Below are 57,671 nucleotides of genomic sequence, written 5' to 3' on the forward strand. Positions count from 1 at the left end.
TAGATTTCGCTAAGAATTTATAATCATTACTCCGAAGATATTACTAAAGCTTCGAAACTTGCTTCGCTTCGAACAGTCTCAGCTTTTTAACGTAATATCTTCTCCGTAATAATTTAAATTCTAAAGCTCATCTAGATATTCTCTTCATATTGTTTATAAGTCTTATTAAAAGCTAGTTTGATACAGTCTCATTTTTATTTTTTTTATTTTACTTAAAAATAAGTTTTGTAAAAAGTAAAGTTAACATAGTTTTTCAGAGAAAATAAATTTATGTTATAATTATAAGATATGAAGCACTTAAATAGAGGAGTAAATATGTTAGTTGAAGATTTATTGTTACAAAGGTTTAAAGAAGAAACTACAGGAAGAAATTATGCTAAGGGACAAAGAATAATAAATAACGATCTTGTGGAGTCAGTAGAAATAGAAGACGAGGAAGATTTAGTAGCTGTTAATGGAATAGTAATTTCAGAACAATTATTTAGCAAATATAGTACTAAATTAGAGATAGATATTAGAACTAGGGGGATTTTATCAACATATTGTACCTGCACTGATTATGAAAAACATGAGTTTAGTAAGGAAAATTATTGTTGTAAGCATTTAGTAGCAACTTTTTATAAAGCTTTAGGGGATTTAGCTAAGAAAAAAGAGTTTGAAGAAAATAAAAACTTATTTTCTAAGAAGAAAGAAAATAAAATTTTAGATTTAATTCTTCAAGAGGAAACAGATAAAGAAGAGTTGAAAATAGAGGTTTATATAAATAAAAATGAGTGGAGTAATAGCATATTAGCAGAGTTTAAAATAGGAACTAAGTCCATGAGTTCAAATAAACTTTATATATTAAAGGATATTGAACAATTTTTAGTAGCTTACTATAACAGAATTCCTATTAAATATAGTAAGGTTTTTACTTTTGATATAAGGGAACAAAAGTTAAGTACTAAGGATAGGGAGTTAATAGAGTTTATAGAAAGCTTAAAAGAGATAGAAAAGCCAATAAAAAGCTTCTTAAGAAACAGAGATACATTTATAGATGGTAAAACCATAAAGATACCTAATTATTTAGTAAGAGATTTTTTTCGTGTTATAAAAAATCATAGAATTTATTTGAATGAAGGATTTTTTTATAGAGCAGTAGAAAGTGAAGTGCTTTTTGAAGAGGTTCCAATAGATTTTTCTCTAAAGGATTCAAAAAATAATTTTGAACTTAGCTCCTTAAATGGAATGCCTAAGGTCTTAGGGGATAGAGCTGATGTATTCTTATATGGAACTAATATATATATTCCTAAAAAAGATTTTTGTTATAAAATAAAGAATTATTTAGATATATTTTCAGAGGGAAAGGTTATAAAGATTGATAAATGTGAAGAGGAAAGAGTATTTAGAAAATTAATACCTTCCTTAAGAGATTTAACTGAGAATGTAGTTCTTTCTAAAAATATAATGAACAAGACGGTTTTAGAGCCTGTAAAATTTAATTTTTACTTTGATAAAGAGGGGAAAGAAGTAACTTTAACCTTAAAAGTAAAATATGGTTCTTATGAATTTAATATATTTGATGATTGCAAGGAAAAAATAATATATAGAGATATAAAAAAAGAAAAAGAGGTTATTGCCTTAATTGAGAGATTTAGCTTTGAAGAGATAAATAAAAAGTTTTATTTCTATTTAGGAGATGAATATATATTTAGCTTTTTTAAGTATGATGTATGCAGATTACAAGAGTATGGAGAAGTATATTATTCAGAAAACTTTAAAGGTATAAAAAGTTTAGGAAGCAAGGGAATAAAGGGAGACATTAAACCAGGAAGATATAATTATTTTGAGTTTGACTTTAAAATAGGAGATATACCTAGTGAGGAAACAAGAGAAATACTTAGAGCTTTTAGGGAGAACTTAAAGTTTTTTAAACTTAAAAGTGGAGAATTTCTTGATTTAGAAGAACTAGAATTAAAGCAATTTTTAAAGTTATTAGATTCAGTGGATAATGGAGATTTAGAGAATAATAGCCTAGAAATAAATAATAGTAGGGCATTATATATAGCTAATTACATAGAAGAGAATGGTATTAGATATATTAAGGGGAAAAAGAAGTTAAATGAATTGAAAAGTAAATTTAAAAATATAAATAAACTGTCATTTGAAGTTCCTAAGGATCTTAAGGCTGAGCTTAGAGAATATCAGAAGTTTGGATACAATTGGCTTAAAACTTTGGAGCATTTAGGCTTAGGAGGAATTCTTGGAGATGAAATGGGACTTGGAAAAACACTTCAAGCAATTACCTTTATTCTTTCTAATAAGGGAAAGAAGACACTAATAGTAGCACCAACTTCCTTAATATATAACTGGAAAGAAGAATTTAATAAATTTGCACCTAATTTAGTTGTGGAGGTATTAAATGAAGGAAAGGATAAGAGAGAAGAAGCTTTAAGAGATATAGAGAGTAAGGATGTAATTATAACTACCTATAACTTATTAAAAAGAGATTTAGAGGAATATAAGAAGATAAATTTTGATTATTGCTTTATTGACGAAGCTCAAGCTATTAAGAACCCAGATTCTCAAAATTCTGAAGCTGTTAAAGAGGTCAATTCAGAATATAAATTTGCTTTAACTGGTACTCCTATGGAAAATTCTCTTATGGAACTTTGGTCAATTTTTGATTTTGTAATGCCAGGATATCTTTATGATAGAAAAAGATTTACTGTTAGATATTATAAAAAATTAAATGAAAGTGAAGAAGTGTTAAGTGAAATACATAGTCTTATAAAACCTTTCATACTAAGAAGAAAGAAAAAAGATGTTATAAAAGAATTACCTGATAAGATTGAAAAGATGCACTTAGTTGATTTAGGAGAAGAGCAGAAAAAGGTATATTCAATATATGCTAATAATGCTTTATCAATTATGGAAAAGAAACAGGATGCAGAGGAGTTTAATAAGAGTAAAATAGAAATATTATCTTATATAACTAAACTTAGACAATTAGCCTTAGATCCTTCTGTAACAATAAATGATTATATGGGGGAAAGTGCTAAAATAGAGGCTTTAGTTGAAATATTAAATCAAGGAATAGAAGAAGGGCATAAAATTCTTGTGTTTTCACAGTTTACTTCAGTGTTAAAAAACATAAGTAGTAGACTTAAGGAAGAAAAAATTTCTTTTAGTTACTTAGATGGAAGTGTTTCATCTAAGAAAAGAATAAATATGGTGAATGAATTTAATGAAGGTGAAAACTCAGTATTTTTAATAAGCTTAAAAGCTGGAGGAACAGGACTTAACTTAACTTCAGCAGATATTGTAATTCATTTTGATCCTTGGTGGAATCCAGCAGTAGAAAATCAGGCAACGGATAGAGCACATAGAATGGGACAAAAAAATGTAGTAGAGGTTATAAAATTAATAGCTAAAGGAACTATTGAGGAAAAGGTAGTAGCTCTTCAAGAGGAGAAGAAGGAATTGATTTCTAAGATTATTGAAGAGGGAGAATTAGGAGCAGGAAGTACATTTAATACCTTAAGTGAAGAAGAGTTAATTGATTTATTCAAAGTAGATTATTTAGGTTAATAATAAATTATAAGATAATAAATTTAGGTGATTTAAGAAACGCTGAGCTTTAGTATATAACTAATAATAAAGTAGTTAAACTTGTATTGGAATATTAGGTATATAGTTAATAATTAGCCCTATAAATAATTTAAAATAATAAAGTTTATTAATATAAAAAAGAGCTTATATGAAAATAGCTTATGAATAAAACTTACAAAGATTAAAAAAATCATTTTTATTAATTTGAAAAATTAGATTGTAAGTTTTATTAAGCTTCATATAAGCTCTTATATTTTTATAAAATTAAGATAATATTATTAAGTTATAGTTTAATTTTATATGTGTTTATAATTCAATCACATAAATAAGTTTTTTGTTTATCTCATTATAAGTTTAATTCTAGTTATTTTTAAAATGAGATAGTTAATTAAAAAATAAGTTTTAATTAATATATAAACCCATTAGAGGCAGGATTATAAATTACTTTTCTAGAGTAAGGACAATTAATAAGGGAATCAACTGTTGAGTCTAATAGGTTTATTATATCTATTAATGAAGCCTTCTCTTTAAGGGAATATTGCAATTTACTTTTAAGCTTAATTAATTCATCTTTATTTATTCCACATACCAATCCTAAATCTTTTTTTAAAAGAGTATAATAGCTTAAAGAAGCAGTAATATTTTCAGTTAAGCATATTAACCTATTTATATCCTTATCTTTTTTTTGAATATTTCTAAGTGTAAGCTTGTTACACATAAGCTTTATATGGATGGTTAAATTTATTATTTCCTCTTCATTTTTTGAAGGATTTTTTATTAGATCTTCTGCTAATATATTTACATATTTTATTAATTTAAGGCTTAATTCCTTTAGTCCTTGATCTAAGTTATAAGGAAATAAAAATTTATTAGCTAAGAAGGTTATTAATATACCTAAAACTAAATAAAAAACTCTAAAAATAGCTAAGGTATTAACTCCATAGCTAAGAGATGCCATGCAAATAGCAGAGATGGCAGTAAAGAGAGAGAGCTTATAATAGCTTTTAAACCCATAGGTTAGATATAGGCTACAAATTAATATAATAATATGAACAATTTGGCTTTGAAACAAGTTTAAAGTAACAATTACAAGGAAAATAGCTAAAAGATTCCCTTTTAACCTATCTTTACTTTTATTTAAGGTCTCTTCATAATAAGGTTGCATTATTGACATTATAGTTATTCCAAGCCAACTCATTTTAGTAAAATCAAATACATAGCTAAGAAGTAGCACAAGGCTTAAAGTTAAAGAGATTCTTAGGGCAAAATTAAGTTTTATTGTTCCAAAATGAAGAGAATCTCTAAATTTAAATTGGTTTTTATCGGTATTTTTCCATAAATCATAGCTTTTATATCCTTCTCCCTCTTCAAGAGTAGTCATATCAGCTAAATATAAATAAAGATTGGTTACTGAAATAGATAAGTCATGAAAAAAAGTGAGTTGATCAGGTAGATCTTCATGAAATCTATTTAATCTATACAGTTGTTTATCTATTTCATAATAAGAAATCTCATCATTTAAATATAATCTTAAAATATTTATAGATTTTTTTAATTCCTTTAAAAATGATTTAATTAGAGGACTGTTATAATTAAGTTTTGAGTATAGCTTATTTAGATTATATAAATCTAAGTTTAAGTTTTCTAATATTATATATATTTTAAATTGAATACTGCCTAAATTATTAGTTAAAATTTTTCTCTTTCTTGTAGTATAAAGGTTATAACAAATAGTAGTAAGTTCTTTAGAGATAGATTGCTGCAAATCTGAATTATAACTTTTTAAAATAAGGTTATCCACTTGGCTTTCTAATAAAAATAGAGATTTATTTATATTATCTTTTATTAAGGATTTATAACTTAGCTTGTTTAAAAATAAGTGAAAGATTATTATTAAACTAAAGCCAAAGAAAATAGATAATAATCTTCTAGGTAAGCCTTGAAAGTCTACCTTATAAAAATAAGTAAATACATATAACATTAAGAATGGTTTGTATAATAAAGGGGTGTAGGCAACTGAGAGCTTATAAGCTATGAAAAATATGGTGAAGAAGTTTATTATAATTCCTAATAAAAAATGGTTTGATGCTAAAAAAGATAGAACAACTATAAAACAATATAAAAATAAAAGTCGTATAGTTTTTTCTAAGGGATTTATTTTAAAATTTTCTTTTAAAAGAATTGAGGAGGTTAAAGCTATTGGATATGCTAAGATTGCATTATTTATTCCAAAGAATATCCAAGAGGCTAAAAATGTTAAACAGGCAATTGTCCCTTCCCGTTTCATTGAATCCACATCTAAATTGTATTTCTTTATAACTTTATCAATCATAAACATCACCTAAACTAATATATAATAAATCTATTATTCCACTTAATATATAAATTTATGTTAGAAATTAAAAAAAGGCATTTATCAAAATACCTTTTGATAAAACTTATAAACAATATGAAGAGAATATCTAGATGAGCTTTAGAATTTAAATTATTACGGAGACGATATTACGTTAAAAAGCTGAGACTGTTCGAAGCGTAGCAAGTTTCGAAGCTTTAGTAATATCTTCGGAGTAATAATTATAAATTCTTAGCGAAATCTAGTAATTCTCGGAATATGTTTATAAGTTTTATTATTATATTTTGATAAAGCCATTTTTTAGTTTAGGTTTGGAAAGATTGAGCTAAGTAATGGAATAGTACCATTAAATACTATTACTATTTTATTATTTTCTACGTTTATAGATTTTATTTGAAGATATTTTATTATATCCTTAAAAGAAAGAATTATATCTCCATTATTTTTATCAAAGGAAAGTATTGAATTATCTTTTAGGTTTTTAAAGATAGTATCCTTAGAAATATCAATAAAACCAACTTTTCCTTCTTTATAGTGGAATATTCCTTTACCATCCTTGCTTTGAGCTGTAAAGGTAAGTTTTCCTTGGAAAGGTATATCTTTATAGTTTATATCTATATAAATATTAATATCATCATTTTCTATATCCACTTTTAATCCTGTAAGATCTTTTATTGCATCAGGTTCTTCACGTAAAGCTAGTATAAATAAATCTGTCAATTCAGAATCAGAAAATTCAGTTGTAGAGCTAACATTTATTTCTTTTAAAGAAAGATTTATATTGTTAGGAAGGAACTTTTTTATTAAATTCCAATCATTAAGTTCTATGTTAGAGTTTATTGAGGTTACAGGTATTTTAGGAGCAAAATATGATTTATAAACTGTTTTTACTCCAAAAAAACAAGCTAATATTAAAATTAATATTGATAATACAACTATAAAAAGTTTCTTTTTCTTTTTAGTCATGTTAATTATCTCCCATCTATAAGAGTTTATTAATTCAATTATAAACTAAATTAAGTTAAATTTCACTTGTTTTCAAATGAAAGTAACAGATAAGGAAACAGAAGATAAAATAATATTATAACTATATAATTTGGAGTTAATATGCTTGAGAATAATAATGAAAAAATAATAGATTACAAATTAGGTGATGTTACAGGTGATGGTATTAATGACGAAATTTACATTATGTCTTGTGCCTTTAACCAATGTTTAAATAGACACTGGTTAGTTATTAAAGAGGGGAATTCGAAAAAAGTTTTAAATCATGAATTAACAGAAAATAATTATAATTTTGAAGTTTATTTATTACACTTTAAGGATCCAAATAAATTAGATATATTTATAAGATCCATAGGCGATTGTTTTGGAGGATGTGTTAAAGGCCAAATTCTTACTTATGAGGGAAATGAATTAAAGGAAATATTTAATACAAATGATTTTTATGAGGAGAATAAATTAAGTGCTTTTTATAGAGATGATTATAAAGTTGAAGTATTTAATTATGAGAGAAATAAAAAATATATTATAGATATAAAAGAAAATTTTAAATATTATCTGGATTTTGTATATTACGGAGATGGAAAAGTAAAGGAAGGAAAGGAGAAAGCAAATATAAGTAGTGTATGGGGATGTAATGCATATTATCCTATTGGAAGTGAAGTTGCTAATATAAGCATTATACAAAAGGTTATTGGTCAAGCTTCTACAGATGATATATGTTTAATTGAAAGTAAATTAAGGTGGAAAGATAATTCTTTTAAGGTAATTGATCAAATGATAAATTTAAAAGGAAATTTTATAAATCAAAATAATAGGATTAAAGAAATATATAAAACACAAGATTTTTCAATTGATACAAGAAATTTTGGTGAAAAGGATTGTGAAAGTTTAGTGAAAATCTATAATGAGTTTGTAGAATTTAATTCATCATCATCAATATATTGGTATTACTTAGCTAAAGTACAGTTATTAACAAAAGACTTAATTGGAGCTTTAAAATCAATAAATATGAATTTAAGTTTTCAATATCCATATCCTTCAAAGGAAAAAGCACTAATATTAAAAGAAAATATTGAAAATAGTCTTAGGTTAAATAAATAATTATATTTTTAAAGTAGCTTTCTGATATGAAATAGTGATTAAAATGTTTTATACTAAATTCTATACATGGAAAAGATAATGCAATAGTGTCATATATAAGACTTATTAGTTAGTGAATTTTCTTAAAAAAAACCATAAAATAATTATTAGAAGGTTTATTTTGAGGTGAAATTTATGGAGACGGAAAGTTATTTACTTAAGATATCTACATTAGGAACATTGTTTTTTGCTGTGTTAGGAATAGCATGGGGATGAACTGTAAAATCAGAGATGATTTTATTTGATGGAATGTACTCTTTGGGTGGTGTAATTTTATCATTACTAGCCTTAATAGGAAGTATTTATATAAATAAAAAAGATTATGAGAATTATCCCTTTGGTAAAAGGATGATAGAACCTTTAATAGTAATAATTAAATCCTTAGCAATTTTTATTATGTGTATATATTCACTTACAGGATCTATTAAAGAGTTAATAACTGGTGGCAATGAAGTTCAATATGGGTATGCCTTAATATATGCCCTAATATCAACTTTAGGGTGTGGAATTGCATATTTTTTCTTAAAGAAAAAAGGAAAAGCTATTAACTCAAGTTTAGTAAATATAGAAAGTAGTCAATGGTTAATGGATACTTTATTAAGCTTAGGAGTTTTAGTAGGATTTTTAATAGCCAATATACTTCAACATACAGAGTTTATTTGGTTTAATAAATACTTAGACCCATTAATGGTTATTATTTGTTCATCAGTATTTATAAAAATGCCTATAAAATCTTTTAGTGATGGATTAAAAGAAATTTTAGAGTTTAAGGCTGATGATAGTATAACTTTAGAAATAGATAAACTTGTAGAGGGAATAGAGAGAGAATATAACTTTGAAGAGGCGATTACAAGGGTATCTAAAACTGGAAGTGATTTAAGAATAGAAATAGATTTTATATATAATGAAAAATCTAATATTAAAGCATTAGATGAAATGGATAGGTTAAGAGAAAAAATATTTAATTCTTTATCACATATAAATTATGAAAAATGGCTAAATGTATCCTTTACTAAGGATAAAAAGTGGGCTATATAAAAGCTTAAATTAAAACTTATAAATATTATGAGAATATATTTATAAGTTTTATTTATAGACTATTTATATAGCCTAGTTTATTTAGAAAAAGTTAGCTTGGTGAGGGCTTGAATACTCATTTAATTTTTTACTAAGCTCTTCATTTTCTTGTATCATATTTTTTACTAAGTTAATTGATTCTTTGTCTAATTGATTTTCTTTTTCGTGTAAAAATTTTTGAAACATAATTATACCTGTCTTAAAAGCTTTTATGCTTTCTTCTAGAATTTCACTATCTGTATCAGCTGTAACAGTTTTTATATTGTAAATAGCTTCAGAAGCTTTTCCTAGAATGCCAACATTTGAAGCTGGTGAATCACCAAGAGCAGATATTTTACTTGAAAGTTCGCAGGTTTCCTTAGAGTAAAGCTTTATAACATCATTAAGTAAATTTTTTAAGTCATTAGACTTACATTTTTTTTCGTAACGTTTAAAAATATCGATTCCCATATAAAGTCCCTTAAGATTATCGTTTAAAGCTTCACTAGGAGTTCTATCTGTAATTTTTTCCATGAATATCACCTCTAATTTATTTTGTCCTTTTATAAAAAAATAATTAGAAAAATTTATTTTAAATAAGAAATTTTTAGGTTTATATTAATATTTTAAAATAGTGTCCCAGTACACATTTATTAATCATATACTATATTAATATTATGTAAAGGGGATGTGTTTTTTTATGGGTTATTCAGATTATGGGTGTAATAGGTATAAGACTAGTATGAATTATATAACTGAGGTTAAGTTTGATGAGAGAGCTGATGGAGATGATATTCCTATATCTATAGATTCTAAAAATCCAACTTTAATGCTTGAAGTTGGATTTGATATAGTAAATGCAAGTGATATTATATGGTTGCATGGAGTTGTTGTATTAGATCATGAGTATGAATCAGATATAGAAGATGGGGAAGATGGAAGAGAAGAGGATAATGCTAATATAACTATAGTTATTCAAAAGGTATCTTCCTTAATGAAAGATCCAAAACCTATATATACTCTAGAAGTTGATTTAGCTCCACGAAGTGATGATGTAGCAATACCATTTTCTCATATTTCAACTGAGACAGAAATACTTCGTGATGTAAGATATAGAGTTGTAGTTTATTCTGATCGAATGAATGAAGAAGATGTTGATATAGAAGGACCAAATACACTTATGGCAATTAGATTTACAAAGTAGCATAACAAATAATAGATTTAATAGAGGGGCTGTATAAAAATATAACAAATAAAAGTTATTTTGATACACGCCCTTTTTAATTTTGAAATACTTTAAAAATTTTGGTATGAGTTATTTAAAGTTAAAATAATTTAGATGAATAAGTATTAAGTTACATTATTTAGTTTGTTGATTTTAGAGTATATTAATAGATTTTGTAATAGAAAATATAATTGAACTTAATAATAAAATCTAATATAATTAACAATATGATGTAGGCAAGTTATAATAATAACTTTATGAAGGAAAATAAATTGATTATACCTAAAAATATGTTCTATCTTTAATATGATTTTAGCTAAATGGATTAGGATTATAGAAGAATTTAATTGATTAAAACATATTTCGCGAAATAAAGGTGTAAAAGGACTTACATTGTTAGTAAATAATAATGAAGTAGTCTTTTACACCTTTTTTAAGGTGTATTCTAGAAATTAATATTTTTTGTTTTATAACTATATTTTTTTATTATTTATGATTTAAATGAGAAATTAAATGGGACTATTTAGTGAGGGAGGTATTTATTATGAGTGATAATAAGATTTTAACTTATGAGAGAGAAGTCCTTTCAGAAACTAAAAGGTGGATTGAAAGTGAAGAGGAAAGATTAGAAGGTGAGAAGTTAAAAGCCAATGAAAAACTAGATGCTTTAAATAAGAAATCTAAGGGGGCCTATGATCCAGAGATAGAAATAGTTAAGAAGTCTGTGGACTTTTTATCAAAGGAAGAAGAAAAATTTAAAGAATCTTATAATAAGCCATACTTTGCAAGGATAGATTTTAGGGAATATAGAAAAGATTTTGAAAGTTTTTATATAGGTAAATGCGGACTTGGAGATATGCTAGAAGGAGAAGAAAAGGTAATAGATTGGAGAGCACCACTTGCTGATCTTTATTATAGTGGTACTCAAGGAGAAGCATATTATAAGGCACCTATTGGGGTTATTGAGGGTGAGCTTAGCTTAAAGAGAAAATTTCTTTTTGATGATGAGCATAACTTAAAGGAATGTTTTGATGAGGGAATTAATGAAATTATTTTAAAATCTGGTCTTGATGAAGAAGGGGATGGGTTAATAGACGAATTCCTTAGAATTAATTTAGAAAATAGCACAGGGACTAAATTAAAGGATGTAGTAGCTACCATACAAAAAGAGCAGAATGATATAATAAGAGCACCTAAAAATTCACCTTTAATAATACAAGGGTCAGCAGGTTCAGGAAAAACCACTGTAGCTCTTCATAGACTAGCTTATTTATTATATAGATATAAGGAAACCATAACTGGAGAAGATATTTTAGTTGTAGCACCAAATAAAATATTTTTAGATTATATTTCTGAAGTATTGCCTAACTTAGGAGTAGATAAGGTTGAGCAAAAAACTTTTGAAGAATTAGCCTTAAAAAAGTTAGGTATGAAAGGTAAAGTTATAACTAAGGATAAAAAATTAGTAGAAATTTTAGAAAATGATTTAGAAAAAAATAAATATATAATGAATGATAGTAAAATAAAAGGTTCTATATTATTTAAAGAAATGTTAGATAGATATATTCAAATTCTTGAAAGAGAAGATAGTGATATAGATAATATAAGAATTTGTGGATATTCAGTTTTTGATTCAAAGGAGATAAAAAGATTATTTTTAAAAGATTTAATAAAATATCCTGTTAACAAGAGAAAGGATGAAATCAAAAACTATTTTTCTAAAAAATTAGGAGAAAAGGTAAGTAAAGTTTTAGATAAGGTTGATTTTCAGTATGAGTATAGAATAGCTAGACTTAAAAAAAGCATGGAAGATTCTAAAGAAAGAAGAGAAAAACTTATAGAGCTTTATGATGAAAGAGATAATCATAAAAAGGAAATAAAGAAATCGGCTAAAAAAGAATTTAATGAATATTTTAATAGATGGAAGGGTATAGATACAACTAATGTTTATAAAAATTTCTTTGAAAACAAGGAGATTTTTAATGAAGTAACAGCAGGAAAAATACCAGATAAGTTGGCTGAATATATGAGAGAAAATTTGGCTAATAATATAGATAAAAAAATAATAGATTCAGATGACTTAGCAGCTATGCTTTATTTAAAATTTAGAATAGAAGGAATAGAGGAAAGCAGCTTATTAAAACATATTGTCATTGATGAGGCACAGGATTATTCTATGTTACAGTTATATGTTATGTCTATGATGGCTTCAGGAAAGTCTTTAACAATAGTTGGAGATATTGGTCAGGGAATATATTCATTTAAAGGCATTAATGATTGGAAAGAGGCTATTAAATTAGTTTATGATGAAAATGCAGAGTATAAGCATTTAAGCCAAAGCTATAGAAGTACAGTAGAAATAATAAATTATGCAAATAAGGTTTTAGTTAAACAAAATACCTATGAAGAGCCAGCAAAGCCAGTTTTAAGACATGGAATGGTTCCAGAGGAAATTGAGTTTAATAATGCAAAAGAATTTTGTGAAAGATTAGATAACATAGTTAAAAAAGTAAAAGATGAAGGAAAAACTTCAATAGCTATAGTTGGTAAAACTCTTGATGAATGTAAGAAGATAAGAACTTTAGTTAAGAAATATTCAAATTATGACTTTGAATTAATTAAAGATGATCAAAAAGAGTTTGATTTGAATTTAATAATTATACCATCATATCTTACTAAAGGATTAGAATTTGACTGTACTATAGTTTATAATTTAAATAAGGAAAATTATAATGATAATGAAATAGATAAGAAACTTCTTTATGTAGTTTTAACTAGAGCATTACATTATGAATATATATTTTATAAAGAGGAAAAATCACCTTTAATAGGTTGATTTAGGAGGAGAAATAATGGAAGAAAAACAAATAATGGCTTTTAGAGATGAAGAGGGAAATAAAGTTGAATTTGAGGTTGTTGCTAAAATATATTTAGGAGAAAAGAATAAAAAAGAATATATAGTTCTTTCACCAGTAGAGGGTAACGGAGATGAAGCGGATGACTTTGTTTTTAGAGTTGATAAAGTAAATGATTCAGTTGAATATAACTTAGTTGAAGATGATGAAGAATTTAGATTAGTAAAAAAAGAATATAAGAAGTTATTATACTAAAAAGAGGTAAATATTATGGAGAAGTATAGAATAATAAATTTTTTATCTACTAATGGATTAACAGAAATAGAGGAAGTTTCTTCAGAAGAGAACAGATTAGCTCTTAAATTTTATTATGATTTTGAAGATGTAGAGATACAAGGAGCTAAAGCTTGTGCAAATGATGAAACAGATTATGAAGAAGATAGTAATCCATGGATTGTGGAAGGTGTTATTCCATATTTAGATGATATTGCAACAGATAGTGTTGAAGAGATTTTAGAAGAAGTTATGGAAGACTTTGAAATAATAGCTAAAGCTGAAGGATATGAAATAGAAGCTAGCAATTATTCAGGAAAACAGTTTTTAGCTGTGTTCTTACCAGAGGATGAAGAACTAGAAATAGATGATATTTTAGATGAATTAAAGTAGTTTTAAGAACTGTTTAAAATTAATGCTTAACTAAGCATGGATTAATAGTAAAAATATTCTAAAAATTCAATGTTGATTTTTTTATATCTTGTGTTATAATAAAAACATGATTAATCCTGAGATGTACGCGAAGCTTATTAATTTTAACCTACATGATAAATACGGGATTTGCAAAACAGCTAATGAAATCGGGCTTCAAGTTTTACTTCACTTTTGTGACGGAAGATGATCGAGTTAGTTTGCGTAAAACCCACCTGCGAGAGGCAGGTATAAAATTGTAAGTGTGACGGCATATTTGGGAACATTAATTGAGTTTGTTTAAAGGTTCAACTTTTGTTGAACCTTTTTTTCTTTGACTTTATTTAAACTAACTTTATTTCTAAACAGATATGAAATGAAATATTTATATATAACTTTATATAAATATGTTATTTAAAATATAGTATTTTATTTATATAATTAAAAAAAGTAGCTTAAAGAGCTACTTTTTAAAAAATTGATGTATTTTTTAGCTTTTCTTTCAAAGAGAAGAATTTACTTTCTAGTGAGTCTACTTTTTTAGAATACACTTCTCTATCTTTTTTATTAAGATTTTTACTTAATAAATCATTGTAATAATCAATATCACCCATTAAGGATAGAATTTCTAAGGTATAGTCCCAAGCAGATTTACTCATAAAAAACCTCCTAAGTTTAAAATCTAGTAATAGTATAGATTTTAATGCATGGTTTGGTGAATAATTTTAATAATTACTTTAATATATTTTAGTCCATGTGTATAATATAATATGAATAAATTATTAACTAACATAAGGAGTGAACGATTATGAGCAAAGAAATAAGCAATAAAGATAGAGAAAATATAATAAAAAGAATATATGAAAGAATGAAACATGATTTCAAGGAAGAAGAGTTTTATGCTGAAGTTTCATTATCAGAAATGGAAGATAGTATAAAAAAACATTATTTAAATGGAAAGAGTAAATTTAAAACTCTAGAAGAGCTTATAGATAATGAAATAAGAAATGAAAAGTTTTAATTTATAATTAAGGACTATACAAAATCATACTATTTAGAAAATAAGTATGATTTTGTATAGTCTTTTTAAAAGTATAGTTAAGCAAATATTAATTAAATTTACTATATATACTTATTATATTAACAAAATTATTTTTATGGTGTATAATATGTTGATGTGTAGTGTTTTAGTAAAATAATATATTTAAAGAAATAGGTGAAATATATGAACAAGAGAAAATTAACTGCAATTATACTTAGTATATCAATGATTTTTGCAGTTTCAATAAATAGCAATAATATTGTACAAGCTAAGACTACAGAAGAAGCTCAACAAGAAATTGATAATAATAAGAATAAAATAAATGATCTTAAAGATAAACAGAGTGATATAAATTCTGAAAAGAGTAAATCTCAAAGTAAATTAGATGAAATACAAAAAGAAGTAGCTGATAAAAATCAAAAGTTACTTAGTTCACAAAAAAAAGTTGATGAATATAAGGGGAATATTGATTCCTTAAAGGAAAGTATAGATAAACTTCAAGGACAGATCAATGATATTCAAAGTAATATAGACAAGAAGAAAAAGGAAGAACAAGTAAAAGAAGAAATACTTTCAGGTAGAATAAGAAGCGCTTATAAATCTAATTTAAGTAATCAGTTTTTATACATAATGCTTGAATCAAAGAATGTAGGGGACTTTATAAGTAATGTATCAAGCATAAAATATGTGGTGGACACAGACAATAAATTAATTGATGATATAAAGAAAGTTCAAGATGAGTTAAAAAGTGAGGAATCTCAATTAAAAAGCCAAGAAGAAGAATTATCAAGCAAAAAAACTAAGTTAGAAAATGAGAAGAAAGAATATGATACTTTAGTAAGTAAGTATCAATCTCAACTAAATGAATTAAATTCTTTAGAAGAGCAAAAACAAGCTGAGATAAATAGTTTAAGTGAAAAAGAAAGAGCAGTATTAGATGAAATTAATAGTTACGAAGAAGATAATGCTAATCTTAAAGACTATATAAATAATTTAATTAATGAGAAAAAAAGTGTTAAGTTAAATAGTGATAATAATAGTAAAAGTAGTACAAACAATACAAGTAATAATGAATCAAGTTCATCTAGCAATGAAGGAAGTTCAGAGCCAAAGTCTAATTCTTCAAGTGGATTTATGAGACCAGCTCCAGGTGGAGTTACAGATCCATTTGGACCTAGAGTACATCCTGTTACAGGGAAAAGAAGTGTTCACACAGGGGCAGATTTAGGGGCAGCTTATGGGACACCTATTCTTGCATCAAAGTCAGGTACTGTTGTCGAAGCAGGATGGAATACGGCTTATGGTAATATGGTTATAATAGATCATGGAGATGGTACAAGTACTTTATATGGACATTCATCTAGACTTGCTGTACAAGCTGGTCAACATGTATCACAAGGACAAGTAATTGCCTATGTAGGATCAACAGGATATAGTACAGGACCTCATCTTCATTTCGGTATAATGATAAATGGTCAATGGGTAAATCCTATGAACTATATAAGTTAATTTAAAGGGAGTGTATTAAAATTATATTTACAAAGAAAACTATGATAGAATTTCTTTGAAGTTAAATTTTAATATGCTCCTTTTTACTTCATATAATTTAAATAAAAATTTAGTTTGGAGATGATTAGGTGAAAGCTTTAATTTGGGTAGGAATAATATTAGTTGCTGTAGGCTTATTATTTGAGTCAATGTATAAGATAAAAATGGTATTTAAGAATTTTTCTAAAGATAATAATGGGAAAGTGGGAAAGGATTTCAATTTTGACTTTAAAAATCAGTTTAATAATATATCAGTAGAAAAGAGAGAAGAATTTATAAAATCTTTATCACAAGATAATAAGGGTTTATTTAAAGAATACTTAGCTTGTAACAAAGAAGATGAGAATTTATTAAGAGAAAAATTAGATGAAAAACATGTTTTTAATATGTTTAACAGATGGGCAAGACAAAATAATATAGAACCAATAAATATAAGTAACTATAGAAATTTATAAAATGTTTTTATAAATATATAAAAAGATCCAAGGAAGAAAGCTTTCCTTGGACTATTTTTATTTTATAAAAAGATTTAATTCTCTTTTGCTAAATGCTTATTTATATAAATTTTCTTTAAGAATACAGATACTATTATAAATAATATTAATAGACTTACAGATAGATATATACTTGTCTTGTTAAAACTAATCCATTGAGCTCCTAGATTTACAAAAACTAATATACCGGGAATAGTTCCTATTAAAGTACCTAAAGCAAAGTCTTTATATGAGATTTTAGTAAGACCAGATCCATAGCTTATTAAATCAAAAGGAAAAAGAGGAATTAATCTTAAAAGTAGAATCATTAAAAATCCATTATCTTTCAACAATTCTTGTATGTTTTTAAGTTTATCATTTTCAAACTTTTCTACAAAGGATTGACCAAGCATTCTAGAAATAAAGAAAGATATACTTCCTCCTATTAAAGCACCAATACTTGTATATAAAAATCCTCCTCCTAGTCCAAATATACTTCCACCTAAGATTGCTAGTACTGAATCAGGGAAAAAAGTTAATGGAACTAAGGCAAAGGCTATTATATAAATTAGTGGAGCAAAATAGCCAGAACTTAAAATTAAGTTTTTTAAGCTATATAAATTTAATATATTATTCTTAGCAAGGAAAAATATAATACAAACTAAGACTAATATTATTATAGAAATTAAAAATTTATAAAATTTCGTCATTATTAAACCATCCTTTATATTTATTCAGCACTTTTTATTGTAAAATAAAAATATAGAATTGTAAATTTAAATAAAAATATAGTTTTAGTGAGGGGGGATAGGATGATAAATGGAGATTTTATTATGAGTTTTATTGTTGTAACTTGTATTATATACCTTATATATGTATGTTACGGTAAGTACTTAGAAAAAAAGCAAATATATCTTAAAACTTTAACTATATTTTTGATAATAGAAGTCTTAAGAAGGATTTTTATTTATGGAAAAGTCAATAATCGTTTAATAAGTGGACTTTCTTTTATTCAATTAATATTTTTAGTAATTTCAGTAGGAACGTATGGACTTATATATTTTAAGAATAATTTAAGCTAATAAATTTTATGGTGAGGATAAATTCTAGTAATGTATAGTAATAGAGTTTATTCTTATTTTTTATTGGAAAATATAGTTTCATTTGATATATAATAAGATTTGGACTAAAATTAAGTTTCTTATTATTTAAAAAATGTAACTATTTTGAAATGATAAATTCAAAATTTTAAAAGATAATTATTTAAGTGAACAAATGGAATAATTCTAAAATATATAAATTTAACATAGGAGGAAAGAATGAGTAAGGATATTTTTTCTAAAAAAAGAAACTCCAATAAAAATAATTTTTTAAAAATATTTTTAGGAGTTTTAGCAATTATAATATTATTATGGGGTGGAATAAAAGTTGTTACAATGATAGGTAGCAATTCAATTAATAAGGTTTCAAGCAATGAAGGACAAGCTAATCAGGATAAGGTGTTAAAACCTAATCCAGATGATGTTATGCCAGGAATGAATATTACATATGAAGCAGATAAATATGCAGTTGATGCTAAAGAGGTACAAGCAATGGCTAATGATACATATAAAGGTGAGGGTAAGTATGTATTTTTAACTTTTGATGATGGTCCATCTAATTCCACAGAAAAGATATTAAATACATTAAAAGAGAAAGATGTACATGCAACATTTTTCGTTTTAGGAAGTAGTATAGAAAAAGATTCTAAAAGACAAGAGTATTTAAAAGAAGAATTAAAAAGTGGGAACGCAATTGCAAATCACAGTTATAGTCATGACTTTAAAAAATTATACCCAGGAAATAAGCTGAATATTGATTCTTTCATGAATGAGCTTAATAAGACTAATGATATAATGAAGAGCATTTTGGGAGAAGAATTTGATTGTAAGGTATTAAGAATGCCAGGAGGTTATGGAACAAGAAAATATTATAAGGATCCTTCTCTTAAAGAGTTCGATAATATATTACAAGAAAATGGAATAATAAATGTTGATTGGAATGCCTTAGATGGTGATGCAGAGGGAAAACCATATTCTACAGAGGAAATGCTTAATTATGTGAAAAAGACATCAAAGGGAAAAAATCATGTAGTTATTCTTATGCATGATGCAGCAGGAAAAGAAAAAACTGTAGAAATATTACCACAAATAATAGATTACTACAAAAATGAAGGATATGAGTTTAAAGTTATAAAAAATACTTCTAAAGAAGAAAACAATAGTAATCAAACTGAAAACAATACAGGAAAAACAAGTAAATAGTAAAAATAAGAAAACATCATTAGAAAATACTAATGATGTTTTCTTATTTTTTACTTAAATTAAATTTCCATTTCCAAAAAGATTCATTAGTTAATTCATATATGCGTTTCTTTTCTTTATTTGTAAAATCTCTACTAGAAAAAATATCTTTAATTTCCTTTTCAAGTAATTCTAAATAAATTTTTTTATCTTTTAGATCATCATAAATTTCTTTTGAAAAGTCTTCTTCTAAATTTTTTTCCTTTTTTGAATTTCTAAGCCAACTACATTGCTCTTTAAAATGAATTTCAGAGATCATTTTATTGCTTTTTGCTTGAACTTCTTTTATATTATCAATATTCATGAGAACTCCTTTCTAAAAGAGAGATTATATTATATATTCTTCCATTTTATAGAAAATCCTTTGAAAAATATAAATTTTTCTTCCTTGAAAAAATTTAACATATAATTATATAATAGAATTTAAAAAGAAGGTGAGTAAAATATGAATAGTCTTAATATAGAGAAACAATCAATGTGGAAATGTATAACTAAGAATAAATTAATTTGTAATGAAAGTGATACTTTAGCTGTAATATTACCTGGACTTGGGTACACCCTGGATAAAGCACTTTTAGATTATTCTAAACAACTTATTTTAGATTTAAAATTTGATTATTTAGGAATAGAATATGGATTTCAAGTTAGTAGAGAACCTTTTAATAGACATGATGAAAATGATATTAGGGAATTATTCCTTGAAAGTTTAGATGTTATTTTTAGTGCCTTAGAACTTAGAAGAGGAAAATATAAGAGAATTATTCTTATAGGTAAAAGTCTAGGTACAGTATTGCAAAGTAAAATACATAAAGAAATTAAAGAAAATTGTGATATTGATATTAAAAATATTTATTTAACTCCTATCAATGAAACCTTTAAAGAGAAATTAGATAAAGAAGGATTAATAATAACTGGCACTAAGGATACTTTAATATCTTCAGAGAATTTGGAGAAAATAAAATATGAAGGATTAAGAGTATTAGAAATAGATGATGCTGGACATTCATTATGTATAAAAGGAAATGTATTAAAGAGTATTAAAGCTTTAGAAATAATAATTGAAAATATAAAAGATTATCTTGAAAGAATGTAAATATAAAGCATTAAAATAATAATAAATAAAAAATGGAGTGATCATTTTGAAATATACAAAGAAAGAAAAAGAGGAATTACAAAAAATCTTAACTGAGGAAGAATATTATGTTACTCAAGAAAATGGAACTGAAAGACCTTTTACAAATGAATATTGGGATTTTAATGAAGAAGGAATATATGTAGATGTTACAACAGGAGAGCCTTTATTTACTTCAAAGGATAAATTTCACTCTTCTTGTGGATGGCCTGCCTTTTCAAAACCAATAGATAGAAGCATAATAAAAGAAAAGATAGATAAAAGTCATGGAATGATTAGAACAGAAGTTAGAAGTAGATTAGGAGATTCACATCTAGGTCATGTATTTTGTGATGGACCAGAGGATTTAGGTGGATTAAGATATTGCATAAATTCTGCTTCTTTAAAATTCATTCCAAAGGAAGAATTAAAGAAAAATGGATATGAAGAATATTTAGAGCTTTTTAAATAGAGTTATGTATTTTAAAAAAGAGCATATAAAAAAGGAAATAGAAAAGTAGGTGTTTTAATGGGATTCTTATTAAATAATGATGGAGAAAATGATTTTCTTTTAGCTGATACTTATTCAAAGGATGATATTTTTTGGATAACTTTAAGAGGATTAATATCTAAAGGTAAAATTGATGAGGCAGAGGATATGCTTTTTAAAGAAGCAGAGAAAAATCCTTCTATTGAAATATATGAAATAGGAGAAAAAATGTATAACTTGCTAGCTAATAAAAGTGAAGAAGAACTAAAAAAATGTAATTTCTCCAAAGAGGAAATTGATTTAGGTTTAGAAGATTTAAAGAGGTTAATAGAGAAATAGAGCTTATAGTGTATTACATACAACAATAAATTAAAACAAGGGGAGATAGTTATGAGAAGTTTAAATAAAGAAGTTTTTCTTCAAAAATATCCTCACGTAGAAGAACACATAGAAAAAAATAAAATTAAATTTGAAGATTTAGAGAGAATATATAATGATTTTGTAAAGTTTGAGGGGTCTTATTATAATCAAGCTGATTTTATAGCAAATATACTTCGTTCTAATGAAAATGTTCATTCTGTTAAATCAAGGATAAAAAATCCAGATAGATTAATAGAAAAAATAATACGAAAAACAGAAGATAGAAAAGAAAAATATGGTGAGGATTTTTACTTTAACGAGTATAACTATAAAAATGAAATAACTGATTTAATAGGAATAAGAGTTTTACATATATTTAAGGATCAATGGAAGGATATACATGATTTCATAATAAAGACTTGGAATGTAATTGAAATAACAGCAAATATAAGAGATGGAGATGATAGAAGTATATTTGATAATCTGGGTATTGAAGTTATATCAAGACAATCAGGATATAGATCAGTTCATTATTTAGTTGAACTAAATTTTACCCAAGATAGTACAACAATAGCTGAGATACAAGTAAGGACTATTTTTGAGGAAGGATATGGAGAAATTGATCATAGACTAAGATATTCCCATCAAGAGATACCAGAGATATTAAAATCTAATCTTTTGCTTTTTAACAGAATTGTAGGAAGTGCAGATGAAATGGCTTCTTTAATAAATATGCTAAATAATAATTTAGATGATAAAGACAACTATTATGAAACTAAGCTAAAAGAAAAAGATGAAGAAATAAGAAAATTAAAGGAACAAATTGAGCAGTTAAAATAGCTAAAATGGGTTATATCAAAATAATTGGTGAATAAAACTTACAAATATTGAGTAAGACACTATTTATAGGTTTTATACTTTTATTTTGATATAGCCCTTAATTTTTAGAAAATATAATGTTAACAAAATATTAACTAAATATGAATAAAAATAAAATAAATACTGGGTTTTAATGAATTTTGGGAGAATTTAAGAAAATTCAAACTTTGATTTTAGAAGTTTTAGATAGTAAACTGAACATAATTCACTGTGAGTTTTATTAATAGTATTTAAAAAAATAATATTAATAAAAGTCACACTTAGAATAAGTAAAAACTTAAGAAAGGGTGACAATAATGAAGAAAAAATCAGTTGGAATTACCATGGCTGTCTTTTTACTAGGAATATTCATGGGAGCTATTGATTCTGGCATAGTTTCACCAGCAAGAGATATAATAGCTGAGGGATTAAAAGTTTCACAGAATGCTAGTGTTTGGGTTGTAACAATATATACCTTAGCATATGCTGTATCAATGCCTCTTATGGGAAAACTTTCTGATAAGTATGGTAGAAAAAAAGTTTACATGGTTTCAATAACTCTATTTGGACTAGGTTCCTTACTATGTGGAATATCAGACTATGTAAATAGTTATACATTTTTATTATTTTCAAGGGCTATAGAAGCAATAGGTGGCGGAGGTATAATGCCAATAGCTACAGCGTACATAGGAACATCATTCCCAGTGGAAAAAAGAGGTTCAGCTTTAGGAATGATTGGAGGAATATATGGAATAGCAACAGTTGTAGGACCAAGCTTAGGTTCTGGAATACTTTCTATCTTTGGAGATAAAAACTGGGGCTTTTTATTCTTAGTAAATGTTCCAATCAGTATAATAATATTACTTATGGCAACTAAATTAGAAGAAAATACTTCTGCACAAGGAATTAAGAAGTTAGATATTCTTGGTTCAGGTGTATTAACCATATTAATCTTATCATTAATGTATGGAGCTACAAACTTAAGATTCTATGATTTCACTAATTCAATAAAATCACTAGATGTTTGGCCATATCTTTTAATATTTATAATATCAATTCCAGTATTAGTTTGGGTAGAAAGAAAAGCCGAAGATCCAGTAATAAACTTATCTTACTTTACTAATAAGGAAATAGCTATAACTTTAATATTAAGCTTTGTTGTAGGGTGTGGATTAATGGCAACAGTATTTATTCCTCAATTTAGTGAAAATATATTAAGAACTCCAATGGGGAGTGGTGGATATATAGTTACAATATTTGCAATATTTGTAGGTATAGCAGCACCTTTAGGTGGAAAATTTATTGATAAAATAGGGGTTAAAAAAGTATTATTAATAGGTATGTGTTTAGTTATAATAGGTAACCTTTATCAAGGATATGTAACAACTAAACACCCAGGTATGGTTAATTTAGTAATAGGACTAGCTATTATGGGATTTGGGTTAGGCTTCTCTATGGGAACACCAATAAACTATTTAATGCTTAGCTTAGTACCGGATAATGAGGCTACAGTTGGACAATCAGCAGTATCATTAGTTAAATCTATAGGTATTGCAGTTTCACCCAATATTCTTATTAACTTTATATCAGATGCTGGTAGAAGAGTACCAGAAGCATTACAAAAAGTTATGCCACATGTGGATGGAATGTCTAATATAATGTCAAACAGTGGTGGAGCTTCAAGCTTTGCTAATTCAATGGGAAATGCTAGTGTTACGAATATATTTAGTCTTATAAAAGGAATGGTACAATCACAATTTGCAACTTTAGGAGACAAGTTTGCTAATAATCCTCATATGAACATTGACATGATTGAAAAATCATATATGCAAAGTTTAGATGGAGCTAAAAATGCAATAGAAACTGCATTCCAACAAACAATGAATACTGGATATACTAAATTGTTTTTAACATGTGCTATTATAGCTTTAATAGGATTAATATTAACAGCTATGTTAAATAATAATTTAATAACAATGAAAAATAGAAGATTAGAAAATAAGGAAAAAACTAATTGATAAAAAATGTTTTTTGAGTTATGATAAATAAAAATAAATAATTTTAAGATATTGCTAGGGGTGCTGTAAAAGGCTGAGAGGGATTTTTAATCCTAACTCTAATAACCTGATTTGGTTAATACCAACGTAGGGAAGTATATTTTAAGTTGTGATTTTTCATATTAGAAAATATTATTATGATTAATTAGAGAATATATTTTTAAAGGTTTAGCAATATTGCTAAACCTTTTTTGTTGGTATAAAAGCGATAGTTATTGGGAAAGAGGTGAAAAGATGATTGTTAATGGTAAGAAGTTAGAAAAGGGTGAACTTAATACAGTTTATGATTTACTAGAAAGTTTAAATGTAAATAGTAACAGGGTTGTTGTAGAACTAAACAAAGAGATAGTTAATTCCTGTAATTATAATGAAATATTACTTAATCATGAAGATGTAATTGAGATTATTGCCTTTGTTGGTGGAGGATGATTAAGAATGATTTAAGAAGTCTAAACAATAAAAGGTCATTGAAAATAAAAGAGAAAAAAGATAAGAGGAGCCTTTATGAATATAAAGATTAATGAAAAGTGGAGAGAGGTAAAAGAAAATTGCACAGTGTATTCTTTAAAAAATGAAGAATTTCCTGATTCTCATGTTATAGTTTTAAATGGATTTCCACTTGTAGAAGATAAGGAGCTTAATGATGGAGATAGGGTTGTCTTTATAAAAAAGGGAATTATGCCTAATAAAGAGGAGTTAGAAGAACTAATGGTATCTAGGCATACACCAGGTATTCATGAAAAACTAAAAAGAATTAAGGTTTTAATAGCTGGATGTGGAGGCCTTGGATCTAATATTGCTATTTCCTTAGGAAGAATAGGGGTTGGAAGTATAAGTTTAGTAGACTTTGATATAGTAGAACCTTCTAATTTAAATAGGCAACAGTATTATATTGAGGATATTGGAGAATTTAAAGTAACTGCTTTAAAAAGAAACTTAATTAGAATAAATCCTTTTATAAAAATAGAAGCTTTAAATCTTAAGCTTTCTGAAGATAATATGGGTATTTTACAAGGAGCTGACATAATAATAGAAGCTTTTGATAATCCAGATTACAAAGCCTTATTAGCTAATTATGTTTTAAGTAATATGAAGGACAAATTTTTGATTTCCTCTTCAGGAATGGCTGGCTTTTATGATTCAAATTTAATAAAAACAAAGCAAATAACAGATAAGTTTTATATTTGTGGAGATTTAGTAAATGAAGCTAGGGAAGGCTGTGGATTAATGGCTCCTAGAGTGGCTATATGTGCAAATCACATGGCTAATTTAGTTATAGATATAGCTGTTAATAAAATAGAATTTCAAAAATAAATAATAGTAAAAATAGAGTGAATTTTAATTGCTTTTTAGACAGAGTTTATATATAAAAAATAAAATACTAGTCTAAAATATGAAGAAATAAGAAGAGTAGTGAGTAGAAAAGGGGAGTTTTTTATGGACAAGTTAATAATAGGTGGAGTAGAAATAAAAAATAGACTTTTTGTTGGAAGTGGTAAATATCCTTCAAATGAAATAATAAAGGATGTTTTAGAGGGAAGTGGCTCTCAAGTTATAACTTTAGCTTTAAGAAGGGTAGATTTAGATAATAAGGAAGAGGATATTCTTCAAAATATACCTAAGGATGTAATACTACTTCCTAATACTTCTGGGGCAACTAATGCAGAGGAGGCTATTAGAATAGCAAGGATAGCAAGAGCTATGGGATGTGGAAACTGGATAAAGATAGAAGTTATATCAGATTCTAAGTATTTGCTTCCAGATAATGAAGAAACCATAAAGGCAACTAAGGTATTAGCTGATGAAGGCTTTATTGTCCTTCCTTATATGTGTCCAGATCTTTATGCAGGAAGAAGATTAATAGAAGCTGGAGCGGCAGCTGTAATGCCACTTGGTGCACCTATAGGAAGCAATAGAGGGTTAAAGACTAAAGAATTGATTCAAATAATGATAGATGAATTAGATATTCCTATTATAGTTGATGCAGGTATAGGAAAGCCATCACAGGCTATGGAAGCCATGGAAATGGGAGCGGCAGCTTGTTTAGTTAATACTGCCATAGCATCCTCAGAAGATCCTATAAATATGGCTAGAGCTTTTAAAATGGCAGTAGAAGGTGGCAGATTAGCTTATGAAGCTAAAATGGGAAGAGAATCAAAGTTTGGAAATGCTTCATCTCCACTTACTGGATTTTTAGATTAGGAGATGATTTAATTGAGTTTTTATGATGTAGTAGAAAAATATAGAGATTTTGATTTTTATGGATATTTTGATTCTGTAAAAAAGGAAGATGTATTAAGAAGTATTTATGAAAGAAATAAGAGACCAGAGGATTTACTTAATTTAATATCTCCTATGGGAGAAGAGTTTTTAGAAGAAATGGCTCAAGAAGCAAGAAATCTATCCTTAAAATATTTTGGAAGGACAATATTACTATATACACCTATGTATATCTCAAATTATTGTGTAAATAAGTGTTCATATTGTGGGTATAATGTAGAAAATAAAATATGTAGGAAAAAATTAAATCAAGAAGAAATAGAAAAAGAGGGGGAAGCTATTTCAAAGGATGGATTTAAACATATTCTAATATTAACAGGGGAAAGTGAATATCATACTCCAGTAGAGTATATAGAAGAGAGCATTAAAACTTTGAAAGAGAAATTTCCTTCCATAACCATTGAAATATATCCAATGACAGAAGAGGGATATAAAAAGGTGGTAGAAGCAGGTGCTGAAGGGCTTACTGTATATCAAGAGACCTATGATGAAAAAGTATATGATAGGGTTCATGTGGCTGGTCCAAAGAAAAATTATAAATTCAGATTAGAAGCTCCAGAGAGAGGAGCAGAAGCTGGAATGAGAAGCATAAGTATAGGAGCCTTATTAGGATTAGCTGATTTTAGAATAGATGCCTTCTTTACAGCAATGCATGGAAAATATTTAAGAGATAAGTATCCTCATATAGATATAAGTTATTCAGTGCCAAGAATAAGACCCTGTGAAGGAGGGCTTAAAAAGTTAAATGAAGTTGATGATAGGGAGCTAGTTCAAATACTTTTAGCCTATAGACTATTTGATCCTCAAGGGGGAATAAATATATCTACTAGAGAAGGAAAGGATTTTAGAAGAAATTTAATTCCCTTAGGAGTGAGTAAAATCAGTGCTGGAGTTTCTACTGAAGTTGGAGGTCATTCTTTAAAAGAAAAAGGTACAAGCCAATTTGATATAAATGATGAAAGTTCTGTAAGTGAAGTTAAGGAATTAATAAAAAGTCAAGGGTATCAACCTATATTTAAGGATTGGCATAGATTTTAAAATAAGTTTTTAATTTTATAAAATGGTGATTTTTATGTTTTTAATAACCAATAGAAAGTTAGTAAATAGGGAAAAATATTTTAATACCATAGAGGAAGCAGGTAAATATGGTGTTAAAAATATAATTTTAAGAGAAAAAGATTTAAGTACAGAGGAATTAATAGAGGTTTATATAAAAATAAGAGATTTAGTTCCAAAGGAAACAAATATAATAATAAATTCCAATATTGAAGCAACAAGGATTTTGAAGGAGAAGTTTATTCATTTAAGCTTTAAGGATTTTAAGAGAAATTTAGAAGATGTTAAATCCTTAGAGGTTGGAGTATCTGTTCACTCTATCTTAGAGGCCATTGAAGTTGATAGATTAGGGGCAAGCTATATATTAGTATCTCCTATTTTTGAAACACAATGTAAGAAGGGTGCAACTCCTAAGGGAATTGATTTTATAAAAGAAATTAAGGAAAAGGTAAATTGCAAGGTCATAGCCTTAGGAGGAATAAATGAACATAACTTTAAAAAAGTATTAGGGGCTGGTGCTGATGATTTTGCATGTATGTCACTTTTATTTATGAGTAATAATATAAAGAAGTGCCTAAATACTTTTAAAGTTCTTTAAATATATGTAGGCTTACTTAAAGAAAAGTGTAAATTATATGATTATTAATAGAAATATGATATAATTGATATTAATTAATAATTACAATTTGTTATCAAAGGAGAATTGATTATGTCATTTGAGAGAATAGATATTTCAGATAGAAGTGAACAAGAAGGAAGAAGTTGTGTAATCTTATATAACTTTGGAAATAAAGAATTAAAGAAAATACAAAACTTTGCTAGAATAATGGGAATAAAAGATCAAATAGTTTTAAACTCTAAAAATGGAGAAGAAACTATAAAGAATATATTAGAAGACGAAATTGAAAAAACAGAAGGTGAAGGAGTTAAAGAAAGAGCAATAATATTTAATGCCATAGCTCCTGGAAAAGTTCATATATTTTTAGAAAATCTAAAAAAAGTAGGCATACAAAGACCGTTAGTTGCAATGGTTACAGAAACGTCTATTAATTGGACTATTGATGTTTTAGTTAAAAATTTAATAGCTGAAAGAAGAGCATTAAGATCAGGAGATATGACTACTCACGAAAACAACTAATTTACAAAGTTTTTAATTTGTATTAATACAGAGAAATTAAATATTTTTTATACTTAAAATCTACAGATATTTTACCTGTAGATTTTTTTTGCTTTTAGGGAACTTTTTATTTACACAGAGAATCTAAATAGTGAATAAAAAAATAGCTATGTAAATAAAAGTGGAGGGGTAATGGAAATAGGAAATTTAATAGAGTTTAATATATTGAAAAATAGAAAAAAGAAAATAAAGAGTAAAGTAAATTTAGCAATGGAAGGTGATAAGGAAGCGTTTATTTTTCTTATTGAAGAAAATATGGATTTCTTTTATAGAGTTAGTAAAAGGATGTTACAAAATGAGTATGATGTGGAAGATGCTGTTCAAAACATGATAATAAAAGCTTATGAAAATATAGTAAATCTAAGGAATGAAGAATATTTTAAAACTTGGATAACAAGGATATTTATAAATGAGTGTAACAAGATACTAAATAAGAGAAATAAGATAATACCTGTATCAGAAATATTTGCTTTGGAAACTTCTGATGAAAAAATAAGTGAAATTGATTTGAAGGAGGCAATTAAAACTTTAAATTTAGAGTTTAGAGTTGTTATAGAATTATTCTATTTTGAGGATTTATCCATAAATGATATAAGTAAAATTCTTAATATACCTAAGGGAACTGTGAAATCAAGATTAAGTAGGGGAAAAGAAAAACTTTTTAAAATTATAGGGGGAGTTTAAATGGGAAAAGATTTAAAGAAAGAATTTGATAAAGAACTTAGGGATATAGGAAAGAAAGAAAATTTAAGAGCTAGTGATGAATTTAAAAATAAAATGATGAAAGTGTTAAATGAGTTACCGGAACGAAACAATATAAGAAAAAAGAAAAAATATAAAAAAGTTATTGGATTTTCATTAATTGGTGTTTTAACACTAGGAAGTGTTTTTAATGTTTATGCTGAAAATAATGAAGCGCTAAAAGCTACATTTTCGAGCATTAAAAAGATATTAAATATAGGAGAAAGTTATTATGAAGAAAAAGGAAAAAATATAAATTTAGAGGATTCATTTTTGGGAACAACTATGATATTAAATGATGTTTATTATGATGGATCAAGATTAGGAATAACATATGAAATAAAAAGTCGCAGTAAGCTAGATAAAAATAAAAAGCCAATTATTTTTCCTATAATAGATAGTGGAGATAGGGAATCTATATATTATAGAAATTTAAATCATGATGGAGAATTTATTGATGATAACACGTATGTTGGGATAGCAGAATATGATTTTACTATGAGTGATTTAGGAGAAAAAGTTAACTTAACATTTTTAGTAAATGATTTATACGGAAATTGGAAGGGGAGATATCCTGAAAAATATAAATTTCAGCTTAGCTTAGATTCAAATGATATAGATAAGTATGTATATAACATAGAAGAAACTATAAATTATAATGGTATTGAATTTAAAATAGAAAACTTAACTAATACTCCTATTCAATCTATTTTAAATTATAAATCCTTAGGTAAGATTGATGAAAATAAAGAAGATATTAGGGGATATTTATTAGAACCTATAATTCTTGATGAAAAAGGTATCCCTATAGAAGTTAAAGGATTTAATTATAGCTTTGATGATAGTAGCAATATTTTAAATGGAAGTGGAAACTTAATATTTGAAGATATTGAGAAAAAACATAAAAATGTATTATTAATACCAGCTTTAAAGAATGGATTTGATGATATTAATGCTGAATTAATTAAAGAGGGAAGTATGGAAATAAAAAATGAGAATAATGGTGCTTTATATGAAATAAACACTTATCAAAATGGAGAAAATCTTGAATTTAGTTTAACTGCTAAGGGATATATAAGCACAGTTAGAGATTTATTCAAAATCACTAAAATAGAGAAGAATATAGAGGGAAATGAAAATTTTTCAGAAGTTGATATTAATTGTGAATTCTTAGGTCTTACAAATGAAGGGTACTCATTTAAAGGAACTATAGAGAATTTTAATAAAGATGCTAAATATAATATAGAGTTTCCAAGAGAAAATTATAAAATAGTTGGAAATAATATAAGCATTAATATTGAAAAATAAGATTAAGGGGCTGTATCAAAAATTAATAAAACTTTTGACACAGACCTTTTTCTATTAAAATTTTATTTATTAATTCGCCCAATAAAATATGTATAAGCTTTATTTTTGTTATGGAATTCAGTATATTTATTGAATTTAATTAAATATTTTCAATTTTTTTTCGAGTCAATTCTGTAAAAATAATAAATAATAAAACATTAACAATAAGTACTATTATGCTTCCTTCCAGTTTGCATAGACCTCCTGAAAGGAGTTTATTCCCTGAAAAATTAACTTCAAGTAAATTAGGATAATCACTAGCTAAAGATACGCCGCCTAAAATAATAGAACCAACTATGTTCCAGATAGAATGAATTATAATTGGAGTTACAAGTGAGTTTGTATATTCTAATATAGCTGTCATAAATAGGCTCATGGTTATAATATTTAATATTGGAATAATTCCATATGTTAATACACCACCATGCATAAGTGTAAATAAAGTAGTTGTTATAATAGTTGAAGTAATAACATTATAGTTCTCTTTTATCAATTGATATAAATATCCACGAATTAATAATTCTTGCATAATTACATTAAGAAATGCAGAGATTATCCATAACCATAATGAAGGAACATAATTTACTTTAAGGATTTTCATTGTCCCTGTTAATATTAAAATTAAAGTAGGAATTAAAAGCCAAATAAGTCCAACACCAATTCCAATACAAATATTAAAAAAAATGTTATTGAAAATATGTATAGTTTTTCTATCTATTATACAAAATATTAGAGTAATGGATATAATTAAAAGAAAAGGAACTAATTCTGCACCAAATCTCCAAATAGCTGCATTATTTGAGGGTATTGTTGGTAAGATACTTCCAATAATGGAAAAAGAAAAAAAGAATAACATTCCTTTTAATAAGACATATAAATTTTTTTTCATGTGTAGCTCTCCTAAAATATTAAATTTTATAAATAAAGTATATATATTATATTAATATTTTATCATTTTTAAACTTTGAAATCATTTATTATCTTATTTAGGAATGTTTTACAATTTAATTATTTATTAATATCTAAAAGTTTTATAATTATAATATTTATATTTAATTAAAATTTATTGATTTTCCGTCTGAAGTTAGAATTATTTCTCCATCTGTATCAGTTCTAAAGGTCTTAATATTATATTTTTTTATTATGTCTAAAGTTTCTCTATGTGGATGTCCATATTTATTATCTTTAGCACAACTTATTATTCCATACTTTGGAGAAACAGCTTTTATAAAGGCATTGCTTGATGAGCTACTAGATCCATGATGACCAAATTTTATTACATCTGAATCAAGAGAAGTTTTATACTTAGCTAAGGCTTCCTCTTCAGCTAACTTTTCAGCATCACCAGTGAATAAATAAGAAGTGTCACCAAAGCTTAATTTCATTATAGGAGAATAATTGTTAAGTTCTTCGTACTCTGATTTTTGAGGAGTAAATACCTCAAATTTAGCTCCCTCTCCTAAATCTATAACCATTCCACCTTTTAATTCTTTAGTTTTTAATCCCTCATCTTTCACTGCTTTAACAAGATTTTCATATGTTTTAGTTGTATGAGTTATTTTAGGAGAATAGAAAGCCTTTACTTCATATTCTTTAAATACATCAACCATTCCACCAATGTGATCTTCATGAGGATGAGTTGCAATAACTAATTCAAAATCATCAATGTTTTTAGCTTTTAATTGTTCTAATAGCTCTTTAGAATTACTTCTTGGACCAGCATCTATTAAAATATCATTTCCATTTACTTTTATGTATGCTGCATCACCTTGCCCAACATCCATATAAGAAATCATAAGTTCAGAGTCCTTAGGAACTTTAGAGCCTTGTGTCAAATCTATTCCAAAATATCCACCTAAAAGAACAACTATAATTCCAATAATTGAGCTAATAATTTTCTTTTTTTTATCCATGTAATAAATCTCCTTGTATTTTATTTGTGAGAATTAAATTCATCAATAAGAATTATAGTTTAATATGAGATTTAATAGATGTACATTGTTTATATTAAGAGTAAACTTTTTAATAAAATTAAAATTATTATTTTAAAGATTTAATAATTTAAGTAATCTTATGACAATATAGATAATTATTAAGCTATAAGGAATAATTAAAATGAGAAATTAATTACAATGTAGTATACCTAACTAGTTTTTAGAAAAAATTTTCTATGATGTTTTGATCAAAGATAATATATGAATTAATTGAAAGAAATACAATTTAATGGTAAAATTAGGTTGTAGTAAAGGTTTAAATTTAATAAAATAAAAAGATTTTATAAAAATATATATAGGGGAAAATAATTTTTTTATTAAATGTAGGTGTATGGGATTATAGGGGGAGTATTATCATGGCAATTTTGGATATGTCTTTGGAAAAACTTTATGAATACAGAGGGATTAGCCCTTTGCCAGAAGATTTTGATGAATTTTGGGATTCTAAGTTGATAGAATTAGATGATTTAGATATTAAATTAGAAATTAAAAAGGCTGAGTTTGAAAGTCCTATAGCAGAATGTTATGATTTATATTTTAATGGTATTAATGGAGCTAGAATATATGCAAAATTTATGAAACCTAAAGAAGTTAAAGGGAAAATGCCAGCTTTGTTAGAGTTTCATGGATATGAAGAGAGAAGCAATGACTGGAGTAATAATCTTCACTATGTAGCTAGTGGAATGTGTGTTGCAGTTATGGAGTGTAGAGGGCAAGATTACTTGAAAGAAGATTCTTGTAAGTTTAAATCTTTTAAGTCAAAAGGGCATATAGTTAGGGGATTAGTTGAAGGAAGAGAAAAATTGTTGTTTAAGAATATATTTTTAGATACTGCTATTTTAGCTAGAATCATAATGAATATGGAATGGGTAGATGAGGAGAGAGTTTTTGCAACTGGTGGTTCACAAGGAGGAGCCTTAGCTTTGGCTTGTGCAGCCTTAGAAAATAGAATAAAAGGTGTTTATGCTTATTATCCATTTTTATGTGATTACAAAAGAATTTGGGTTATGGATTTAGGGGGAGATTCTTATGATGAATTAATAAGATATTTTAAGTTTATAGATCCAAATCATGAGAATGAAGAATATGTTTTTAATACCTTAGGATATATTGATATAAAAAATATTGTTCATAGAATAAAAGGAAAAGTAAACATGGCTATAGGATTAATGGATGATATATGTCCTCCATCAACTCAATTTGCTGCTTATAATAATATTCTATGTGAAAAAGAACTAGTTTTATATGATTCTGGACAAAAGCCTTACTTACTAAATTTAAAGGATAGGATATACAAGTGGGCTATAAATCTTTAAATTGAATAATATTTTATAATTGATATAATTATATTAGGGGATGAATTTTAGATTGAATTCATCCCTTTATACATATTTAGAAAGAAGATGAGTTTATGAGGATTATTGATAATGAAAAAGAATTTAAGGAATTTTGTAATGAAAAAGGTATAAGATTAGCTTATTTAAGCACTAATACTTGTTGTGCCTGTGGTGTCTTAAAGCCTAAAATAGAGGAATTAATAAAAAAATATGATAATGCAAAAATTATAGAGGTTCAGGCTGATAAAAGTGTAGACATAGTAGCACAATTAAGTATTTTTATGTTTCCAGCAATTATTTTATATATAGATGGTAAGGAGATTCTAAGAGAAGCTAAATATATAAGTGTTGTTGAGTTAGAAAAGGTTATAGATAGATATTTTGAACTTTATAATTAAAAATAAGAAACATATGAAAAAGGTTAGGAGATAATTCTAGGTTCTATTTCTATGCTTTATTAAAATATTTAATTCAATTTGATTTGTAAAATAAAATTTTATATACTATATACAAGTTAAATATGAATAATTTGACAATGTTTTAATATATTCTTAAAAGAAAGGAGATAGTATGTGGAATTCACTAAAAAAAAGTTATAGACATTTAAAAAATATTTTAGGATTTGTTACTGATAAAAGAAATTATGAAAATATAAAGAAGCTTTTAAAAAACTACAAAATATTAAGTGATATATCAAATATAATAGTATCAGTTTTGGTATTTCTAAGTGGTATTCTTTTAATAATTTCAGGAATTTATCCTAGTATATTTTATAAGATAAAATTTTTAGACAATATATATAGTTTATCTTTTTTGAGATTTTCCCATAGAGTTTCAGTATTAATTGGATTAATGTTAATAATGACATCTAAGGAAGTTTTCTTTAAGGTAAAAAGAGCCTATTATGTAACATTAACATTACTTATAGTAGGAGGAGCTTTTGCCTTTGTAAAAGATTTAGATTACAAAGAAGGAATTTTTATTTTAGGAGTAATAATACTTCTAATATTATCAAAGAAGAGCTTTTATAGGGAAAGTATTCCTATAAAAGTTACTAAATTAAGTGGGATATTAATAATTCTTTCAGTTGTAATGATTATCTTTGCAAGTTTTATACATAAATTCAATATACATTTTAGTAAGAATTATAGGTACTATGTAGATTTCTTCCATAGTACAAAGGGATATTTAAGAATAGCATTATACACATATGCAGCTTTTATAATATTTATAATAATATGGTATTTAACAATGCCTAAAATAGAAGATGACGAAAGATATATGGATGCCGATTTAGAAAAGGTATCAAAATTCTTTGGAGAAATAGATTATGGAACAATATTCTCCCATTTAGTTTATTTAAAGGATAAAAAGGTCTTTTGGGCTAATGAGGGTAAGTCCTTAATAATGTACAGTAAGTACAAAGATAAGATAATAGTTTTGGGAGATCCTATAGCTACCAAAGAAAATCTATATAGTTGTATAGAAGAGTTTCAAGCTTTTACAGATTTATATGGATATGATGTTGTTTTTTATGAAATAGAAGAAAAAAACTTTTCTACTTATCATGATGCAGGATATTATTTCTTTAAGCTAGGAGAAGAGGCCAGAATAGATTTAGAAGAATTTAATTTAATTGGTTCTAAAAAGAGTGCTTTTAGAAATACTTTAAGAAGAGTAGAAAGGGAAGGATATAGCTTTAGTATTATAGAGCCTCATTTTAATAATGAGGTAGTAAGTCAATTAAAGGAAATATCTGATAAATGGTTAGGAAATAGAAAGGAAAAGGGATTTTCTTTAGGGTGGTTTAGCGAGGATTACATACAAAGATCACCTATAGCTATTTTAAAGAATGAAGAAGAAAATAAGATTATGGGCTTTGTAACAATAATGGATGCTAATGATGGGGGCAAGACAGTGGCAATAGATTTAATGAGAATAGATAAAAATGCACCTAATGCATCTATGGATTACTTAATGCTTAATTTATTCTTAACATTTAAAGAAAAAGGATATAAATATTTTAGCTTAGGAGAAGCACCATTATCTAATGTAGGATTTAACACTCATTCACATTTACAAGAAAAGCTTGCAAGACTAGTTTATAATAGTGGTAATATATTTTATAGTTTTGATGGACTAAGAAGATATAAGTCAAAGTTTTCACCTATTTGGCAACCAAGATATTTAGCATATCCTAAGTTTATGTCCTTACCAGAAGTTTTTGTTAATTTATGTTCATTAATAGCCAACTCAAAGGAAAGGGTAGAGAAAAAATAAAGGATTATATTTTAAGTTAAGGTTAATTTTTAAATGGAAGCTCATATCTAATCTAATTAAGTTTATTATATTAAAGAGAGTCTTTTAATTATAAGGCTCTCTTTTTTAAAAAAATTTACTTTTTATAAATAAAGATTATTTTTTATATTGAAGTTTAAAAAAATAAGCATAATATTTTTGATTTATTTAGAAGAAACAATGAGTTTTTAAATAGATATAAAAAATCTAAGGATTTAGGCTAAGATTTGTCAAATGAAAATGTTTTGAAGTGATTTTTAAGAGGTGTATAATAGTGGTAAATATTTAATAAAACAAAGTTTAAGATGTTTTATTAAGGAGGGTATAAATATGGGAAACTTTTTTTTAGAAAGTGATTTTAGAGCTTTTGATATAGACAAATCAAGAAGTAGAGATAAAGTTATATTAGAGAGAAGAAGAGTTGCTGCTGAGAAATTAAGAGAACTGAATAATTTAGGTCTTTTTGAATTTATGAATTCTAAAGGATTAAGCTCTCATTGGGAAAAGCAGTATATAACTAGTATAACTTGGCCGTTAAAAAGAGTTAATGATGAATATGTTGATAGAATATATTTATCTTATGGGAAAAATAGAGCTGATGTTAGAAAGCTTATAAAGGTTTTAAATTTATTCCATGATATTGAGGGAAGTAGAATAGAAGATGACATGGTATTTAATTATATTCCTCGCATTCAATTAGGACTAGACTCTAATTCTTGGAATACAGCTTTATATTTAGACAAGTATGGAGCAATAGAACAAAAAAATCTTGTCAATAAAATAAGAGAAAACTATGAGTTAAAAGAAAGATTTAAAAATATACTTATGGCTTTAGAAGAAAAGGGATATAGATTATATTTAATTAAGGATAATAATCCTAGAAGTTATGAGGATGAAACAGATTACGTTGAGGATATAATAAAATATACAGATAGTGGAGAAAAGTATGGATTAACCATAAGAAAAGATTATGATAAAAATCATGTTAGCAATTCAAGAAATGAAATATTAGATTTTGTTAAAAATGAATTTGATAATTTAATGGATGTTTATTATTTTATTTCTTGGGATTCAGAAGAGAACGACTATTTAAGATAATATCTATATTTTAAGCAATTAATGACTTGTAATTATAAATTTAGAGTTAATTTCATGCTTTATCTATAGATAAATAAAAAGCTAGTATAAAATTCATAAAAGGAGTTATATCAAAATAAGTTTTGTTGTTAAATTTTGATATAACTCCTTTTTATGTAATTTATTATATCTATAAAAGCATTTTAAGCAAACTAAATACTTTTATTTAAATAGTTATTATTTTCAGTACTTTTAATTTTACTATTAATAAGTTTTTTTATAGAAAAATATAGCTTAGTAAAGGATGAAACTAAAACAATTCCAGTAGCTATTGATCCAGCTAACATTAATGTATTGCATCCTAAGGATAAAGCTTTATCTATATTTCCTTTTAAGGTTTCTAGCATTGTATAGAACATACCTCCTCCAGGAACTAGAGGAATTATTCCACAAACTAAAAATACTAATACAGGAGCTTTTAATACTCTAGCTGAAATCTCAGAGAACAAGGCTATGAAAATAGCAGCTAAAAAATAATTAAAGCTTTCATTTGTGCTCATAAAGTTTGAGGAAAAAAGATAAACAAACCATCCTAAGCCACCGCAGAGGGAAGAGAAAAATAAGTTTTTACCTTTTATATTAAATATTATTCCAAAACCTAAAGAACTAAAAAATGCATATATTGAATTTATTATTAGGTTCATATAGCCATACCCCCATAGTGATTTATTAATATAGATAAAATACTAGCACTTCCAATAGCAATCCCTACAGCTATTAAAAAGGCTTCAATAAATTTAGCACTTCCAGCAACTAAATCACCAGCTATTATATCACGAAGTGAGTTAGTTATAGCAAGTCCAGGTACTAAGGGCATTAAAGAACCTATTATTATTTCATTTAGATTAGGAGCAATATTAAATCTTACTGCAAGAAAAGCTAGTAATGATGCCAAAGCTCCAGATATTATATTTACAAAGAAATTGTTTGTCTTTAAAATATTAAAGAAGTATGCAAGAAGACAAAGAACTATTCCTATAAAACCTGAGACTAAAGAATCTTTTAAATTACCTCCAAAAAGTAGAGTAAATGTTGAAGCTGAAATTAAATATCCTAATATTTTTATTTTAAGAGGATATTCTTTTTCATCAGCTATACTACTTAGCTTCTTTTCAGCATCTTCAATAGAAACTTTATTAAATGCCACTTCTCTTGAAAGGTTGTTTAATTTAGATATTTTATCTAAGTTAATAGTTCTACTTGTTACTCTTCTAGTTCTGGAAATTGCATTTTTATAGGTTTTTATTGTTATTATTATGTTTGTAGGAATTACAAAAACATCAACCTTTTCTATTCCATAAGCCAAACAGATTCTGCTCATGGTTTCTTCAACTCTATATGTTTCAGCGCCATTTTCAAGCATTAGAGTACCAAGTTCAGTTGAGAAATTGATAATTCTATTAAAATCCATATGTACCTCCAAATAAGTATGTATGATTAATAAGAAACATTTTTTGATTATTACAATATTTCTTTTCTATTATACTTTGAAGAAGAGATGATTATAAAGACTTTAAATTAAAAAAATGTAAAAATATGTTTTTGTAATAGAAAATAGCCAATAGATTTGTATTTATAATTTAGTTACTATAGTTAAAATTTTGCATAGATTAATTATGAATGGAATTTATTAGGGAGGATGTAATTATAATGGCTATTTTAGATTCTAAAGTTGGACATATAAAAAGTAGAATTTCTAAAGATAGGGTTGTATTAAAAACAATGTATCCATTTAAAAAAGGAGAATTAGCAGATGAAGTTGAAATAAATTTATACTTAGAAGGAAGTAATAGGGTCATAAAAAAAGAATTGCCTTATGGTGGATATAATATGCATTTGTTTTTAGGAGATTTTTTAGGTAGTGGAAGGGATTGTATTTTGGTGAAGGGAAGATTTCAAGGTTCTGGTGGAATTGCTATTTTATTATTATATGAATATGATAATGGAGAAATAAAAGAAATAACTAATCAGTGGGAAATAAGTGCTAGAAACAAAGCTATTATAAGATATTTACCAAATTATAAAGTAGAGATAGCTTATGGAACAAAAGAAAAGTATATTATAGATATCTCTTCAAAGGATAAGTCTTATTTAAATCTTATATATGATGAAAATGGAAATGTAAAATTAAAAACTAATCCAGGTATTTCTGATATTAACAACTATTATGAAATAAAGGAATTGGGAAGTAATAAATATGATTTTTTAATACGTCAAAATATTATAGGAATAGTACTGGTGGATGTTATAGGTATAATACAAAGTCGGGTTGTCTTTAATATTAATGGAAACTTTGTTATAAAAGATAGGGAATTGATAATAAGTAAAGATAGAAATTTGAATAACAATCATAATTAATTGTAATTTAATACCTAAAATAGTATAATTAAAGCAAAATATTGTATTTATAATGTTTTTGTGAATGAGAGGTTTACTATGGGAGGAAAAGAGATGAGAAATTGTAAAGAACTTAAGCATGAGAAAAATGGTAACGTTACCGAAAAAATAGGGGAAAACAAAGGAAAAAGCAAAAAAGTGTCTAAAGATGAAAATTTATTAAACTTTGATTTGTTTTTAGATGGAAAAGAACATTTAGCTTATAAGTTTATGGGGGCTCATTTTGTAACTGAAAATAGGAAAAAGGGTATAAGATTTACTACTTGGGCTCCAAGGTCTAGCAAAATATATGTTATAGGTGATTTTAATAATTGGGAATTAAAAGAAGAATACTCCATGGAAAAAATTAATGAAAGAGGAATATGGAGTTTATTTGTACCTAAATTAGAAGATGGTATAAAGTATAAATTTGCAGTAGTAAATGAATGTGGAAATAATACAGTATATAAGGCTGACCCATATGCATTTAAATCAGAATTGAGACCTAATACAGCCTCTGTACTTACTAAAATTAAGAGTTTTAGATGGGTAGATAAGAGATGGCTTAATAAAAGAGAAAAAGAAGGTTTAGATAATAAACCTATGAATATATATGAAATTCATTTAGGTTCTTGGAAAAGAAAAAATGGAGAGTTTATGACCTATGAAGAAATAAGTGAGATACTGCCAGAATATATAAAAGAAATGGGATACACCCATGTTGAGTTTATGCCTATAAATGAGCATCCTTTAGATGCTTCTTGGGGATACCAAGGCGTAGGGTATTACTCAGTTACAAGTAGATATGGAGATTTAAATGGATTAAAGACTCTTATAAATAAACTTCACAAAAATAATATTGGAGTTTTATTAGATTGGGTACCTAGCCATTTTTGTAAGGATGAGCATGGATTATTTATGTTTGATGGATCACCAACATATGAATATGAGGCTTGGTGGAAGGCTAATAATGAAGGATGGGGAACATGTAATTTTGATTTAGGAAGACCAGAGGTTAAGTCCTTTTTATTTTCCAATGCTATGTACTGGATAAATGAGTTTCATATAGATGGCCTAAGAGTAGATGCAGTTTCTAATATGCTTTATTTAGATTATGGAAGAGAATATGGAGAATGGGAAACAAACATCTATGGAGGAAATGGAAACCTTGAAGCTATTGCCTTTTTAAAAGAACTAAATACAATTATAAAAAAAGAAGGAAAAGGGGCAATTACAGTAGCTGAAGAATCAACTTCATGGGAAGGAATTACTAAACCAGTTGAAGAGGATGGATTAGGATTTGATTATAAATGGAATATGGGATGGATGAATGATACCTTAAGTTATATTGAGTTAGATCCAATATATAGAAAGTATCATCATAATAAAATGAACTTTTCAATGATGTACAATTATTCAGAAAAGTTTATTCTGCCAATTTCACATGATGAAGTTGTTCACGGTAAGAAATCTCTTATAAATAAAATGTGGGGAGATGATTGGAAGAAGTATGCTGGTCTAAGGCTTTATGCTTCTTTTATGATGGGACACCCAGGAAAAAAATTAATGTTTATGGGCTGTGAATTTGGTCAGTTTGTTGAATGGAGAGAATGGGAAGAACTTCAATGGAATGTTATTGAAGAATTTGACATACACAGAAAAACTCAGGAGTATTTTAGAGTATTAAATCATTTCTACTTAGAGAATAATTCTTTATGGTCACTTGATTATGAAGAAGAAGGTTTTAGATGGATTGATGCTGATAATTCAGAACAAAGTGTACTTTCATTTATAAGAATTGGCAAGAATAAAAAGGAAAAATTAATATTTATATGTAATTTTACTCCAGAAGTTTATTATGATTTTAAAGTAGGGGTTCCAGAGCTTGGAGAATATGTTGAGGTGTTTAATTCAGATTCTTTAGAATTTGGAGGTGCAGGAAATATTATGGGAGATAATATTCTAGAAGCCACAGAGGAAAGTTTTAAAGATTTCGATTATTCGATAAATGTCAAGGTACCTCCATTAGGAACTTTAGTTTTAAAACTAAAATAAAAAGAGAAAAGCTACTATAAATCTAAGTACATAATATTTTTTGCTTTGGATAAATAGTAGCTTTTATTACATAAATAAATTAATAGAGGAGCATTTTTATATGTTTGATTCTGTGAAAAGAAAACTTATTTATTATAATGATAATGAATACTACATAGAGATTAGTCCTTTAACTAATACCATAAGAGTAACATTATACTGTAAGGGAGCAGTTGAAGCTTATTTAGTTGGAGATTTTAATAATTGGGAAAAAAGTGAAAACTTTAAGCTTAATTGGGGATTAGATACTAATGATGGTAGAGTGAAAATGATTAAAGATATTACCTTTCCTTGCGGGCTAAAGAAAGGGGAATATAAGTATGGATATATAATTGTCACTTTGGATGGAAAAGAGATATATGTAGATAATTGGAATGAGAAAAAGAATGATTTTTCTTTCTTTTGGGAGCCTTTTGAAGAATCTTTAGAAATAAAAACTTCAAGAGATTTTATTTCTACTGGATATCCTGTTGAATTATTAACTGTTAAAAATTCATTTTATGGAAATATAACAATTGAAGAGGCTGTTCTTTCCATAGAGAACCCTTTAAAAGGAGTATATTTAGAAAAAGGGTTTTTAAAAATTAATGAAGAAATAGTTGATGGTACTAAAATTTTAGTAAAGGCCTATGATTCCTTAAATGATATGACAGCTTATAAGGAGATTGAAGTTAGAGAAGAAGAGGAAAAAGGTGTTTTTGTACAATTTTTAAAGAATGATGGATTGTATTATGGAGAAAATTTCAGTTGGAATATCTGGGGCTTTGGAGATAACAGTTTAGGAAGAGAGTTTAATTTAAATATTAAAACAGATTTAGGTGTAGGAGCTTTTGTAGATGAAGAAAAGTTTATAGTAAGAAGGAGAACATGGGGATATGACTGGGTAAATGATTGGGATGAGCAGACATATACTTTTTATTTGAATAAGGAAGATAGAAATTTATTTTGCATATATGAAAATAATAAGATAATAACTTCTTTAAAAACTGCTATAGAAGAAACTACTCCTAAGATACAAGTTGCCTTAATGGATCATAAAAATACTATAAAAGCCTATCTTTCACATAAGCCTTTAATTGGAATCAAGTATGGATTATATATAAATGGAATAAAGGCTAAGGATGTTTCTACTATAGTTAGAGAAAATGAAAAGGAAGTTTTAATAACTAATCTTCCAAGTGATATAGATCCATCAGATTTACTAGAAATAAGAGCTTCAAGTATGTTTTCAAATTGCAAAGTAATAGTGAGAGATTATTTAAATGACTACTATTATGGAGGAAATGACTTAGGGGTAAGATTTAGTGAGGAAAACATAAGTCTAAGATTGTGGGCACCTACTGCTAAGAAAGTAGAGTTATTAATATATGAAGATTATAAATCTCTAAGTGAAAATCCTTTAAGAAAATATGAGATGAATAGGGAGAGAGAAAATGGCACTCATTTAATTAGAATACAAAGAGAAGAGAATGAAGGTAAATATTATTTATATAGACTGTACTTCAACGATTTAAGTGAGGATGGTAAGCATATAAATAAAATAACATATGCTGTGGATCCCTATGCTGTTGCAGTAGGAGTAAATGGAGAAAAGGGAGCTTTAGTAGATTTATTTAGTAAAGAGTGTGTACCAGAAGGATGGAATAAATATAATAAACCTAAGCTAATAAATAAGGAAGATTCAATAATTTATGAGATGCACATTAGAGATTTTACCATAAATGAAAATTCAGGAGTTTCTGAAAGATTAAGAGGAAAATTTTTAGGGGCAGTTGAAGAGGAAACTTTCTATATTAATAAAGAAAATGGAAATAAGGTTAAGACAGGATTAGATCATTTAAAGGAATTGGGGGTAACTCATGTTCACTTGCTTCCAGTCTTTGATTTTGCTTCTGTTAATGAAGAAATAAGCAATGATGAAAATAATAGAAACTGGGGATATGATCCTAAAAACTTTAATGCAATAGAAGGAAGTTATTCAACAGACCCATATACACCTTCAAGAAGAATAATAGAGTTTAGAGAGATGATAAAAAGGTTTCATGATAATGGAATAAGAGTTGTATTAGACATGGTTTATAACCACATGTATGAAACTAGTAATATGGATAATATAGTTCCTGGATATTACTTTAGAAGTGATAAATTGGGGAAATATACAAATGGATCAGGATGTGGAAATGAAATGGCTTCTGAGAAACCAATGGTTAGAAAGTTTATCTTGGATTCCATATTGAATTGGATTAAAAATTATCATATAGATGGATTAAGATTTGACTTAATGGAGCTTATAGATTTAGATACTATGAAGGAAATAGTAAAGAGAAGTGAAGAGATTGATGAAAAAATACTTATTTATGGCGAGCCTTGGAAGGGAGGAAGTTCACCTTTAAGTAATGGAACTTATAGAGGAAGTCAAAAAGGGCTAGGATTTTCTATATTTAATGATGAATTTAGAAATGCATTAAGAGGAAATAATGACCCCTCTAATGGATTTATAAATGGAGAGCAGCATAATAAGAATAAAGCTTGGCAAGTTATAGAAGGAATTAAAGGATCAATAAATTCAATAACCTATAAACCTATGGAAAGTATAAATTATTTAGAAGCACATGATAACTATACCCTATGGGATCAAATAGTAAAAAGTCAGAATCATAGTGTGGAAAAAGGACATTATAGAGACTTTAATGAAGAAAAACTATTAGATAACTTTTATGTTAAGGAAGATTTACTTGGAGCTTCTATATTATTTACTTCTCAAGGAATTCCCTTTATTCAATCTGGGGCTGAATTCTTAAGATCTAAAGATGGAGATCATAATAGCTATAAGAGTCCGGATAGAATAAATGCCTTAAATTGGGCAGAGAAAGAAAGATATATTGATGTTTTTAATTATTATAAAGACTTAATAAGTTTAAGAAAAAATCACAGTGCTTTTAGAATGAAAAATCCAGAGGATATAATAAAAAATTTAGATGTTTATTTTTATGAAAATAATGACACTAGTGGAGTAATAATAGCTCACTATAAAAATAATGCTAATGAAGATTTGTGGAAAAATATAGTTGTCATATATAATGGAACTACCATTGATGATTATAATGTAATTTCTTCTATGCCTAAATCAAGTAATGGATTTTGGAATATAGTAGTACAAGATGGAGTAGTAAATGAATCAATTATAAAAAGAGTAAGTGAGAATGAAATTCCTAAAATAAAATCTCATTCTATTATGATACTTTATGATGAATAAAAAATATAAATAATTTTTAAAAGACTATATAGAATATATCTATGTAGTTTTTTTTATAACTCTTAAATTAAGGTAACAAATAAAAAAATAAGTAATATATTAAAGTTAGAAAGAATATATAGGATTATTAAAAGGAGCAAGAGATGAGCAGAATTTTAAGTGTTTTAAATATATGTGAAAAAAGCTTAGCTTATAGGGATTATCATGAGTATATATTAAGATTAATAAAAATATATACTGAAAATGAATTGAAGACTTGTAAAAAGGATAATTTAGAAAAATTAAGGAAGATGAATAATATAAATTACTTATTAGAACAAAAAAGAACTGATTTCTTTTGGAGAATGAATAGAATGTTTCAGGGCCTTGATTATAATGAATTAAAAACCTTAAAAAAAGATAGTAAAAGTTATGAAATAAAAAGAAATATTAATGAGGTTATAAAAGAAAAAAGAAATAAAAAATGATAAAGAGAAATACTTTTTAAAGTATTTCTCTTTATCATTAAAAGATTATTTTTCAACATCTCCATCCCATTTAGATATTCCATCTTTCATGTGAACAAGATTTTTAAAACCATTTTCTTTTAAAATATCCATAGCCTCAGCACTTCTTTTTCCACTTCTACAGTAAACTAAAACTAATTCATCTTTAAACTTTTCTATATCACTTAAGTTTTCTTTAAGCTCATTAACTGGAATTTGAATAGCATTTTTTAAATGTCCTTCAGCAAATTCATCTTCATTTCTAACATCTAGGATTAGAGTAACTTCCCCTTCATTTATAAGTTTTTTTGATTCTTCTATTGAGATATCCTTTGAAACTGTTTCAGATGGAGTTTCGCTTGATGATTCAGAGCTTGTCTGTGTATTAGCATCCTTCTTTTCAGTGTTATTATTACCACATCCCACAAATAAACTAGCTGTTAAAGTCAAACTAAGTAATAATAATGATATTTTTTTCATAAAGTTCCTCCCTATTTCCAAATATATAAATAGAATTTAACATATTATTACATAATAAGGCAATTAAGAAAGTGTTAATATTTAAAAGTCCTAGTCTAAGGTTATTGACAATTACTTTAATAGTCTTTATAGTTAACTATGTGAAATTATGTTTATAATATAGACATTAAAAAGTATTTTATTATCTAGAGATAGATTTTTCTAAAATGGAGATGAACAATGAAAAAAAACAAACTATCAATTAAAACAATTGTAGCTATAGGGATTGGTTCAGCGGTTTTTATGATATTAGGTAGATTTGGTTCTTTACCTACAGGAATTCCTAATACAAACATAGAAACTGCATATGCATTTTTAGCTTTAATGGCATTATTATATGGTCCTTTAGCTGGTTTTTTAATAGGATTCATAGGACATGCTTTAAAGGATATAGTATTTTTTGGATCACCTTGGATAAGTTGGGTTTTTGCTTCAGGTATAGTAGGATTAATAATTGGGTTAGGAGCTAGATTTATAAAAATTAATCAGGGAGTATTTAAGTTAAAACAAATATTTACATTTAATTTAATACAAATACTTGCTAATGCAGTAGCTTGGTTTTTAGTAGCACCAACTTTAGATATATTAATTTACTCTGAACCTGCAAATAAGGTTTATCTACAAGGGGCAATAGGTGGAATTTCTAATATGGTTACTGTTGGAGTTTTAGGAACTATTTTAATAGCTAATTATGCTAAGACAAGAATACAAAAAGGTAGCTTAAGAAAAGAATATTAGAAGTATGTGAGGTTGTGGGAAATATATTTTCAGACAACCTTTTTTTGAAGGTTAATTTAGGAGATGTATAAAATATACACAAGTTTCAACTTTTAATCAAAAATATAATTTAAAAATTAAGTTGAATTTCTTAGATAATATGCTAATACTAAAGTAATAATAGTATATGAAGTTATTGAGGGTGAGACAGTTGAAAAGAGCATACAAGATAGAGATTAATCCTACTGATGAACAAAAGTCTAAAATACACCGAACTATTGGAGTATCAAGATTTGTGTATAATTTTTATATTGCTCGTAATAAAGAAATTTACCAAAGAAAAGGAAAGTTTATTAGTGGGATGGATTTTTCAAAATGGTTAAATAATGAATATATCCCTAATAATCAAGAGGTAAAATGGATTAAAGAAGTATCTTCAAAAGCTACTAAACAAGCTATTATGAATGGAGATAAAGCTTTTAGAGATTTCTTTAAAAAAGCTAAAGGTTTTCCAAAATTTAAGAAAAAGAAAAACCAAGATGTAAAAGCTTATTTTCCTAAGAATAATAAGACCGATTGGACTTTAGAAAGACATAGAGTAAAAATACCAACACTTGGATGGGTAAGACTAAAAGAGTTTGGATATATTCCTATAAATTCAGTAGTTAAAAGTGGTACAGTTAGTCAAAAAGCAGATAGATATTATGTATCTATACTTGTTGAAGATGATTATATAGAGGTATCAAAATCTACTAATGAAGGTGTAGGTATAGATTTAGGAGTAAAAGAATTTGCTGTATGTAGTGAGGGAAGTAAGTTTAAAAATATAAATAAAACATCTACTTTTAAAAAAGTAGAAAAGAAGTTAAAAAGAGAACAGAGAAAACTTTCAAGGAAATATGAAAGCTTAAAAATAAGAAATAAAAATATAAAAGAAGGGAGAGCTACTGGTCAAAATATTCAAAAACAAATAGTCAAAGTACAAAAACTTCACCAGAGATTAACAAATATAAGAACTAATTATATAAATAAAACAGTCTCTAAGATAGTTAAGCAAAAACCAAGCTATGTAACTATTGAAGATTTAAATGTTAAAGGAATGATGAAGAATAAGTATTTATCCAAAGCTATTGCAAGTCAGAAGTTTTTTGAATTTAAAACTAAACTAATGTCTAAATGTAAACAAAATAATATAGAACTTAGAATAGTGGATAGATTTTATCCATCATCAAAGACTTGTAGTAATTGTGGAAAGATTAAGAAAGATTTAAAACTGTCAGATAGAATTTATAAATGTGATTGTGGATTTACTATTGATAGAGATTTAAACGCAAGTATTAATCTTAAAAATGCTAAAGAATATAAGATAGCTTAAAATCAAAAGCATTTATATATGTACGGAGGGCTAACTTCGGAATTTACGCCTTTGGAGAATCATACAAAATCGCAGTAGCTTAGGCAAGACGAGGTTCTATGAAGAAGGAAACTTCTCAATATGGATATGTTTGACCATATTTTGAGTAGCAGATTGATATGGAAAGAAAAGCAATAATAGAGTTTAAAGATTTTACTGCTCATTATACAGTTCAATCAAAACCAACTTTAAATAACATAAATTTAACTATATATGAAGGAGAAAAAGTTCTTATAGCTGGTCCTTCAGGATCAGGAAAAAGTACATTAGCTAACTGTATAAATGGATTAATACCATTTTCAACTGATATTGAAATTTCAGGAAGCCTTAAAATAAAAGGAAAAGAAACTAAAGATTTAAGTGTTTTCGAAATATCTAAAATGGTAGGAACTGTACTTCAGGATCCTGATAGTCAATTTATAGGATTAACAGTAGCTGAAGATATAGCTTTTAAACTAGAAAATAACTGTGTATCTCAAGAAGATATGAAGAAAAAAGTTAATTATGTATCAAAAATAGTTGATATAGAAAATAGATTAGAATTAGCTCCATATAGGCTTTCAGGAGGACAAAAACAGAGAGTAACTTTAGCTGGAACTATTGTTGATGATGTTGATATACTTCTTTTTGATGAACCTTTAGCTAGCTTAGATCCAGCAGCAGGGAAAGCTTCTATAGAACTTATAGATAAAATACAAAAGGAAGAAAAAAAGACAGTAATAATAATAGAACATAGATTAGAAGAGGTTTTAAGTTGTGATGTAGATAGAATAATACTTATGAATGAAGGAGAAATTATTGCTGATACAAATCCAAATAAAATCCTAGCTTCTAATAAATTAAAAGAGTGTGGCATAAGAGAACCTTTATACATAACAGCTCTTAAGTACAGTGGATATGAATTAAATAAGGAAATGAACCTTGAGCATATAGATAAGTTAAAACTTAGTGATGATGGCGAGAAATTAAAAAATTGGTATAAAAGTTTAAATTTTAATAAGAAGGAAATAGAAAATGAGGCCCTATTAGAATTTAAAAATGTATATTTTTCTTACGATAAGAAAAAAGATATATTAAAAGATATTAATTTTAAAATTAACAGGGGAGAGATAGTAAGTGTAGTTGGAAAGAATGGTGCTGGTAAATCAACTATATCTAAGCTTATATGTGGCTTTTTCAAACAATCAAAGGGAGATATAATGTTTGAAGGAAAAAGTTTAGACGGAAAGACTATCAAGGAAAGAGGAGAAGAAATAGGAGTTGTTCTTCAAAATCCAAATCAAATGATATCTAAAACAATGATTTTTGATGAAGTTGCATTAGGATTAAGAGTTAGAGGAATTGATGAAAAAGAAGTTAAAGAAAGAGTAAATGAAACTCTAAAGACCTGTGGTTTATATCCATATAGAAACTGGCCAGTTTCTGCACTGAGTTTTGGACAGAAGAAGAGGGTTACTATAGCCTCAATATTAGTTTTAAATCCTAAGGTTATAATACTTGATGAACCAACAGCAGGACAAGATTATAAACATTATAATGAAATAATGGAGTTTCTTCTAAAACTTAATAAAAAGGGAGTTACAATAATTTTAATAACTCACGATATGCATTTAATGCTTGAATATACAGATAAGGCTATTGTAATTTCAAATGGGGAAAAAATAGCTGATACAACATCAGCAGAAATACTTACAGATGAAGAAGTCATAGAAAAGGCAAGTTTAAAAGAAACCTCATTATATGATTTAGCCTTGAAATTTAAGGTGGAAGATCCTAAGGATTTTGTTTGTAAATTTATTGACTTTGACAGGGAGGCAAGAAATTAGTGGATGCAATGCTTACATACATAAAAAAAGAATCTCCTATTGATAAACTTACTGGAGCAACTAAACTTATTTGTTTTATATTTTGGACATTAGCCGCCATGCTTACATATGATACAAGAGTGTTAATTGGAATGCTTATATTTAGTCTAATTATATTTAAAGTCTCAAAAATAGAGTTTAAAGAAGTTTCTTTTATAGTTTATTTTATATTATTCTTTTTACTTTTAAATGATTTAGCTATTTTTATATTCTCACCTTATGAAGGGGTTAATATATATGGAACAAGACATGATATATTTCATATAGTTGGGCCATATACACTAACATGGGAACAATTATTTTATGAGTTCAATGTTACATTAAAATATCTATCAGTTATACCTATGGCACTTTTATTTATACTTGCGACCAATCCAAGTGAATTTGCTGCATCTTTAAATAAAATAGGTGTTAGTTACAAAATATCATATTCTGTATCAATAGCTCTAAGATACATACCAGACATTCAAAGGGAGTATCATGATATATCTTTTGCACAACAAGCAAGAGGAATTGATATGTCTAAAAAAGAAAAGTTAGGAAAAAGAATAAAAAATATGTCATCCATTTTAATGCCACTTATTTTTTCAAGTTTAGATAGAATAGAAAATATAAGTACAGCAATGGAGCTTAGAGCCTTTGGAAAGAATAAAAAAAGAACTTGGTATAATGAAAGAAAATTTTCTAATGGTGATTATTTAGCTATTATTGTAGTTGTATTAATATTTGTTTTATCATTGTGGTTTACATTTAATAATGGAAGTAGATTTTATAATCCTTTTGTAAATTAATAAGAGAAGAGATAATCTAATAGTGGATAGAAAGTTTAATAAAGATAAGTTATATTTCATATGACTTATCTTTATTTTATTTCAAAGAAATGCCTTTTTATTAATGATTTTTGAGTTAATAAAAAAACAAAAGATAAAAATGAAATAAATATTAATAAAATTTAAACAAAGTGTTGAAATTGTTAATAAATATAAGGTATATTTGTATGTGAGAAATTTAAATGTAATTTTAAAGTTTAAGGAGATTATAAATGTATGAGAGTCAGAAAGAAGAGAAAAAATTAAAGAGAAAATTGTTTTTTAAATTCTTTAACTACAATTTCTTAAAGGATAGAAATATAGAATATAAAGAGTTTAGATATGGTGATAATAAAAGAGATTACTATAGGGTATATAAAGGCTATGATAAAAGAAAGCCTACCATATTCTTTATATATAGTGGAGGTTTATGGAAGGGAAGCCCTAAAGGCTGTGCAGCTATAGGTAAGTTTTTCTATAAATATGGCTTTACTGTAGTAATTCCATCCTATGAGCTAGCTCCAGAACATAAATATCCAGTTCAAATGGAAAATATATTTTCAGCATTTAAGCATTATGTAGAAAATAATAAGCCTAATAGAATAGTAGTTATGGGATATTCTTCGGGAGCAGATTTAGCTGCAAACTTAGTTTACAACGAAGACATGAAAGAAAAATTTAATATAGACAGCAATATAATATCTTTTTTTATAACACTAGGAGGAACCTTAGATTTTAGTCAATGTAATTCTAAAGAATATGAAAAGTATATAAAAAGGTATTTATATGGAAAAGAACAGATTTTTGATGTTAATCCAATAAATCTACTAACGGAAAATTTACCTAAAATTCCAGTGCTATGTGTCCATGGAGCTAAGGATTGTATAGTTGGTTGTGAAAATTCTAAAAGATTTGTAGAAAAAATAAATAAATTTAAAGGAAATGGAGAATTTTTAAAATTAGAAGGATATCAACATTCAGATTTGTTAAATTTATTTATAGGATTAGGAAATGAAAGAACTGGAGATATAATGAGTTTTATTAATAGATGTTAAATTTATATTTAGATCATAGCAATTTTGCTATGGTCTTTTTTTATAATTTTTATTTTAATAATATTTTTATGTTAAAGTAATGATTTTAATAAATAAATTTTTAATTGTTAGGAATAAAGAGTAATAATTAAAAGTATACATTAATATATGAAAATGTTTAACTCTATGAAATGTTATAATGTTTAATTCATGAAAGCGCTTTCTGAGAGTTTTTCTTAAGTGTTAATAAAGTTGAAATAACTTATATATAAATTGTTAAACCATAAGAAAATATTGATGTAATAAATATACAAAAAATGATAAAAAAGGTTAAAATACATAATATGTAAGTTTGAATTTTATATAGAATAATAAATTATGTCTAATTACTATAAAAATGAAAATAAAATATTAAAATAAAAAAAATGTTATAGAAGGACATCGCTTTCACAGTTTAATATAATCTTGTAAACTCGAACGTTAAGTTTAAAATAGCTTATGAATATTAGCTTATTACATTTTATTATTAACTTAACTTTAAGGTTAGTACATAAGCTTTAAAATAAGAATTATTTTAATAGGTATTAAGGAGGATTATTAAATGAAAAAGAAATTTCTTTCTGCTGTGTTAGCAGTACTTACAACAGCTACTTTACTTGCGGGATGTGGTGGTTCAAATAGTGGACAAGCAACAGGTGATAGTGGTTCTAAGGAAAATAAAATGAAGGTTGGTATGGTTACTGATGCTGGTACTATAGATGATAAATCATTCAACCAAGGAACTTGGACAGGAATTGAAAAGGCTAAGAGTGATTTAGGAATAGAAAATAAGTATTTAAAACCAAATGGTACAACAGAAGCTGATTATTTAAAAGAAATAGGAAATCTTTATGATGCAGGATTTAAATTTATAGTAACTCCAGGATTTAAGTTTGAGACAGCTATATATAAAGGACAAGAAAAATATAAAGATGCTAAATTTGTTTTATTAGATGGTTCTCCTCATTCAGGTGAAAAAGATGCAAAACCAGAGGTAGGACAAAATACAGTTTCAATATTCTTTGCTGAAGAACAAGCTGGATTTATGGCTGGAGTTGCTACAGCTTTAGAACTTAAAGAAGGCGACTTAGGATTTATAGGTGGTATGGAAATTCCACCAGTACAAAAGTTTAACTGGGGATTCCAACAAGGGGTAGCTTTTGCTAATGAAAAATTAGGTACTAAGATGTCTCTTCAAGAAAAAAATGTTATATATCAAGGATCATTTGATGATTCAGCTGCTGGTGGACAAATAGCCGCTCAAATGTACGATAATGGTGTAAAAGCTATATTCTGCGCTGCTGGTGGAGTTGGTGTAGGAGCTATACAAGAAGCAAAAAATAGAACTGCTTCAGGAAAAGAAGCTTGGATAATTGGTGTTGACGTTGACCAATATGATGATGGTATATATGAAGGAGATAAATCTGTAATACTTACTTCAGCTGTTAAGAGAATAGATCACGCTTCATACGATATGATAAAGAAAGAATTAGATGGAAGTTTCCCAGGAGGACAAACTTTAACATATGATGCATCAAATGATGGTGTAGGTTTACCAGATAAGAATCCAAACTTAAGTGAAGAAACAATAACTGAAGTAAATAAAGTATTTGAACAGTTAAAAAATGGAGAAATAACAGTTTCTGCTGAGCAAGGAGAATTAATAAAGTAATTTAAAAATTCAAGGAAGTTTTTATTAAGGAGATGGGGCTTCCCTCTCCTTTTATTTATATTAAGTTAATAATAGAAAAAATAAATTTATGATATAGAAATCAAAATTGTTAGAGGTATAGAATTTTTTAGTATTAAGGAGGAGAACTTATGGAATATGTAGTAGAAATGCTAAATATCCGTAAAGAATTTCCTGGTATAGTAGCAAATGATAACATAACTTTGCAACTAAGAAAAGGAGAAATACATGCTTTGCTTGGAGAAAATGGAGCAGGTAAATCTACTTTAATGGGAATTCTTTTTGGAATGAACCAACCTGATAGAGGAATCATAAAAGTTAAGGGTAAAGAAGTTAAAATTACTAACCCTAATGTTGCCAATGACCTTGGAATAGGTATGGTACATCAGCATTTTAAACTAGTTGAAAATTTTACCGTAACTCAAAATATAGTTTTAGGATGTGAGCCTAAAATTCTATTTGGATTAGGAATGGACTTAAATAAAGCAGCGAAGAGAATTGAAGAATTATCAAAGCAATATGGATTAAATGTTGATCCTTATGCGAAGATTGAAGATATATCTGTTGGTATGCAACAAAGAGTTGAAATATTAAAAATGCTTTATAGAGATGCTGATGTTCTTATATTAGACGAGCCTACAGCAGTTTTAACTCCGCAGGAAATTGATGAACTTATAAAAATAATGAAAAATCTTATAAATGAGGGAAAATCAATAATAATTATCACTCACAAACTTAAGGAGATAAAGGCAGCTGCAGATAGATGTACAGTTATAAGAAGAGGTAGATATATTGGGACTGTAGATGTAAAAATTACTAGTGAAGCTGAAATGGCTAAGATGATGGTGGGAAGAGAAGTATCATTTAAAGTTAATAAAAAGCCAGCTAAGCCTGGTGAGGTAGTATTAGATATAAAAAATCTTTCAGTTAAGAATAATAAAAAAGTATTAGGATTAAAGGATTTTTCTATTGATGTTAGAGCAGGAGAAATAGTAGGGATAGCAGGGGTAGAAGGTAATGGTCAAAGTGAACTTATTGAGGCTATTACAGGACTTAGAAAAAGTGAAAGTGGAACTATAAACTTTAAAAATAAGGATATAACTAGAGAATCTATAAGAAATAGAATAAATTCAGGTATTGCACATATTCCAGAAGATAGACATAAAAGAGGGCTGGTTTTAGATTACACAATTGAAGAGAATATGGTTCTAGAAGTATATGATAAGAAACCATTTTCAAATAAAGGTTTATTAAACAAAAAAGAAATAAAAAAATATGCAGAAAAAATAATAGATGAATTTGATGTAAGGTCTGGTGAAGGTGCTGAGTCTGTAGCAAGATCTCTATCAGGGGGAAATCAGCAAAAAGCAATTATAGGACGTGAAATAGAATTAAACCCAGAACTTTTAATAGCAGCACAGCCTACAAGGGGACTTGATGTAGGTTCTATAGAATATATTCATAAAAGACTTGTGGAACAAAGAGATAGTGGAAAGGCTGTCCTTTTAATATCTCTTGAATTAGATGAAATATTAAATGTTTCAGATAGGATTGCAATAATAAATAACGGAGAACTTATAGGCATTGTAAATGCAGATGAAACTAATGAAAATGAAGTAGGTCTTATGATGGCTGGTATAAAAGGAGGAGAAAAGCATGAAGTTTAAACAGTGTATTATATCTTTAATGGCTATTTTATTGGGACTTATAGCTGGTGCTATTTTAATGGCTATTATGGGTCATAATCCAATAGATGGTTATTCTTTCTTATTCCAAGGTGGACTTATGAACATAGAAAGAATAGGAAATACTTTAGCTACAGCTACTCCTCTTATATTAACAGGGCTTTCATTAGCTTTTGCTTTTAGAACTGGCTTATTTAATATAGGGGCTCCAGGACAAATGCTTATGGGAGGATTTTTTGCTACAGCGGTAGGATTAACAGTAAAATTACCAACTCCAATATTGCTTCCATTAATGATTATTGCTGGAATATTTGGAGGAGCTTTGTGGGCATTTATCCCAGGCGCTTTAAAAGCTAAGTTTAATGTTCATGAAGTTGTTTCAACTATAATGATGAACTGGATAGCTTATTGGATAGTTTATTATATGGTTCCTATGTATTTTAAGGGGGAATTCTTAGAAACTGAATCAGCACAACTTCCAGCTACAGCTACTTTAAGAATACAAGCACTTACAGATTTCTTCCAAGGATCATTTATAAACATGGGAATATTAATAGCAATTGTTTCTGTATTTGCTATTTGGTTTATACTAAATAAAACAGTTTTAGGATATGAATTAAAGGCCGTTGGATTTAATAGAGATGCTGCAGAATATTCAGGTATTTCAGTAAATAGAAACATAGTATTATCAATGATGATAGCTGGTGCTTTAGCAGGACTTGCAGGTGTTGTTCAATATACAGGAAACGCTACAAGCATACAAATAGGTGTTATGCCAACACAAGGATTTGATGGCATAGCAGTAGCTTTACTTGGTGCAAGTAATCCTATAGGAGTTTTATTCTCAGCTTTATTCTTTGGTATCTTATACACTGGAAAAGGATTTATGAACGCTATGACAAGCATACCGCCAGAAATAGCAGATACTATAATGGCTACAATAATATACTTTGCAGCTACCAGTGTAATAATGGAAAGAGTGTTTAATAAATTCCAAAAAAGAAAGAAAGATAAATTAAATAAAAATACCAATCAGGAAACAACTAAAGAAAGGGTGGTGAGCAAGTAATGTGGGGAACAATTCAACAAATATTTCCGTATGCTATAGCCTTTACTATACCTCTTTTAATAACCGCATTAGGTGCTTTATTTTCTGAAAGAAGTGGTGTAGTAAATATAGGACTTGATGGTCTTATGATTGTAGGATCTTTTACTGGAGCATTTACAGTTTCAAAGCTTCAAGAGGCTATGCCAGGTAGCTCACTTCCTTTATGGATTGGTTTAGGAGTTGCAGTTTTAGTAGGAATATTATTTTCTTTATTACATGCTTTTGCAAGTATAAATTTAAATGCAGATCAGGTAATAAGTGGTACGGCTATAAATATGATAGCTGGAGCTTTAACTGTATTCTTAGCTAGAAATATGACAGGTAGTGGTAATATAAGAATTATGCAAGGTTTTATACCAAAAGATATTCCAGTATTATCTTCAATACCAATAATAGGAGATTTATTCTTTTCAAAAACTTATGCAACTACATGGTTAGTTATTGCAATACTTGCTATAAGTACATTCTTATTATATAAGACAAGTTTTGGATTAAGGCTTAGAGCTTGTGGTGAACATCCGCAAGCTGCTGATGCCGCAGGTATAAATGTTTATAAAATGAGATATATAGGAGTTATGATATCAGGAGCATTTTCATCTCTTGGTGGAGCTATAATACTTGTGACTTACGGTGGAGAATTTACTGGAAGCGTTGCAGGACTTGGATTCCTAGCTTTAGCTGCTTTAATATTTGGTCAATGGAAGCCATGGGGAATATTAGGAGCAACATTATTCTTTGGATTTGCCACAACTATAGCAAACGTATCTCAAATAATACCATCACTTTCAACTATACCTCCAGTAATACTTAAGGTATTCCCATATGTGGTTACTTTAATAGCGTTAATAGTATTCTCTAAAACATCCCAAGCACCTAAGGCTGCTGGAGAACCATATCAAAAGGATAAGAGATAATAAATTTTAAAAACTTATCTCTGGATAGTATTTTATTATATCCAGAGGTAGGTTTTTTATTTTGAAAGATATTTAAGTAGTATCTCTTTAAGGAAAAGAATTTTTAATA

At 26.8% G+C, this 57,671-nt stretch carries 53 protein-coding genes, 1 other RNA gene and 1 riboswitch; of the genes, 43 read left to right on the forward strand and 11 right to left on the reverse strand.

Annotated elements, in window-relative coordinates:
• The first annotated feature begins 315 nt into the window (after window positions 1-315).
• Window positions 316-3,570, forward strand: coding sequence for an SNF2 helicase associated domain-containing protein (locus tag ACYUCG_RS04325; RefSeq protein ID WP_460268184.1), 3,255 nt, complete (start codon window positions 316-318; stop codon window positions 3,568-3,570).
• A gap of 427 nt (window positions 3,571-3,997) precedes the next feature.
• Here the strand turns inward: ACYUCG_RS04325 and ACYUCG_RS04330 are convergent, their stop codons facing one another.
• Window positions 3,998-5,923: an FUSC family protein gene (locus ACYUCG_RS04330; protein ID WP_460268185.1), complete on the reverse strand. Its 1,926-nt coding sequence runs from the start codon at window positions 5,921-5,923 to the stop codon at window positions 3,998-4,000.
• A 321-nt stretch (window positions 5,924-6,244) separates the two neighbouring features.
• Window positions 6,245-6,910, reverse strand: coding sequence for a hypothetical protein (locus ACYUCG_RS04335; protein ID WP_460268186.1), 666 nt, complete (start codon window positions 6,908-6,910; stop codon window positions 6,245-6,247).
• A 141-nt stretch (window positions 6,911-7,051) separates the two neighbouring features.
• On the opposite strand from ACYUCG_RS04335, the gene ACYUCG_RS04340 reads away from it, so the two are divergent.
• Window positions 7,052-8,050: a hypothetical protein gene (locus ACYUCG_RS04340; RefSeq protein WP_460268187.1), complete on the forward strand. Its 999-nt coding sequence runs from the start codon at window positions 7,052-7,054 to the stop codon at window positions 8,048-8,050.
• Between the two features lie 270 nt (window positions 8,051-8,320).
• Window positions 8,321-9,127, forward strand: a complete 807-nt coding sequence (locus ACYUCG_RS04345; RefSeq protein WP_240298505.1) for a cation diffusion facilitator family transporter — start codon at window positions 8,321-8,323, stop codon at window positions 9,125-9,127.
• A gap of 81 nt (window positions 9,128-9,208) precedes the next feature.
• Here the strand turns inward: ACYUCG_RS04345 and ACYUCG_RS04350 are convergent, their stop codons facing one another.
• A complete protein-coding gene (locus tag ACYUCG_RS04350; protein ID WP_460268188.1) occupies window positions 9,209-9,679 on the reverse strand; it encodes a ferritin-like domain-containing protein in 471 nt (156 codons plus the stop codon).
• A 166-nt stretch (window positions 9,680-9,845) separates the two neighbouring features.
• Here ACYUCG_RS04350 and ACYUCG_RS04355 point away from each other — a divergent pair, with 166 nt between their 5' ends.
• The 5 genes from ACYUCG_RS04355 (at window position 9,846) to ssrS (ending at window position 14,197) form a co-directional block, all read left to right on the forward strand.
• Window positions 9,846-10,349 carry a hypothetical protein gene (locus ACYUCG_RS04355; protein WP_060796076.1) on the forward strand — a complete coding sequence of 168 codons (504 nt, stop codon included), beginning with the start codon at window positions 9,846-9,848 and terminating at the stop codon, window positions 10,347-10,349.
• A 565-nt stretch (window positions 10,350-10,914) separates the two neighbouring features.
• Window positions 10,915-13,206: an RNA polymerase recycling motor HelD gene (gene helD / locus ACYUCG_RS04360; RefSeq protein ID WP_283684203.1), complete on the forward strand. Its 2,292-nt coding sequence runs from the start codon at window positions 10,915-10,917 to the stop codon at window positions 13,204-13,206.
• Between the two features lie 16 nt (window positions 13,207-13,222).
• On the forward strand, window positions 13,223-13,480 hold the full coding sequence (locus tag ACYUCG_RS04365; RefSeq protein WP_003449706.1) for a DUF1292 domain-containing protein: 258 nt from the start codon (window positions 13,223-13,225) through the stop codon (window positions 13,478-13,480).
• 15 nt (window positions 13,481-13,495) lie between these two features.
• Window positions 13,496-13,891 carry a hypothetical protein gene (locus ACYUCG_RS04370; RefSeq protein WP_003465118.1) on the forward strand — a complete coding sequence of 132 codons (396 nt, stop codon included), beginning with the start codon at window positions 13,496-13,498 and terminating at the stop codon, window positions 13,889-13,891.
• A gap of 110 nt (window positions 13,892-14,001) precedes the next feature.
• A non-coding RNA gene (gene ssrS / locus ACYUCG_RS04375) (6S RNA) lies at window positions 14,002-14,197 on the forward strand.
• Window positions 14,198-14,379: 182 nt separating this feature from the next.
• On the opposite strand, the gene ACYUCG_RS04380 is transcribed toward ssrS, so the two are convergent.
• Entirely contained in the window at window positions 14,380-14,568 is a 189-nt protein-coding gene (locus ACYUCG_RS04380; protein ID WP_139933657.1) for a hypothetical protein, read from the reverse strand.
• A 149-nt stretch (window positions 14,569-14,717) separates the two neighbouring features.
• Between ACYUCG_RS04380 and ACYUCG_RS04385 the strand changes: the two genes are divergently transcribed.
• The 3 genes from ACYUCG_RS04385 (at window position 14,718) to ACYUCG_RS04395 (ending at window position 16,954) form a co-directional block, all read left to right on the forward strand.
• Window positions 14,718-14,930 (forward strand): GLTP domain-containing protein, encoded by a 213-nt coding sequence (locus tag ACYUCG_RS04385; protein ID WP_139933656.1) that lies wholly within the window; start codon window positions 14,718-14,720, stop codon window positions 14,928-14,930.
• A gap of 204 nt (window positions 14,931-15,134) precedes the next feature.
• Entirely contained in the window at window positions 15,135-16,460 is a 1,326-nt protein-coding gene (locus ACYUCG_RS04390) for a murein hydrolase activator EnvC family protein (RefSeq protein ID WP_460268189.1), read from the forward strand.
• Between the two features lie 128 nt (window positions 16,461-16,588).
• Window positions 16,589-16,954 carry a hypothetical protein gene (locus tag ACYUCG_RS04395; RefSeq protein WP_139933654.1) on the forward strand — a complete coding sequence of 122 codons (366 nt, stop codon included), beginning with the start codon at window positions 16,589-16,591 and terminating at the stop codon, window positions 16,952-16,954.
• Window positions 16,955-17,028: 74 nt separating this feature from the next.
• Here ACYUCG_RS04395 and ACYUCG_RS04400 read toward each other — a convergent pair whose 3' ends face one another.
• On the reverse strand, window positions 17,029-17,682 hold the full coding sequence (locus tag ACYUCG_RS04400) for a TVP38/TMEM64 family protein (RefSeq protein WP_460268190.1): 654 nt from the start codon (window positions 17,680-17,682) through the stop codon (window positions 17,029-17,031).
• 102 nt (window positions 17,683-17,784) lie between these two features.
• Between ACYUCG_RS04400 and ACYUCG_RS04405 the strand changes: the two genes are divergently transcribed.
• Together ACYUCG_RS04405 and ACYUCG_RS04410 are read left to right on the forward strand one after the other, a co-directional pair.
• Window positions 17,785-18,054: a hypothetical protein gene (locus ACYUCG_RS04405; RefSeq protein ID WP_060796067.1), complete on the forward strand. Its 270-nt coding sequence runs from the start codon at window positions 17,785-17,787 to the stop codon at window positions 18,052-18,054.
• 237 nt (window positions 18,055-18,291) lie between these two features.
• Complete coding sequence (locus ACYUCG_RS04410; RefSeq protein WP_060796066.1) at window positions 18,292-19,275, forward strand: polysaccharide deacetylase family protein; 984 nt, start codon at window positions 18,292-18,294, stop codon at window positions 19,273-19,275.
• 43 nt (window positions 19,276-19,318) lie between these two features.
• Here the strand turns inward: ACYUCG_RS04410 and ACYUCG_RS04415 are convergent, their stop codons facing one another.
• Entirely contained in the window at window positions 19,319-19,618 is a 300-nt protein-coding gene (locus ACYUCG_RS04415) for a hypothetical protein (RefSeq protein WP_060796065.1), read from the reverse strand.
• Between the two features lie 141 nt (window positions 19,619-19,759).
• On the opposite strand from ACYUCG_RS04415, the gene ACYUCG_RS04420 reads away from it, so the two are divergent.
• From ACYUCG_RS04420 to ACYUCG_RS04480, 13 genes are all read left to right on the forward strand, one after another.
• A complete protein-coding gene (locus ACYUCG_RS04420) occupies window positions 19,760-20,407 on the forward strand; it encodes an alpha/beta hydrolase (RefSeq protein ID WP_283683180.1) in 648 nt (215 codons plus the stop codon).
• Window positions 20,408-20,453: 46 nt separating this feature from the next.
• Entirely contained in the window at window positions 20,454-20,897 is a 444-nt protein-coding gene (gene msrB, locus ACYUCG_RS04425; RefSeq protein WP_139933652.1) for a peptide-methionine (R)-S-oxide reductase MsrB, read from the forward strand.
• Window positions 20,898-20,954: 57 nt separating this feature from the next.
• Window positions 20,955-21,254: a DUF6483 family protein gene (locus ACYUCG_RS04430; protein WP_060796062.1), complete on the forward strand. Its 300-nt coding sequence runs from the start codon at window positions 20,955-20,957 to the stop codon at window positions 21,252-21,254.
• A 51-nt stretch (window positions 21,255-21,305) separates the two neighbouring features.
• Window positions 21,306-22,115, forward strand: coding sequence for a RelA/SpoT domain-containing protein (locus ACYUCG_RS04435; protein WP_139933651.1), 810 nt, complete (start codon window positions 21,306-21,308; stop codon window positions 22,113-22,115).
• Between the two features lie 335 nt (window positions 22,116-22,450).
• Entirely contained in the window at window positions 22,451-24,151 is a 1,701-nt protein-coding gene (locus ACYUCG_RS04440) for an MFS transporter (RefSeq protein ID WP_060794401.1), read from the forward strand.
• A gap of 46 nt (window positions 24,152-24,197) precedes the next feature.
• Window positions 24,198-24,301, forward strand: a riboswitch (TPP riboswitch).
• Window positions 24,302-24,424: 123 nt separating this feature from the next.
• Window positions 24,425-24,619: a sulfur carrier protein ThiS gene (thiS, locus tag ACYUCG_RS04445; protein ID WP_060794402.1), complete on the forward strand. Its 195-nt coding sequence runs from the start codon at window positions 24,425-24,427 to the stop codon at window positions 24,617-24,619.
• A gap of 75 nt (window positions 24,620-24,694) precedes the next feature.
• Window positions 24,695-25,504, forward strand: a complete 810-nt coding sequence (gene thiF / locus ACYUCG_RS04450) for a sulfur carrier protein ThiS adenylyltransferase ThiF (RefSeq protein ID WP_139933649.1) — start codon at window positions 24,695-24,697, stop codon at window positions 25,502-25,504.
• Window positions 25,505-25,627: 123 nt separating this feature from the next.
• Entirely contained in the window at window positions 25,628-26,392 is a 765-nt protein-coding gene (locus tag ACYUCG_RS04455; protein ID WP_003449693.1) for a thiazole synthase, read from the forward strand.
• A 12-nt stretch (window positions 26,393-26,404) separates the two neighbouring features.
• Window positions 26,405-27,508, forward strand: a complete 1,104-nt coding sequence (gene thiH / locus ACYUCG_RS04460; RefSeq protein WP_060794404.1) for a 2-iminoacetate synthase ThiH — start codon at window positions 26,405-26,407, stop codon at window positions 27,506-27,508.
• A gap of 34 nt (window positions 27,509-27,542) precedes the next feature.
• Window positions 27,543-28,124, forward strand: a complete 582-nt coding sequence (locus ACYUCG_RS04465; protein WP_460268191.1) for a thiamine phosphate synthase — start codon at window positions 27,543-27,545, stop codon at window positions 28,122-28,124.
• Between the two features lie 111 nt (window positions 28,125-28,235).
• Window positions 28,236-28,664, forward strand: coding sequence for a DUF3783 domain-containing protein (locus tag ACYUCG_RS04470; RefSeq protein WP_131336372.1), 429 nt, complete (start codon window positions 28,236-28,238; stop codon window positions 28,662-28,664).
• A gap of 171 nt (window positions 28,665-28,835) precedes the next feature.
• Window positions 28,836-29,387 carry a sigma-70 family RNA polymerase sigma factor gene (locus ACYUCG_RS04475; RefSeq protein ID WP_460268192.1) on the forward strand — a complete coding sequence of 184 codons (552 nt, stop codon included), beginning with the start codon at window positions 28,836-28,838 and terminating at the stop codon, window positions 29,385-29,387.
• On the forward strand, window positions 29,388-30,752 hold the full coding sequence (locus ACYUCG_RS04480) for a DUF4179 domain-containing protein (protein WP_283683153.1): 1,365 nt from the start codon (window positions 29,388-29,390) through the stop codon (window positions 30,750-30,752).
• Between the two features lie 139 nt (window positions 30,753-30,891).
• Here ACYUCG_RS04480 and ACYUCG_RS04485 read toward each other — a convergent pair whose 3' ends face one another.
• Entirely contained in the window at window positions 30,892-31,680 is a 789-nt protein-coding gene (locus tag ACYUCG_RS04485; RefSeq protein ID WP_460268193.1) for a CPBP family intramembrane glutamic endopeptidase, read from the reverse strand.
• Window positions 31,681-31,843: 163 nt separating this feature from the next.
• Window positions 31,844-32,704, reverse strand: a complete 861-nt coding sequence (locus tag ACYUCG_RS04490; protein WP_460268194.1) for a ComEC/Rec2 family competence protein — start codon at window positions 32,702-32,704, stop codon at window positions 31,844-31,846.
• Between the two features lie 437 nt (window positions 32,705-33,141).
• Here ACYUCG_RS04490 and ACYUCG_RS04495 point away from each other — a divergent pair, with 437 nt between their 5' ends.
• The 4 genes from ACYUCG_RS04495 (at window position 33,142) to ACYUCG_RS04510 (ending at window position 37,518) form a co-directional block, all read left to right on the forward strand.
• Window positions 33,142-34,101 (forward strand): acetylxylan esterase, encoded by a 960-nt coding sequence (locus ACYUCG_RS04495; RefSeq protein WP_240298496.1) that lies wholly within the window; start codon window positions 33,142-33,144, stop codon window positions 34,099-34,101.
• Between the two features lie 95 nt (window positions 34,102-34,196).
• Entirely contained in the window at window positions 34,197-34,520 is a 324-nt protein-coding gene (locus ACYUCG_RS04500; RefSeq protein WP_060794409.1) for a thioredoxin family protein, read from the forward strand.
• 172 nt (window positions 34,521-34,692) lie between these two features.
• Window positions 34,693-36,402 (forward strand): phosphatidylglycerol lysyltransferase domain-containing protein, encoded by a 1,710-nt coding sequence (locus ACYUCG_RS04505; protein WP_283677829.1) that lies wholly within the window; start codon window positions 34,693-34,695, stop codon window positions 36,400-36,402.
• A 348-nt stretch (window positions 36,403-36,750) separates the two neighbouring features.
• Window positions 36,751-37,518: a hypothetical protein gene (locus ACYUCG_RS04510; RefSeq protein ID WP_057231672.1), complete on the forward strand. Its 768-nt coding sequence runs from the start codon at window positions 36,751-36,753 to the stop codon at window positions 37,516-37,518.
• A 191-nt stretch (window positions 37,519-37,709) separates the two neighbouring features.
• Here the strand turns inward: ACYUCG_RS04510 and ACYUCG_RS04515 are convergent, their stop codons facing one another.
• Together ACYUCG_RS04515 and ACYUCG_RS04520 are read right to left on the reverse strand one after the other, a co-directional pair.
• Window positions 37,710-38,201 (reverse strand): threonine/serine exporter family protein, encoded by a 492-nt coding sequence (locus ACYUCG_RS04515; RefSeq protein ID WP_415318859.1) that lies wholly within the window; start codon window positions 38,199-38,201, stop codon window positions 37,710-37,712.
• Window positions 38,198-38,968, reverse strand: a complete 771-nt coding sequence (locus ACYUCG_RS04520) for a threonine/serine exporter family protein (protein ID WP_060670654.1) — start codon at window positions 38,966-38,968, stop codon at window positions 38,198-38,200. The genes ACYUCG_RS04515 and ACYUCG_RS04520 overlap by 4 nt, the downstream gene beginning before the upstream one ends.
• Before the next feature lie 239 nt (window positions 38,969-39,207).
• Between ACYUCG_RS04520 and ACYUCG_RS04525 the strand changes: the two genes are divergently transcribed.
• From ACYUCG_RS04525 to ACYUCG_RS04540, 4 genes are all read left to right on the forward strand, one after another.
• Window positions 39,208-39,915 carry a hypothetical protein gene (locus ACYUCG_RS04525; protein WP_060794412.1) on the forward strand — a complete coding sequence of 236 codons (708 nt, stop codon included), beginning with the start codon at window positions 39,208-39,210 and terminating at the stop codon, window positions 39,913-39,915.
• Between the two features lie 78 nt (window positions 39,916-39,993).
• Entirely contained in the window at window positions 39,994-41,988 is a 1,995-nt protein-coding gene (gene glgB, locus ACYUCG_RS04530; RefSeq protein ID WP_460268195.1) for a 1,4-alpha-glucan branching protein GlgB, read from the forward strand.
• Window positions 41,989-42,088: 100 nt separating this feature from the next.
• Entirely contained in the window at window positions 42,089-45,283 is a 3,195-nt protein-coding gene (gene pulA, locus ACYUCG_RS04535) for a type I pullulanase (protein WP_460268196.1), read from the forward strand.
• A 143-nt stretch (window positions 45,284-45,426) separates the two neighbouring features.
• Window positions 45,427-45,750 carry a hypothetical protein gene (locus tag ACYUCG_RS04540; RefSeq protein ID WP_060797120.1) on the forward strand — a complete coding sequence of 108 codons (324 nt, stop codon included), beginning with the start codon at window positions 45,427-45,429 and terminating at the stop codon, window positions 45,748-45,750.
• A 45-nt stretch (window positions 45,751-45,795) separates the two neighbouring features.
• On the opposite strand, the gene ACYUCG_RS04545 is transcribed toward ACYUCG_RS04540, so the two are convergent.
• A complete protein-coding gene (locus ACYUCG_RS04545) occupies window positions 45,796-46,248 on the reverse strand; it encodes a rhodanese-like domain-containing protein (RefSeq protein ID WP_060796020.1) in 453 nt (150 codons plus the stop codon).
• Between the two features lie 219 nt (window positions 46,249-46,467).
• Between ACYUCG_RS04545 and ACYUCG_RS04550 the strand changes: the two genes are divergently transcribed.
• From ACYUCG_RS04550 to ACYUCG_RS04590, 9 genes are all read left to right on the forward strand, one after another.
• Window positions 46,468-47,025 (forward strand): ECF-type riboflavin transporter substrate-binding protein, encoded by a 558-nt coding sequence (locus ACYUCG_RS04550; RefSeq protein ID WP_060796019.1) that lies wholly within the window; start codon window positions 46,468-46,470, stop codon window positions 47,023-47,025.
• Window positions 47,026-47,215: 190 nt separating this feature from the next.
• Window positions 47,216-48,379, forward strand: coding sequence for an RNA-guided endonuclease InsQ/TnpB family protein (locus tag ACYUCG_RS04555; RefSeq protein WP_460268197.1), 1,164 nt, complete (start codon window positions 47,216-47,218; stop codon window positions 48,377-48,379).
• A 158-nt stretch (window positions 48,380-48,537) separates the two neighbouring features.
• On the forward strand, window positions 48,538-50,244 hold the full coding sequence (locus tag ACYUCG_RS04560; RefSeq protein WP_460268198.1) for an ABC transporter ATP-binding protein: 1,707 nt from the start codon (window positions 48,538-48,540) through the stop codon (window positions 50,242-50,244).
• Window positions 50,244-51,074: an energy-coupling factor transporter transmembrane component T family protein gene (locus tag ACYUCG_RS04565; RefSeq protein WP_081092173.1), complete on the forward strand. Its 831-nt coding sequence runs from the start codon at window positions 50,244-50,246 to the stop codon at window positions 51,072-51,074. The genes ACYUCG_RS04560 and ACYUCG_RS04565 overlap by 1 nt, the downstream gene beginning before the upstream one ends.
• A 251-nt stretch (window positions 51,075-51,325) precedes the next feature.
• Window positions 51,326-52,147: an alpha/beta hydrolase gene (locus ACYUCG_RS04570; RefSeq protein ID WP_460268199.1), complete on the forward strand. Its 822-nt coding sequence runs from the start codon at window positions 51,326-51,328 to the stop codon at window positions 52,145-52,147.
• Between the two features lie 580 nt (window positions 52,148-52,727).
• Window positions 52,728-53,837 carry a BMP family lipoprotein gene (locus ACYUCG_RS04575; RefSeq protein ID WP_460268200.1) on the forward strand — a complete coding sequence of 370 codons (1,110 nt, stop codon included), beginning with the start codon at window positions 52,728-52,730 and terminating at the stop codon, window positions 53,835-53,837.
• Window positions 53,838-53,986: 149 nt separating this feature from the next.
• On the forward strand, window positions 53,987-55,522 hold the full coding sequence (locus tag ACYUCG_RS04580; RefSeq protein WP_415318852.1) for an ABC transporter ATP-binding protein: 1,536 nt from the start codon (window positions 53,987-53,989) through the stop codon (window positions 55,520-55,522).
• The gene (locus tag ACYUCG_RS04585) at window positions 55,512-56,609 is read left to right on the forward strand and encodes an ABC transporter permease (RefSeq protein ID WP_283677824.1); all 1,098 of its coding nucleotides are present in this window, start codon (window positions 55,512-55,514) and stop codon (window positions 56,607-56,609) included. Before ACYUCG_RS04580 ends, ACYUCG_RS04585 begins: the two co-directional genes overlap by 11 nt.
• Window positions 56,609-57,562, forward strand: a complete 954-nt coding sequence (locus ACYUCG_RS04590) for an ABC transporter permease (RefSeq protein ID WP_139933631.1) — start codon at window positions 56,609-56,611, stop codon at window positions 57,560-57,562. The genes ACYUCG_RS04585 and ACYUCG_RS04590 overlap by 1 nt, the downstream gene beginning before the upstream one ends.
• Window positions 57,563-57,671: the final 109 nt, after the last annotated feature.

This window comes from Clostridium sp. CTA-17 (assembly GCF_054767895.1).

Coding starts and splice junctions, on each gene's coding strand:
- ACYUCG_RS04520 (WP_060670654.1), bottom strand. CDS start 38,968: ATGGATTTTAATAGAATTATCAATTTCTCAACTGAACTTGGTACTCTA.
- ACYUCG_RS04335 (WP_460268186.1), bottom strand. CDS start 6,910: ATGACTAAAAAGAAAAAGAAACTTTTTATAGTTGTATTATCAATATTA.
- ACYUCG_RS04525 (WP_060794412.1), top strand. CDS start 39,208: ATGGCTATTTTAGATTCTAAAGTTGGACATATAAAAAGTAGAATTTCT.
- ACYUCG_RS04455 (WP_003449693.1), top strand. CDS start 25,628: ATGGACAAGTTAATAATAGGTGGAGTAGAAATAAAAAATAGACTTTTT.
- ACYUCG_RS04490 (WP_460268194.1), bottom strand. CDS start 32,704: ATGGATAAAAAAAAGAAAATTATTAGCTCAATTATTGGAATTATAGTT.
- ACYUCG_RS04405 (WP_060796067.1), top strand. CDS start 17,785: ATGATAAATGGAGATTTTATTATGAGTTTTATTGTTGTAACTTGTATT.
- ACYUCG_RS04510 (WP_057231672.1), top strand. CDS start 36,751: ATGGGAAACTTTTTTTTAGAAAGTGATTTTAGAGCTTTTGATATAGAC.
- ACYUCG_RS04385 (WP_139933656.1), top strand. CDS start 14,718: ATGAGCAAAGAAATAAGCAATAAAGATAGAGAAAATATAATAAAAAGA.
- ACYUCG_RS04545 (WP_060796020.1), bottom strand. CDS start 46,248: ATGAAAAAAATATCATTATTATTACTTAGTTTGACTTTAACAGCTAGT.
- ACYUCG_RS04550 (WP_060796019.1), top strand. CDS start 46,468: ATGAAAAAAAACAAACTATCAATTAAAACAATTGTAGCTATAGGGATT.
- ACYUCG_RS04515 (WP_415318859.1), bottom strand. CDS start 38,201: ATGAACCTAATAATAAATTCAATATATGCATTTTTTAGTTCTTTAGGT.
- ACYUCG_RS04415 (WP_060796065.1), bottom strand. CDS start 19,618: ATGAATATTGATAATATAAAAGAAGTTCAAGCAAAAAGCAATAAAATG.
- ACYUCG_RS04465 (WP_460268191.1), top strand. CDS start 27,543: ATGTTTTTAATAACCAATAGAAAGTTAGTAAATAGGGAAAAATATTTT.
- ACYUCG_RS04575 (WP_460268200.1), top strand. CDS start 52,728: ATGAAAAAGAAATTTCTTTCTGCTGTGTTAGCAGTACTTACAACAGCT.
- ACYUCG_RS04365 (WP_003449706.1), top strand. CDS start 13,223: ATGGAAGAAAAACAAATAATGGCTTTTAGAGATGAAGAGGGAAATAAA.
- ACYUCG_RS04505 (WP_283677829.1), top strand. CDS start 34,693: ATGTGGAATTCACTAAAAAAAAGTTATAGACATTTAAAAAATATTTTA.
- ACYUCG_RS04570 (WP_460268199.1), top strand. CDS start 51,326: ATGTATGAGAGTCAGAAAGAAGAGAAAAAATTAAAGAGAAAATTGTTT.
- ACYUCG_RS04430 (WP_060796062.1), top strand. CDS start 20,955: ATGGGATTCTTATTAAATAATGATGGAGAAAATGATTTTCTTTTAGCT.
- thiF (WP_139933649.1), top strand. CDS start 24,695: ATGAATATAAAGATTAATGAAAAGTGGAGAGAGGTAAAAGAAAATTGC.
- ACYUCG_RS04485 (WP_460268193.1), bottom strand. CDS start 31,680: ATGAAAAAAAATTTATATGTCTTATTAAAAGGAATGTTATTCTTTTTT.
- ACYUCG_RS04355 (WP_060796076.1), top strand. CDS start 9,846: ATGGGTTATTCAGATTATGGGTGTAATAGGTATAAGACTAGTATGAAT.
- ACYUCG_RS04400 (WP_460268190.1), bottom strand. CDS start 17,682: ATGACGAAATTTTATAAATTTTTAATTTCTATAATAATATTAGTCTTA.
- ACYUCG_RS04370 (WP_003465118.1), top strand. CDS start 13,496: ATGGAGAAGTATAGAATAATAAATTTTTTATCTACTAATGGATTAACA.
- ACYUCG_RS04470 (WP_131336372.1), top strand. CDS start 28,236: ATGTCATTTGAGAGAATAGATATTTCAGATAGAAGTGAACAAGAAGGA.
- ACYUCG_RS04345 (WP_240298505.1), top strand. CDS start 8,321: ATGATTTTATTTGATGGAATGTACTCTTTGGGTGGTGTAATTTTATCA.
- ACYUCG_RS04410 (WP_060796066.1), top strand. CDS start 18,292: ATGAGTAAGGATATTTTTTCTAAAAAAAGAAACTCCAATAAAAATAAT.
- ACYUCG_RS04340 (WP_460268187.1), top strand. CDS start 7,052: ATGCTTGAGAATAATAATGAAAAAATAATAGATTACAAATTAGGTGAT.
- ACYUCG_RS04435 (WP_139933651.1), top strand. CDS start 21,306: ATGAGAAGTTTAAATAAAGAAGTTTTTCTTCAAAAATATCCTCACGTA.
- ACYUCG_RS04475 (WP_460268192.1), top strand. CDS start 28,836: ATGGAAATAGGAAATTTAATAGAGTTTAATATATTGAAAAATAGAAAA.
- ACYUCG_RS04440 (WP_060794401.1), top strand. CDS start 22,451: ATGAAGAAAAAATCAGTTGGAATTACCATGGCTGTCTTTTTACTAGGA.
- ACYUCG_RS04590 (WP_139933631.1), top strand. CDS start 56,609: ATGTGGGGAACAATTCAACAAATATTTCCGTATGCTATAGCCTTTACT.
- helD (WP_283684203.1), top strand. CDS start 10,915: ATGAGTGATAATAAGATTTTAACTTATGAGAGAGAAGTCCTTTCAGAA.
- ACYUCG_RS04560 (WP_460268198.1), top strand. CDS start 48,538: ATGGAAAGAAAAGCAATAATAGAGTTTAAAGATTTTACTGCTCATTAT.
- ACYUCG_RS04540 (WP_060797120.1), top strand. CDS start 45,427: ATGAGCAGAATTTTAAGTGTTTTAAATATATGTGAAAAAAGCTTAGCT.
- ACYUCG_RS04480 (WP_283683153.1), top strand. CDS start 29,388: ATGGGAAAAGATTTAAAGAAAGAATTTGATAAAGAACTTAGGGATATA.
- ACYUCG_RS04580 (WP_415318852.1), top strand. CDS start 53,987: ATGGAATATGTAGTAGAAATGCTAAATATCCGTAAAGAATTTCCTGGT.
- ACYUCG_RS04350 (WP_460268188.1), bottom strand. CDS start 9,679: ATGGAAAAAATTACAGATAGAACTCCTAGTGAAGCTTTAAACGATAAT.
- glgB (WP_460268195.1), top strand. CDS start 39,994: ATGGGAGGAAAAGAGATGAGAAATTGTAAAGAACTTAAGCATGAGAAA.
- ACYUCG_RS04495 (WP_240298496.1), top strand. CDS start 33,142: ATGGCAATTTTGGATATGTCTTTGGAAAAACTTTATGAATACAGAGGG.
- ACYUCG_RS04585 (WP_283677824.1), top strand. CDS start 55,512: ATGAAGTTTAAACAGTGTATTATATCTTTAATGGCTATTTTATTGGGA.
- ACYUCG_RS04390 (WP_460268189.1), top strand. CDS start 15,135: ATGAACAAGAGAAAATTAACTGCAATTATACTTAGTATATCAATGATT.
- ACYUCG_RS04420 (WP_283683180.1), top strand. CDS start 19,760: ATGAATAGTCTTAATATAGAGAAACAATCAATGTGGAAATGTATAACT.
- pulA (WP_460268196.1), top strand. CDS start 42,089: ATGTTTGATTCTGTGAAAAGAAAACTTATTTATTATAATGATAATGAA.
- thiS (WP_060794402.1), top strand. CDS start 24,425: ATGATTGTTAATGGTAAGAAGTTAGAAAAGGGTGAACTTAATACAGTT.
- ACYUCG_RS04325 (WP_460268184.1), top strand. CDS start 316: ATGTTAGTTGAAGATTTATTGTTACAAAGGTTTAAAGAAGAAACTACA.
- ACYUCG_RS04330 (WP_460268185.1), bottom strand. CDS start 5,923: ATGATTGATAAAGTTATAAAGAAATACAATTTAGATGTGGATTCAATG.
- ACYUCG_RS04500 (WP_060794409.1), top strand. CDS start 34,197: ATGAGGATTATTGATAATGAAAAAGAATTTAAGGAATTTTGTAATGAA.
- ACYUCG_RS04380 (WP_139933657.1), bottom strand. CDS start 14,568: ATGAGTAAATCTGCTTGGGACTATACCTTAGAAATTCTATCCTTAATG.